Source organism: Pseudoalteromonas 'SMAR', from assembly GCF_048515945.1.
GTDB lineage: Bacteria > Pseudomonadota > Gammaproteobacteria > Enterobacterales > Alteromonadaceae > Pseudoalteromonas.
Map to the genome: position 1 here is coordinate 115,343 of NZ_JBLWMW010000003.1, position 56,246 is coordinate 171,588.

General features: G+C 45.9%; 38 protein-coding genes. 8 read left to right on the forward strand and 30 right to left on the reverse strand.

Annotated features, from left to right (window positions below):
- Positions 1-485: 485 nt before the first annotated feature.
- Entirely contained in the window at positions 486-1,595 is a 1,110-nt protein-coding gene (locus ACNKW2_RS02605) for a response regulator (RefSeq protein WP_419147158.1), read from the reverse strand.
- A gap of 103 nt (positions 1,596-1,698) precedes the next feature.
- Here ACNKW2_RS02605 and ACNKW2_RS02610 point away from each other — a divergent pair, with 103 nt between their 5' ends.
- Entirely contained in the window at positions 1,699-5,400 is a 3,702-nt protein-coding gene (locus ACNKW2_RS02610) for a PAS domain-containing hybrid sensor histidine kinase/response regulator (RefSeq protein WP_419147159.1), read from the forward strand.
- 356 nt (positions 5,401-5,756) lie between these two features.
- Here the strand turns inward: ACNKW2_RS02610 and ACNKW2_RS02615 are convergent, their stop codons facing one another.
- Positions 5,757-6,443: a DUF3334 family protein gene (locus ACNKW2_RS02615; RefSeq protein ID WP_336566570.1), complete on the reverse strand. Its 687-nt coding sequence runs from the start codon at positions 6,441-6,443 to the stop codon at positions 5,757-5,759.
- Between the two features lie 115 nt (positions 6,444-6,558).
- On the opposite strand from ACNKW2_RS02615, the gene cmoA reads away from it, so the two are divergent.
- Both cmoA and cmoB read left to right on the forward strand, forming a co-directional pair.
- Positions 6,559-7,284 (forward strand): carboxy-S-adenosyl-L-methionine synthase CmoA, encoded by a 726-nt coding sequence (cmoA, locus tag ACNKW2_RS02620; protein ID WP_419147160.1) that lies wholly within the window; start codon positions 6,559-6,561, stop codon positions 7,282-7,284.
- An 8-nt stretch (positions 7,285-7,292) separates the two neighbouring features.
- The gene (gene cmoB, locus ACNKW2_RS02625; protein ID WP_419147161.1) at positions 7,293-8,261 is read left to right on the forward strand and encodes a tRNA 5-methoxyuridine(34)/uridine 5-oxyacetic acid(34) synthase CmoB; all 969 of its coding nucleotides are present in this window, start codon (positions 7,293-7,295) and stop codon (positions 8,259-8,261) included.
- Between the two features lie 124 nt (positions 8,262-8,385).
- Here the strand turns inward: cmoB and adk are convergent, their stop codons facing one another.
- From adk to glk, 6 genes are all read right to left on the reverse strand, one after another.
- Positions 8,386-9,030 carry an adenylate kinase gene (gene adk, locus ACNKW2_RS02630; RefSeq protein ID WP_336566574.1) on the reverse strand — a complete coding sequence of 215 codons (645 nt, stop codon included), beginning with the start codon at positions 9,028-9,030 and terminating at the stop codon, positions 8,386-8,388.
- 166 nt (positions 9,031-9,196) lie between these two features.
- Complete coding sequence (gene gap, locus ACNKW2_RS02635; RefSeq protein ID WP_419147162.1) at positions 9,197-10,201, reverse strand: type I glyceraldehyde-3-phosphate dehydrogenase; 1,005 nt, start codon at positions 10,199-10,201, stop codon at positions 9,197-9,199.
- A gap of 18 nt (positions 10,202-10,219) precedes the next feature.
- Positions 10,220-10,840, reverse strand: coding sequence for a bifunctional 4-hydroxy-2-oxoglutarate aldolase/2-dehydro-3-deoxy-phosphogluconate aldolase (eda, locus tag ACNKW2_RS02640; protein WP_419147163.1), 621 nt, complete (start codon positions 10,838-10,840; stop codon positions 10,220-10,222).
- 14 nt (positions 10,841-10,854) lie between these two features.
- Positions 10,855-12,711, reverse strand: coding sequence for a phosphogluconate dehydratase (edd, locus tag ACNKW2_RS02645; protein WP_419147164.1), 1,857 nt, complete (start codon positions 12,709-12,711; stop codon positions 10,855-10,857).
- A 609-nt stretch (positions 12,712-13,320) separates the two neighbouring features.
- Positions 13,321-14,340 (reverse strand): LacI family DNA-binding transcriptional regulator, encoded by a 1,020-nt coding sequence (locus ACNKW2_RS02650; RefSeq protein ID WP_419147165.1) that lies wholly within the window; start codon positions 14,338-14,340, stop codon positions 13,321-13,323.
- 16 nt (positions 14,341-14,356) lie between these two features.
- On the reverse strand, positions 14,357-15,352 hold the full coding sequence (gene glk / locus ACNKW2_RS02655; RefSeq protein WP_419147166.1) for a glucokinase: 996 nt from the start codon (positions 15,350-15,352) through the stop codon (positions 14,357-14,359).
- Positions 15,353-15,711: 359 nt separating this feature from the next.
- Here glk and ACNKW2_RS02660 point away from each other — a divergent pair, with 359 nt between their 5' ends.
- Positions 15,712-16,731, forward strand: a complete 1,020-nt coding sequence (locus tag ACNKW2_RS02660; protein ID WP_419147167.1) for a LacI family DNA-binding transcriptional regulator — start codon at positions 15,712-15,714, stop codon at positions 16,729-16,731.
- 136 nt (positions 16,732-16,867) lie between these two features.
- Here ACNKW2_RS02660 and ACNKW2_RS02665 read toward each other — a convergent pair whose 3' ends face one another.
- The 6 genes from ACNKW2_RS02665 to ACNKW2_RS02690 form a co-directional block, all read right to left on the reverse strand.
- Positions 16,868-19,264, reverse strand: a complete 2,397-nt coding sequence (locus ACNKW2_RS02665; RefSeq protein ID WP_419147168.1) for a glycoside hydrolase family 15 protein — start codon at positions 19,262-19,264, stop codon at positions 16,868-16,870.
- 9 nt (positions 19,265-19,273) lie between these two features.
- Entirely contained in the window at positions 19,274-20,773 is a 1,500-nt protein-coding gene (locus ACNKW2_RS02670) for an MFS transporter (RefSeq protein WP_419147192.1), read from the reverse strand.
- Between the two features lie 3 nt (positions 20,774-20,776).
- Positions 20,777-22,636 carry an alpha-amylase family glycosyl hydrolase gene (locus ACNKW2_RS02675; protein ID WP_419147169.1) on the reverse strand — a complete coding sequence of 620 codons (1,860 nt, stop codon included), beginning with the start codon at positions 22,634-22,636 and terminating at the stop codon, positions 20,777-20,779.
- 94 nt (positions 22,637-22,730) lie between these two features.
- A complete protein-coding gene (locus ACNKW2_RS02680) occupies positions 22,731-24,581 on the reverse strand; it encodes a glycoside hydrolase family 13 protein (protein ID WP_419147170.1) in 1,851 nt (616 codons plus the stop codon).
- Positions 24,578-26,074 carry a tryptophan halogenase family protein gene (locus ACNKW2_RS02685; protein WP_419147171.1) on the reverse strand — a complete coding sequence of 499 codons (1,497 nt, stop codon included), beginning with the start codon at positions 26,072-26,074 and terminating at the stop codon, positions 24,578-24,580. The genes ACNKW2_RS02680 and ACNKW2_RS02685 overlap by 4 nt, the downstream gene beginning before the upstream one ends.
- 68 nt (positions 26,075-26,142) lie before the next feature.
- Positions 26,143-28,938, reverse strand: coding sequence for a TonB-dependent receptor (locus ACNKW2_RS02690; RefSeq protein WP_419147172.1), 2,796 nt, complete (start codon positions 28,936-28,938; stop codon positions 26,143-26,145).
- A 639-nt stretch (positions 28,939-29,577) separates the two neighbouring features.
- Between ACNKW2_RS02690 and ACNKW2_RS02695 the strand changes: the two genes are divergently transcribed.
- The gene (locus ACNKW2_RS02695; RefSeq protein ID WP_419147173.1) at positions 29,578-31,200 is read left to right on the forward strand and encodes an alpha-glucosidase family protein; all 1,623 of its coding nucleotides are present in this window, start codon (positions 29,578-29,580) and stop codon (positions 31,198-31,200) included.
- Between the two features lie 38 nt (positions 31,201-31,238).
- On the opposite strand, the gene ACNKW2_RS02700 is transcribed toward ACNKW2_RS02695, so the two are convergent.
- The 6 genes from ACNKW2_RS02700 to ACNKW2_RS02725 all read right to left on the reverse strand — a co-directional run bounded on the left by ACNKW2_RS02700 (position 31,239) and on the right by ACNKW2_RS02725 (position 38,523).
- On the reverse strand, positions 31,239-32,846 hold the full coding sequence (locus ACNKW2_RS02700; RefSeq protein ID WP_419147174.1) for an EAL domain-containing protein: 1,608 nt from the start codon (positions 32,844-32,846) through the stop codon (positions 31,239-31,241).
- A 142-nt stretch (positions 32,847-32,988) separates the two neighbouring features.
- Entirely contained in the window at positions 32,989-33,288 is a 300-nt protein-coding gene (gene ihfA / locus ACNKW2_RS02705) for an integration host factor subunit alpha (RefSeq protein ID WP_010377997.1), read from the reverse strand.
- Between the two features lie 2 nt (positions 33,289-33,290).
- Positions 33,291-35,678 carry a phenylalanine--tRNA ligase subunit beta gene (gene pheT / locus ACNKW2_RS02710; protein WP_419147175.1) on the reverse strand — a complete coding sequence of 796 codons (2,388 nt, stop codon included), beginning with the start codon at positions 35,676-35,678 and terminating at the stop codon, positions 33,291-33,293.
- 13 nt (positions 35,679-35,691) lie between these two features.
- Entirely contained in the window at positions 35,692-36,672 is a 981-nt protein-coding gene (gene pheS, locus ACNKW2_RS02715; protein WP_336566601.1) for a phenylalanine--tRNA ligase subunit alpha, read from the reverse strand.
- A gap of 83 nt (positions 36,673-36,755) precedes the next feature.
- Positions 36,756-37,460: a DnaA regulatory inactivator Hda gene (gene hda, locus ACNKW2_RS02720; protein WP_419147176.1), complete on the reverse strand. Its 705-nt coding sequence runs from the start codon at positions 37,458-37,460 to the stop codon at positions 36,756-36,758.
- A 1-nt stretch (position 37,461) separates the two neighbouring features.
- On the reverse strand, positions 37,462-38,523 hold the full coding sequence (locus ACNKW2_RS02725; protein WP_419147177.1) for a DUF2066 domain-containing protein: 1,062 nt from the start codon (positions 38,521-38,523) through the stop codon (positions 37,462-37,464).
- A 333-nt stretch (positions 38,524-38,856) separates the two neighbouring features.
- Between ACNKW2_RS02725 and gloA the strand changes: the two genes are divergently transcribed.
- The gene (gene gloA / locus ACNKW2_RS02730; RefSeq protein ID WP_419147178.1) at positions 38,857-39,297 is read left to right on the forward strand and encodes a lactoylglutathione lyase; all 441 of its coding nucleotides are present in this window, start codon (positions 38,857-38,859) and stop codon (positions 39,295-39,297) included.
- Between the two features lie 2 nt (positions 39,298-39,299).
- Here the strand turns inward: gloA and ACNKW2_RS02735 are convergent, their stop codons facing one another.
- The 8 genes from ACNKW2_RS02735 to dapB form a co-directional block, all read right to left on the reverse strand.
- On the reverse strand, positions 39,300-40,022 hold the full coding sequence (locus tag ACNKW2_RS02735; RefSeq protein WP_419147179.1) for a type 2 periplasmic-binding domain-containing protein: 723 nt from the start codon (positions 40,020-40,022) through the stop codon (positions 39,300-39,302).
- Between the two features lie 184 nt (positions 40,023-40,206).
- On the reverse strand, positions 40,207-42,987 hold the full coding sequence (locus ACNKW2_RS02740; protein ID WP_419147180.1) for a collagenase: 2,781 nt from the start codon (positions 42,985-42,987) through the stop codon (positions 40,207-40,209).
- Positions 42,988-43,320: 333 nt separating this feature from the next.
- The gene (locus ACNKW2_RS02745) at positions 43,321-43,602 is read right to left on the reverse strand and encodes a hypothetical protein (RefSeq protein ID WP_419147181.1); all 282 of its coding nucleotides are present in this window, start codon (positions 43,600-43,602) and stop codon (positions 43,321-43,323) included.
- A gap of 180 nt (positions 43,603-43,782) precedes the next feature.
- Positions 43,783-44,388, reverse strand: a complete 606-nt coding sequence (locus ACNKW2_RS02750) for a hypothetical protein (protein ID WP_336566609.1) — start codon at positions 44,386-44,388, stop codon at positions 43,783-43,785.
- A 362-nt stretch (positions 44,389-44,750) separates the two neighbouring features.
- Positions 44,751-45,227 carry a transcription elongation factor GreA gene (gene greA, locus ACNKW2_RS02755; protein WP_336566610.1) on the reverse strand — a complete coding sequence of 159 codons (477 nt, stop codon included), beginning with the start codon at positions 45,225-45,227 and terminating at the stop codon, positions 44,751-44,753.
- Between the two features lie 47 nt (positions 45,228-45,274).
- Positions 45,275-48,493, reverse strand: a complete 3,219-nt coding sequence (carB, locus tag ACNKW2_RS02760; RefSeq protein WP_419147182.1) for a carbamoyl-phosphate synthase large subunit — start codon at positions 48,491-48,493, stop codon at positions 45,275-45,277.
- 16 nt (positions 48,494-48,509) lie between these two features.
- Positions 48,510-49,646 (reverse strand): glutamine-hydrolyzing carbamoyl-phosphate synthase small subunit, encoded by a 1,137-nt coding sequence (carA, locus tag ACNKW2_RS02765; RefSeq protein ID WP_336566612.1) that lies wholly within the window; start codon positions 49,644-49,646, stop codon positions 48,510-48,512.
- A 210-nt stretch (positions 49,647-49,856) separates the two neighbouring features.
- Positions 49,857-50,660, reverse strand: coding sequence for a 4-hydroxy-tetrahydrodipicolinate reductase (dapB, locus tag ACNKW2_RS02770; RefSeq protein ID WP_419147183.1), 804 nt, complete (start codon positions 50,658-50,660; stop codon positions 49,857-49,859).
- A 315-nt stretch (positions 50,661-50,975) separates the two neighbouring features.
- Between dapB and ACNKW2_RS02775 the strand changes: the two genes are divergently transcribed.
- Positions 50,976-52,289, forward strand: coding sequence for a Na+/H+ antiporter NhaC family protein (locus ACNKW2_RS02775; RefSeq protein WP_419147184.1), 1,314 nt, complete (start codon positions 50,976-50,978; stop codon positions 52,287-52,289).
- Between the two features lie 83 nt (positions 52,290-52,372).
- A complete protein-coding gene (locus ACNKW2_RS02780; protein ID WP_419147185.1) occupies positions 52,373-53,149 on the forward strand; it encodes a nucleoside-binding protein in 777 nt (258 codons plus the stop codon).
- Here the strand turns inward: ACNKW2_RS02780 and ACNKW2_RS02785 are convergent.
- Positions 53,146-54,159, reverse strand: coding sequence for a tetratricopeptide repeat protein (locus ACNKW2_RS02785; RefSeq protein ID WP_419147186.1), 1,014 nt, complete (start codon positions 54,157-54,159; stop codon positions 53,146-53,148). The two genes, ACNKW2_RS02780 and ACNKW2_RS02785, sit on opposite strands and share 4 nt — an antisense overlap.
- 1,466 nt (positions 54,160-55,625) lie before the next feature.
- Positions 55,626-56,246: IS630 family transposase (locus tag ACNKW2_RS02790; protein ID WP_419147187.1), on the reverse strand; the 621-nt coding region annotated here is incomplete at its 5' end.

The window sequence follows — 56,246 nt, forward strand, 5'->3', positions numbered from 1 at the left end:
GCAAGCTCACAAACTGACGCACTTCCCGTGTCATCTCAACACTGCGTACCTTAATATCAATCAGCTTAATGGCGCATCTGCATTACGCAGTTTATCATCAAGTCTGCTTGATACCTAACCAAGGCCGGCGTATTTAATCGGGTCTGTTGACCTAGGGTTGTTTTCGTGCGCATGTTCAAGCTCTATGCAAAATAGAGCCGATGCGGCCCACACCAATCTTTGCATCAGCATAAGATCAGAGCAGAATACTAAAAACAGCAACAGCAAAGGCCAAAAAGCCCTATACGATCGTGTTGTCGATAATTCTATAAAAATGTCAGCACTGGGCTTTTTAATTAAGCCGTGTCTGGCCACTTCAAAGAATATGTATTAACAGCCGGCGAGCTTATTGAAATCGCCGGCAATAAATAAGGACTTATGTCCGCTTAGCGTGTGACATCCCCCCTATTTTGACTCAGATCAACTCATATTTAGTATTGTGCTTGTTACTGAAACGGCAATGGAATATCAATATGCCAAGTTAAGCCATGGTCATCAGTGATCCGATACTCCCCTCCAAGCGCCCCCGAAATTAAGTTCGCAGCTAAATTTGCGCTTAGCCCGACGTGGCCAGAATTACCTCGTTTGGTGGTAACAAAGGGCTGCAATAAATCTTGGCTATCGATCCCTTGTAGTCCATCACCGCCATCGGAGTAGACAACGGCTAAGTGTTTTTCTGTAAGGGTAAACTGTATTTTCACCGCTCCGGTTGTGACTTGCCAAGCGTGTGCCATTGAGTTTTCAATTAAGTGTCCTAATACTTCCAGTAACGCGTTAACATCGCAAATAAACTCGTCCTGATTAACACCAGTAAAATCTAACTCCACCGCCGCAGAGTCATAATTTCTTGCCAACCGCTCTACCAGCTGTTGTAAATTAGTGGCTTGCAGTTCGCTTTCCCGTTGAGACTGAGATACCGACTTAAGCAATGCCACAAACTTCGCCACTTTATCTAAATTACGACTACACAATACACTGCTGTGGTTAATTTGCTCTAGACCCGCGGCCAGGCCTTCTTGAGTTAAGGTGCCGAGCTCTAATGCCACAGACAATTCTTTGGTCACTTCCTCCAAAAAGGTATTGGAGGTAATACTGGTGCCTAATGGCGTATTTATCTCGTGGGCAATCCCCATCACCATCTGGCTTATGGCACTGGATATTTGTTGTTTAACTGCCAGCTTTTGCCCTTCTAATAATTTGAACTGAGTCTTTACTCGAGCAATGATTTCGCTGGGCTTATACGGTTTGGTAATATAGTCGACGCCACCAGCCGCAAACGCTTCGACAATGCTGTCACTGTCGTCATAAGCACTGACAAACATAACCGGAATGTCTTTTTTCAGGGGATCTGATTTCACTATTTTACACAGTTCAAGCCCTGACATTTGGGGCATTTTCATATCGGTGATCAATAACGCAGGCTGCCGCTTATTAATAATACTCAGCGCCAACTCGCCACCGGTTGCAGCCAACACTTTAAAGCCTTCTTTACGCAAGATCAGCTGTAGCACCTGAAGGTTTTCAGGCCTATCATCAACGATTAAGATCTCAGGCATGGTTTACTCTGGTTCCTTGCTGCTAAGACTTCTACCAGCATAGCTTGAGAATTTACATATCGCGACTATGGTTAATTATAAATGTATGCCTAAATAATAACTTATGTCTGCAAAAGCTCAGCTTAGTTGGTTAGCTGTTATCACCATTATCATTTTTCTTGGTAGCGTATCGCTGGCTCAGTTTGTGATCTTTCATCCCCAACAGGCCCTAAAGCAGTATTATCAAGCACAGCAAAACCATTTATTATTAAAGCAATATCAGTTACGCCAAAACAAACAGTTGTTAACGCAATTACACTTTTACCCAGACCAAGCGCCAGACTCCGAGCTGCTTCAGGGGATTTTCATCAGCCAACAACAGTTAGTTCATCAATGGCAAGCTGCTCAAAGCGGGCTACCCCCACTCCCTCAAGACTATAAAAATCGCATGTCGCAACTGGATTACCACCTGCAAACAACACAACAGCGTGCTAACGCTCAGAGTATGCGGACATTGAGCATTACCGCTATTGCCCTATTTATATTAACCATCACTCTGATTTGGTACATCTGGTTTATGCGTACCAAGCATTTTGCACCGTTATATCGTGTTATTAATGCCCTTAAAGAGCGATCACACTACAGCCATGGGGTGACAAAACTACCGCAGGCCAGAGACGCTGATATCCGCCGCTTAACCACCGCCATTGAATCTGCCACACAAGTTCAGCAGCAACGTCTCGAATTAGCAGCAGTCATAGAGCGTTATAATCGTGAACTAAAAGCCTTATCGGGCTCCACTGCCATCGTTAAACACGGATTAGCCTTTGTTGCCAAGCAATTCAATAGCCCCAGTGTTAGCTTGTATTTACAGCATGACAACCACTCTCTTAGTGTCGATGCCAGCGTCGGCTTAGTGCCAGCCTACGCCGTTGTCGCTGAACAACTCAATCAGTCGGTGACACAAAATCAAGCGTTACAACAAATTGCGCCACTGTGGCTCAGGCAAGATGGGCAGGAAATAAAAATAGCGGCGCGCTACTCCTTGCCATTAAGTGTTGGCAGTCAAGTAAAATACATTTTACTGGTTGCCAGCAGTGAAGTGCTCAGCGACAACCAATTCGATACACTGCAATACCTCTGCAAAGACCTGAGTTTAGCCTTGGCAGTCAATGAAAACATGGAGAAGCAGCAGCAAACCGAAGCGGCCCTCAGTGAGCAACTTGAGCTGACGAACCATATTATTAATGCGATCCCAAACCCCACCTACTACCGAGATACCTCTGGCGCCTTTATGGGGGTCAATCAAGCTTTTTTGACCTTGCTTGATCAATTTGAAGTGGATGTCATCGGGGCCAAACTCGAACAGGTGTTTGAACTTGGCACAGCCAATCTATTCGCGGCAAAAGCGCAAGAAATTATTGATTCAGCACAAGCACACACCTACGAAGTGACCATGTTAGATGGCCAGCAACAAAACAAAGAGCTGATTGTCTACGAAGCGCCGTTTTTTAACCGCGAGGGAGACGTGGCCGGTGTGGTCGGTATGTTTTTGGATGTCTCTGAGCGAAATCAGTTACAACGCGAATTGATCGAGGCCAAAGACAATGCTCAAGAGTCGGCAAAAGCCAAGGGCGAGTTCTTAGCCAATATGAGCCATGAGATCAGAACCCCAATGAACGCGATTATTGGTATGTCACACTTGGCATTGGCCACCGACTTAAATGCAAAGCAGCATGACTATATTACCAAAATAGATAGTGCAGCTAAGCAGCTACTGCGTTTGATTAATGATATTTTAGATTTTTCTAAAATTGAAGCCGGTAAGGTGGAATTAGAACATGAGCCTTTTACCCTTGAAAAGCTTATGGATAGCGTTGCCACCATTGTCAGTATCAAAGCACAAGAGAAGCAGTTAGAACTGGTTTTTGATGTTGACCCTGAGCTCCCTAGTGCCTTAATAGGCGATCAATTTCGTTTGACTCAGGTATTGGTGAATCTGGCAGGGAACGCGGTGAAATTTACCGAATCCGGTGAGGTAGTTATCCAAGTAACGGCGCTCGCCACCAAACAGGATAATGCCAAAATCAAATTTAGCGTTAAAGACTCAGGTATTGGGATGTCGAAACAGCAACAAAAGAGTTTGTTTCAATCTTTCTCTCAAGCCGATACTTCTATCACCAGGCGCTACGGCGGCACAGGTTTGGGTCTGACCATTTCTCAACAGTTGGTTAAGTTGATGGGCGGAGAAATCTACGTCGAAAGCGAGCAAGGGATAGGCTCAGAGTTTTATTTTACCTTACTGTTGCCATTAGCTGAATCCAATGCTTTGCAACCAGCTAACACCGCGCAATTCGCTCAACATCAGGTCACCATCGTCGATGACAATCAGCACGCTTTAGATGTGTTAGCAGGCATGTTGAGCAACTTTTCTATGCCAGTGACGGCATTTACTGACCCCAATGAAGCGCTCAATCATGCCATGCTCAGCGAGTACGTCCAGAGCCTGTATATTGTCGATTGGCATATGCCAGCAATGGACGGCTTGGAGTTAATCTCCAAGCTCAAACAACTCCCTAGCCACAGTGAAACTCGATTTATTTTAGTCACGGCATATGGCCGTGAATTGAGTTTAACCGCAGCACAATCTGCACTCATAGATGGGGTGTTACTAAAACCATTAACCCCTTCTAATCTTGTTGATGTCATACAGAGTACGCTGTTTGATACGGTGTCTGCACGTCAGCATATTCATCCTAATAACCATACCATAGCGACAGATACCCTTGATGGCATGATGATATTAGTTGCCGAGGATCAGCCCGTAAACCAAGAAATCGCGGTAGAAATTCTCAGCAGTTATGGCGCCAGTGTCATTGTCGCCGATAATGGCGAACAAGCCCTACAAAAGGCCACAGAAAATGCCGTAGATATCATTTTAATGGACATGCAAATGCCGGTTATGGATGGCATCACCGCAACACTCAAACTACGAGAACAGTACCCAGCAGATTCACTGCCCATTTTAGCCATGACGGCAAATGCCATGACGCAGGATATTCAAGCCTGTTTAGCGGCGGGGATGAATGGCCATGTTGCCAAACCCATCGACGTAAAACAATTAATCGAAACCATAGCACAACACTGCAACAACGGCCTCGACCGCGATAACTCTGCACCAATAAACCACACACACGCAGAATCAAAAACAGCAGAGCCGGAAGAAACTGTTGATTTTACTGGCATCGATATCAATGAAGGGGTCACCCGAGCCGCTGGCAATCAACAAGTGTATTTTGATATTCTAGAGAAGTTTCTGTCGCAGCAAGTCGAAGAGCTAATTAACTTAAAGCAAGCGCTAGCAATTGAAGACTATGAACTCGTTCGGAACATGTTACATGCTTTGAAAGGTGCCAGTGCGAACCTTTCTATCGTTAAACTCACTGAGGCATTTAAACACATTGAAGCCACGTTAACGACCAGTCCACCATCAGCCGCTGACATCGATGAACTCATTAAATACGTGAAATACGCACTCGAGCAATGCCAGAAACAACGCAGTAAAATACTTAATCACGCCATCAGCAACACCAGCAATGATGAATCTCAGCTACAGGATTTAGTTAAACTGGCTTGCGCGCTGCGTGATTATGACACTCAAGCCACTGAGATCATAGCCACCATTGATGTTGGCCCCTATCTAGACGAAGTCGAATTAGAGCAGCTAAAAACCGCAGTAGCACGATTTGAATACAATGAAGCATTATCGCTGCTAACGGCTATTCAACCTGTCGGTGAAGCCGCACAACTGAGCAGCGACAGTTAAGCAGTCGACCCTAAATCTAGAAATAGCAATTTTTTGCATTCCACCCGGTTGGCATAGTTAAGGGCTCGAACACACAAGCTCACAGCAAAAGAACCATAGCGAAACATCAGCTGAAGAGGCATAAGAGGGTCAGGTATCTCTAGAATATACCCAAAAAAGCGACACCAAGCTGTTAACCTATCAGCAAAAGACTTGCTCAATTTAAGGGAGTATTTGACGCTGACGGCGTTACCATTATTTCTTGGCAATAAGTTCTTGTAATTTGCTAAATAACCCCCCAAAAAAAACGCTACTACCAATCACAACTAAAGAAGGTGCCGTAATAACTGACACCTTTAGCATCTAACTGATGACGATTAAAGTCCTAAATCATTCATAAAATCATCATCGGCAACGTCATCGCTTGCTTTGTCATCCTTGGCTACTGACTTCTTTTTGCTTTCTGCCTGACTGGCAATGATGTCATCTGGGTCTACCGCTTCAGCGATATCAAAATCGTGCAATTTGATGAATTCCGTTTTATCCATCGCCAGCTCAAGGTAGAAAATATTCTGCCCTTGGGTCGTGAATGTCACTCTTCTGGCTTGCGGTCGATCCATGGTGGTGTCCACTGAAATCTGCACCTGCTTATTAATAGCCATCATTTTTGGTTGGTTTTGAGTGATTGATGTATGCAGTTGCTCCCGCACTTTGTTGGTAAAGTCGCCAACAATCTGGTTCATCAACTCACCCAGCACATTGGCTACGTCATCCGACAAGTGACTGGAGGCAATTTCTTCCTCCGGCATGCCCATATTGCGCATGTAGTCGGTGTACACTTCCATCGCCGCTTGGCCAGTAAAGTTGGTTACCACCAAGCCAGTAAAGCCGCCGTCAAATAACACAAAACAGCCAATATCGGGGCGCATGCAAGTGCGGGTGATTTTCTGCACCATAGCAGAATAACTAATTTGGTTGCCGCTCGCCGACGACAGTACTTCGGTTACTGAGTGGCATAGCGTTGAAAGGATGTCTTCTGTACTAATCACTTTATTTTTCGCCATTTTTTGTCTCATTTTTACTTCTTATCATTAATAGTAGCCAAGCTACTGAATTTATCACTGACTATCCAGCATAAAATGCTAAAATAGCGAGATTATTTTTAAAGAGAGATTTGATGTGACGGGCAAAGATAGTATTTATGCCACCGAGCAGGCTGTGAAAGACTTTACTTTTGATGAAAATGTCGTGGAAGTCTTCCCCGATATGATCCAGCGCTCTGTGCCTGGCTATGCCACGATTGTAAGCACCATGGGCAAATTGGCTGGAAGCTACGCACAAAGTAATTCTAATTTGTATGATTTAGGCTGCTCTTTAGGTGCAGTGACGTTAAGTATGCGTCGCAACATAGACAAAGAAAACTGCCAAATCATTGCTGTTGATAATTCCGCCCCTATGGTGGAGCGCTGTAAATTGCACTTACAAGGGTTTAAGTCGGATGTGCCGGTTAAGGTTGAGCTTGGCGACATCACAGATATTGCTATTCGTAATGCCTCGGTGGTAGCTATGAACTTTACCCTGCAATTTATCCCTGCGGAGTTACGCTATGCCGTCCTAGAAAAAATCTTTCAGGGGTTAAAGCCTGGTGGCGTACTATTGCTGAGTGAAAAGATCCGCGGCGAGAACGACATTAAAGATAATTTGCTCATAGATTTACATCACGACTTTAAACGCCACAATGGCTATTCCGAACTGGAGATCAGCCAAAAGCGCACAGCCATCGAAAACGTCATGCGCACAGACTCACTGAGCACCCATTTACAGCGCTTAGAAGACATTGGCTTTAGCCAAACTCAGCTCTGGTATCAATGCTTTAACTTCTGCTCCATGGTAGCAATTAAATAGAGGCGAATATGAACAACTGGTTTACCGATTTTTATGCCACCATAGCGAAAACCTCGCTCAGTCATTGGCTTGAAACCTTGCCCGCCCAGCTCAGTCACTGGCAAAAAGAAGCACAGCACGGGGATTGGCCAAAGTGGGAAAAAGTGCTAAAAAACCTACCAGAACTGCCCCATGATCATGTTGATATCACCACCAAGGTAGAAATTGGCCATGGCCAAGGTATCAGTGAAGGTCATCAAAAGCAGCTGACGCATTTACTCAAGCGCATGATGCCTTGGCGCAAAGGCCCTTTTCATTTACACGGCATCCATATCGATACTGAGTGGCGCAGCGATTGGAAATGGGATCGCCTCCTTCCTCACATTAGTGATTTAAGCAACCGTACCGTGCTCGATATTGGTTGCGGCTCAGGCTACCACCTGTGGCGTATGCGCGGCGCAGGTGCAGAACTGGTGGTCGGCATTGATCCTTCTGACTTATTCTTATGTCAATTTCAGGCGATTAAACACTATAACCCGGATCCCCAAGTGCATTTATTACCACTCGGTGTAGAGCAGCTGCCTGAGTTAAAAGCATTTGATACCGTTTTCTCTATGGGCGTATTATACCATCGCCGCTCGCCAATCGACTTTTTAGCCCAGTTAAAAGCACAATTACGCAAAGGCGGTGAGCTGGTACTCGAAACCTTAGTTATTGAAGGCGATGTTAATACGGTGCTGGTACCCACCGACCGCTACGCTAAGATGCGCAACGTTTGGTTTATTCCTAGCTGCGATGCCCTCACTTTATGGCTTGAACGCGTGGGCTTTAAAGACATTAAAGTGGTTAATAAAGACGTCACTTCGCTGCAAGAGCAACGCCAAACCGATTGGATGACAACGGAGTCTCTGGCTGACTTCCTTGACCCTGACGACCCCAGTAAAACCATTGAGGGTTACCCTGCTCCGCTGCGGGCTATTGTTGTCGCCACAGCGTAAACACATCAGCTTAAGAGCGTTCATAACACGCAAAAAAGGGGCTCAGCAGCCCCTTTTTATACCAATTTACTTAATTAAATGCCCTATTTTAGGCATGTATTAAGTGACTCATCACAGCTTGGTATTAGCCTAGTAATTCAGCTAGTTGTTTGCTTACCGCTTCAACCGCTTGAGTACCGTCAAGTTTATGGTACTGAGTGTTGCCAGCTTGGGCTTCTTTGCTGTAGTAATCAACCAATGGCTTAGTTTGCTCATGGTAAATAGCAAGACGCTTACGTACCGTCTCTTCAGTATCGTCATCACGGATAATAAGGTCTTCACCAGTGACATCGTCTTTGCCTTCCACTTTAGGTGGGTTATAAACGATGTGGTATACACGTCCAGAGCCTGGGTGTACACGGCGACCGCTCATACGCTCAACAATGATTTCATCGGCAACATCAAACTCGATCACGTGATCCACTTTGATGCCGTTTTCTTTCATTGCGTCTGCTTGAGGGATCGTACGCGGGAAACCATCTAGCAAGAAACCATTAGCACAGTCTTCTTTGGCGATACGCTCTTTCACCAAACCAATGATGATCTCGTCAGACACTAACTGCCCTGCATCCATTACCTTTTTCGCTTCCAGACCTAGCGGCGTGCCTTCTTTGATTGCAGCACGAAGCATATCTCCAGTAGAGATCTGCGGAATGCCATACTTATCCATTAAAAACTGAGCTTGAGTGCCTTTACCTGCACCCGGTGCGCCAAGCAAGATGATGCGCATAATTAAATCCTCGTTTAGAGTTATTGCTGTTTGTGTGGTGAATTTTTCCATATGCGCCGCCGTTTCTCAAGGAACTTATACTAATTGCTTAGCTGAAACGGCGTTTTTTGCGCTTAAAACAAAAAAGCTCTGCGATTAAGCAGAGCTTTTGCTGATTTTATTGAGCTTATAAAAATGCGCCCAGTGCTTTCACTTGGTCAAGCATGCGGCACGAGAAGCCCCATTCATTGTCATACCAAGCCATTACTTTTACCAGCTTACCATCCACTTTGGTTTGCGTAGAATCAAACACTGATGACGCAGGATTGTGATTAAAGTCAATGGACACCAACGGCAGCTCATTGTACTCAAGAATCTCACACATGGCTCCGGTTGCAGCCGCCTTAATGGCAGCATTCACTTCTTCTGCAGAGGTGTCACGCTTGGCGATAAAAGTAAGATCGACTAAAGAGACATTAATCGTTGGTACGCGTACTGCCATCCCGTCTAGCTTACCTGCCAGCTCTGGAAGGACTAGGCCAACCGCTTTAGCCGCTCCCGTTTTGGTTGGGATCATCGACTGCGTGGCGCTACGTGCGCGGTATAAATCTTTGTGATACACATCAGAAAGGTTTTGGTCATTGGTGTAAGCATGGATGGTGGTCATGCTGCCTTGTTCAATGCCAATATTGTCATTCAATACTTTAGCAATCGGCGCCAAACAGTTAGTAGTACAAGAAGCATTGGAGATAATAGTCGAATCAGCGTTTAACACTTCGCTGTTCACGCCATGCACAACCGTAGCATCCATATCTGTGCCTGGTGCCGATACAATGACTTTCTTAGCGCCCGCTTCAATGTGCTTTGCTGCCGCCTCACGCGAGGTGAATAGGCCTGTACACTCAAGTACGATATCGACGTTCAACGCTTTCCAAGGTAATGCCGCTGGGTCGCGCTCCTGAGTCAGGGTAATTTCATCGCTACCTATTACCAAAGTGTCACCATTTAGAGCCACTTGTTCGCCAAAACGACCGTGTACGGAATCGAACTGAGTCAAATGGGCATTGACATTGGCTGGCGCTAAATCGTTAATAGCAACCACTTTAATCTCTTGGTTTTGGCCTGATTCATATAATGCGCGAAGTACATTGCGACCGATACGGCCATAGCCATTAATTGCGATATTAATCATGATAACTGTCCCCTAAATCTATTTAACTTCACTTGCTTGTTTTGCAAGTGCTTCAATGGCTTGCCAGTCTTTGTTGGCGATAAGCGCTTTATCAAGCATCCAAGTACCGCCGACACAAACCACATTGTCCAGTGCCAAATACTTAGGTGCAGTTGCCAACGAAATGCCTCCCGTTGGGCAGAATTTAACCTGTGGAATTGGGCCCGCAATCGACTTTAACATCGGCGCCCCACCTGCCGCTTCTGCAGGGAAAAACTTCAAAAACTCAAACCCTTCTGCCGCAAGTTTCATCACTTCACTGGGCGTTGCTGCGCCCGGAAGAAATGGAATGTCGGTGGTTTTTGCAAGCGCTAAAAGTGCGTCATTGGTGCCAGGGCTCACCATAAAGTCGGCCCCCGCCTCTACCGAGGCCGCAAATGTCGCTTGGTCTACCACAGTGCCGGTGCCAACAAAGGCTTCTGGCAGTGCTGCTTTGATGTCTTTTACAGCTTGAGCAGCCACAGGTGTTCTTAGCGTCACTTCCAGCGCACGTAGGCCACCGTTAAACAATGCCGTTGCCAGTGGCACCGCATCTTCTAAGTTTTCAATCACTATCACTGGCACCACAGGTGCAGCAGTTAAGATCTCTTTGATGTTCATGCTCATTCCCAGTGTTATTGTTCTTCAATCCCAAATGAGCATGCCCCTTGGTCGGCGCTACTCACCATTGTTCTAAAGCCAGAGAATAATTCTCGACCGGTACCAAACGTTTGTGTTTGATCCGAAATCTGTAGCTCGCGCTGCGCCATCTCTTCATCAGAAACATGCACAAACAGCTCGCCTTTCGGTGCATCCAGGGTGACTAAGTCGCCTTCGTGGATTTTCGCAATAGGGCCCCCTTCAACCGCTTCAGGTGCTAGGTGGATGGCCGCAGGTACTTTTCCTGATGCTCCAGACATGCGTCCGTCAGTGACAATCGCCACTTTAAAGCCTTGGTCTTGAAGTGTTGCCATTACTGGAGTGAGCTTATGCAGCTCAGGCATCCCTTTGGCTTTCGGCCCCTGCTCTTTAATGACAGCGATAAAGTCTTGATTCAACTTGCCAGCACTGAACGCTTCTTGTAACTCACCTTGTGAACTAAATACTTTAGCCGGAGCAGTCACGGTTTGGTGTTGCTCTTGCACCGCTGATACCTTGATCACCGCTTTACCAAGATTGCCGTTAAGAAGCTGTAAGCCGCCTTGTTTATGGAATGGCTGCGATACCGGGCGAAGGACTTCTTCGTCTAGTGATTTTTCTGGTACTGGCACCCATTTTACTTTTGCAGGACCTTGTGAATCGGTCATGATGACATTGTTATCAACGTCCAGCATAGGCTCCATGGTGTAATCGTCTAACCCTTCGCCCACAATGGTTTTAACGTCGTTGTGCAAGAAGCCAGCATCACGCAATTCACGCATCAAGAAGCCCATACCACCTGCGGCTTGGAAATGGTTTACGTCGGCATGGCCGTTAGGATAAATACGCGTCAGTAACGGCACCACTTCAGACAGATCCGCCATGTCTTTCCACGTGATTTGCACCCCGGCTGCTTTCGCCATGGCCACTAAGTGAATCGCATGGTTGGTCGAGCCACCGGTAGACAGTAAGCCCACCAAGCCATTAATAACGGTTTTCTCGCTGACAATATCAGCCAAAGCATTGCCACGCTTACCATCGAGTAATTGTTGCAGCATTGTTTCTACTGCGTTGGCAGTCAGGCCATCTCTGAGCTCTGTGTATGGATTAATGAATGAGCTGCCTGGTAAATGCAGACCCATGATCTCCATGAGCATTTGGTTGGAGTTGGCAGTACCATAGAAAGTACAAGTACCGGCACTGTGATACGAAGCACTTTCCGCTTCAAGCAGCTCGTCGCGGCTCACTAACCCCTGTGCAAACTTTTGTCTAACACGGGCTTTTTCTTTATTTGGAATACCAGACTGCATTGGACCTGCTGGTAAAAAGTAAACGGGTAAGTGACCAAAAGATAAGGCACCTATTAGTAATCCCGGTACGATTTTGTCGCACACACCGAGACAAAACACACCATCGAATACATCGTGTGACAGCGCCACGGCAGTTGACATGGCAATCACATCGCGAGAAAACAGCGACAGTTCCATGCCATCACGGCCTTGAGTTACGCCGTCACACATGGCTGGTACACCGCCAGCCACTTGCGCCGAGGCATCAAATTTATTGGCCACAGCTTTAATTAAATCGGGATATTCTTTATACGGTTCATGCGCCGATAACATATCGTTATAGGCGTTAATAATGCCAAGGTTTGGCTGCTCATCTTCTTTTAATCGAGCTTTATCACTGCTAGAACATGCAGCCATAACGTGTGCAAGGTTTCCACAGCCCAGTCCCGCTCTTACGCGCGTTTGTTTTTTTGCTTGTTGGATTCGAGCTAGATAGGCTTGACGTGTTGCTTTGCTTCGCTCAATGACGCGTTCGGTAACTTCCTGAATTCGTGGATGCAACATAGTACTGACTCTCTAAGTGTTAGAGGAAAAAGGCTCTGCACGATTGCCAGCATTCGTGGCAATCCTTGTACAGAGCAGCTTTGATTTACCCGTTCAAAGGTACGCTATCAGGTTGTCTCTCACCCCAACCTGACACCGGTGTCACTGTATTTACTCATAAATCTGACACCGGTGTCAACCTTTCCTATAAATTTAGTCTAACTTTTTTAAATGACCAAATTATAACCGCCTTTATTATCTTAAAAATCGATATCGAAGCACTAAAATAACCGGCCACTGAAGTCTCCAGCGCCACCATAAGCGGATAGATAAGGTGCTATATATACGATGGCATTATGAGAGACACCCACTTAGATAAAGATAATGAGAGACACCCACTTAGATAAAGATAATGAGAGACATCCACTGAACGATAAGTGACATCCACTGAACTGATAAGTGACACCCACTCAGATAATAAGTAACACCCACTGAGGTGATAAGTGACACCTTTAGAGATGATTAATAACACTCACTGAGTGACCTTGCACCAGTGTATTCTCAGAGTAAAAGCAATAAAAAGCCCAACGACGAAGCGTTGGGCTTTGGGGCAAGTATAAAAAATTGAAACTAGTTCTGGGTCAACGCTTGCGTCGACTCGCGGGTGATGAGTTTGGCCTCTAGCACCTGCTGGAATGGCTCGCTTTGCGGCTCTGCTATTTGTTTAATTAGCTCTGCCACTGCGGTACGAGTCATCTCTTCTACCGGCTGCGCAATGGTGGTCAGCCCAGGCCAAATATGCCGTGCTATTGGTGCATTATCGAATCCGGCAATGGACAGCTGTTCAGGAACTTTTATTTCACGCTGAGTCGCCATTTTTAATACCGCCGCCGCCATGTAATCGTTCGATGCGAATACGGCACTGGGGCGCGGCGACAAATCAAGAATCTCTTTGGCGCTGTCAGCACCAGAGTGATAACTAAAGTTACCCTCTGCCACCATTTTCGGGTTGAACTCAATACCATGTTTCGCTAAAGCTTTTTGATAGCCTGAAAAACGGTTCTCAGTGGCACTGTGATCGGGGTGACCTTTGATAAAAGCAATATCTCGATGCCCGAGCTTGATCAAATGCTCAGTGAGCTCAAAGGCCCCCTGTTCATCGTTGCTGCGCACCGATATCGATTCATCGTCTTCAATAGCCGATGCCACTCGAGCGTAAGGCACCTTGCGCTGTTTTAAAAAGGCAATGAGTTCTTGGGAGTCTGAAAACGGCGGCGTTAATACCAAACCATCTAAGCGAGAGGTGGTAAGTAGCTGATCGACATTGTCTATCAGTGCCTGTCCGCGTAGCTCACAAGGGTGGATCAGCAGGTTATAACTGTGCTGCTGACATGCCTCCAGTGCACCACTTTGCACTCGAGTGATATAACTCTTTGACGGATTGTCATAAAGGCAACCAATAATAAAACTGCGGTTTTGTGCTAAGCCCCGGGCAATAGGGTTGGGTTTGTAATTGAGTTCTTCAAATACTTTTAGCACTTTTTCTCGGGTAGCAGCACTGACGTTAGGCTCGTTGTTTAGCACTCGAGATACGGTTTTTTTCGACACTCCCGCATATTCAGCCACGCTATTAATGGTTACTTTTTTCATCTTCGACTTCCTAACCTTACTGGCGCTGGTGCAAACACGCCGCCGCGCCAATTAAAGGAATATTATCTTCTACCACCAGCGTTACTGGAATTTGGCTGGTGTATTGTGACATCATGCCTTTTTCGGTAAAGCGCTCAACGAAACTACTTGCCTGCAAGCGAGACTGCATCCGCGGCAGTATGCCACCGCCAATATAAATCCCACCTAAGGCACCAAAGGTCAAGGCTAAATCGCCAGCTACGCTGCCAAACCAATCACAAAAGTGACTTAATGTTGCATCACAAATGGCACATTCATTCGCCAGAGCACTGATCTGAGCGGCATTAAGATCTTTGGCTTGCTCCCCACGTACTTCCGCCATGGCTTTGTAAAGCCGAGCGATGCCGGGGCCTGAGAATACGGTTTCAATGGAAACATGTTGCGTATTGGCGCGTAACACCGCCATCAAATCTTTGTCTAGTTCGGTAACCGGTGCCAATGAAATATGACCAGCTTCACAGCTCATCACCGCTGTGCCATTAATATCGCGCGCCAAACAAGCGGCGCCGAAGCCGGTACCTGGCCCCATCACGCCAATGTTTGCACCCAACTCCGGTTGTCCTTGTTTCACCACTAGGTTTTTGTCTAGCGCCAAATAAGGAGCAGCAAAAGCAAACGCGGCAAAATCATTGATCACCGCAAACTCGGCAAAATCGAACTGAGCTTTAATGTCTTCTGAATTGAAATGCCAACCTAAATTAGTTAAATGAACTTGCTGCGACTTGATTGGTCCTGCTACCGCAAGACATGCACGTCTGGGTCGGGTTACAGGTAGCTCAGTTAAATATTTTTGGATAGCGGCTTCAAAAGACTGGAAATCAGCGCTTGGGAAAGTGCTTTGATGGGTGATGGAAAAACGTCGGGTGGTCGCATCAAAATCTGACACGATTGCAAATCTTGCGTTTGTTCCTCCGATGTCGGCGACGACAATCGGCTCAAACGGCACGGATGAATGGCTTGTTGTCTGGCTCATATTATTATCTCTTTATCACTGCATTGATGCTTGTGCTAACCATTGCACTGTCAGCACGTCTCCATTTCGGTTGGGCTAACACTTGCGCTGCCAGCACATGTCCTGCATTCTTATTGTCTTTAACCGCCAAAAATTTGCACGCCTTGGCTTAGTTTTTTTACCAATTAAGAAACCATTGGAAAAAAAGAGCTGCCCTCGGCAAAGGGCAGCCAAATACGTTTTGACAACAAAATGATAAAACGCCACTAGTATGACACCGGTGTCAGCTTGGTTCAATAAAAATTTGCAATTTCTCTTAAATTGGTTGAAAAAAATATTGAATACCGCAAAATGCGGTAGTCCGAAGCGTTGAGAAAAACATGAAAGGTAAAGCAACTTCTTTTGATATTGCCCATTATGCTGGGGTATCACAATCTACAGTGTCACGAGCTTTGAGAAATAGCCCGCTGGTCAGTGAAGAGACCCGCAGACGTGTGCATGAAATCGCCAAGCAGCTTAACTACAAGGTCGACAAAAATGCCAGTAATTTGCGTACGCAGCAAAGCAGTACCCTAGCCTTATTGCTATTTGAAGACCCTACTGGCGATGATTCCCAGATCAACCCTTTCTTTTTAAGTATGCTCGGCAGCATCACCCGAGCGTGCGCGAAACAAGGTTACGACTTGCTGGTATCATTTCAATCAACAAGCAGTGACTGGCATGCCGACTACGAAGACAGCCACCGTGCCGATGGCTTAATATTACTGGGCTATGGCGACTACATTGATTATCAGTCAAAACTGCAAACACTGTTGGACAATAACACTAAGTTTGTTTGCTGGGGCGCCAGCGTTGATAACCGCCCTGACCTCACCGTTAGTTGTGATAATTATGGCGGCGGCGTGCTTGCGGCGAAGCATCTCATCGACATGGTTCGTACCGATTGTGCTTTTATTGGCGATGCCTCCGATCACAGTCCTGAGTTTTTCGCTCGCTTTAAGGGCTTTCGCGATACCCTTCGGGCCAAAGGCATTGAGATAAGCGACCGTAAAATGGCCAACGCCATTTCAACCGAAGATTCAGGCTACCATGCCACGCGCTCACTGATCGCCAATAACGTTAAATTTAATGCCCTTTTTGCCGCCAGCGATCTTATCGCTATCGGCGCCATGAAAGCGTTAAAGGAAGCCGGGATCCGAGTGCCAAATGACGTCCATGTAGTAGGGTTTGATAATATTTCAGCCGCCAGTTACGTTTCACCTTCTCTCACCAGTGTGCAACAAAACACCACCCTAGCGGGACAAATGCTAGTGGATAATTTACTGCAATTAATCAAAGGCGAAGACGTAACATCGACTTTACTGCCACCAAAACTAATTGTTCGCCAATCGTCACGATAAGCAAATATTCCTTTCACTGCCGAACGGCTTAATATAGAGCAATAAGTATAACGCTCAGAGCGTTAAATGTTTCTTGGCTCAGCGAGCTTTCAAGGGCTATAAAAAAGCCGAAGCAGTGTGCTTCGGCTAGTTGCGATTATTTTAACTTTTTATCAATCACCGGATAGTGATCCCAAACTTGCTTGGCATCCAGTGAACGCACCAACTTAACATACTCCGCATGAGTCCATGCCAAAGGCGTGGCTGAGTTGGTTCCCTCGCCTACGGTGTAGCCAAATGGGTTTTTGCCCACGCCATCCCATACTTGCTCAGGTAGCATCATGCCTTCGTTGGCAAAGTGCTCCATACCACGAACATAGCTGTTTTTAATGCGCGTTTGTTCGCTGCTATCCAGCTTTCCATCAAGCAGTGCCACAGCAATGTCGTAGTGGCCACGCTCGCCGGTGAAAAACGGCCATACGCGACCACGCTGACCATCGGTGTTTTGACCACCTTCGGCGTAATTGCTGCCGCGTACTTCGTCTTCCCCGTAACCATCATTGCCATAACGACGGTAGCCTGGGTAGCTGTTAACGTCGCCGTCGAACTTAAAGCTGTATTTCACTCTTAGGTTTTCGGTGATCGACTCATCATCGTACTCTGGCATGGTCGCCACAATGCTAGGAGCATCAGCAGCACGGACACCATAACGCACCAGCTCTAAAAAGCCACCGTCGATAATTTGCTTTTTGTCCATACCCGCGCGGCCATTGTTACTGTTCAGTGGCGTGCTTGAGTTAGGATCTTGGTCTTGACCAATACGGAAAAAGTAATGGCCATCACTGTTGTCACTTTGTAAATTGCCTTCCGTGGTAAACATTAACGCTTCGACTTGGCTGTCATATTGCTTGGCAGTGGCTAAGAATTTTTTCTCTGCGGCGCTATCCCCGGCTATTTTAGCAATATCACTGGCGGTGATAAGACCTGCAATAATCGCTGCAGTGGTCGATGGCGAGTAGCCATTTTGTTCTTCCCAACGCTCTTGCTGCGTCGCCGGTGGCGTGATCTGGGTGTCATTCCAAAGGATTTTTGCCAAACCGCCATCCACTAGGAAGTTGGCCGCAGGCTTAAGCATCTTGTTGTACCAGTAAACCAGCTTGTCATCGCTTAATACCCCAGCCTGCCAAAGCTTCCAAGCGAGCATGATTGGCATGGCAGTTTGGTCTAGCTGCACGCCAACCCATTCCAACTCACCATCGACATGGGTTTTTTGTAAGAACCAGCCGGTATCGCCTTGATTACCTGGCGTATTATCTGTGACTTGCACTTTTTCTAGGTATTCAAACGCCGTCAGTGCCGTGGCGCTATCACCCATTGCTAAGAAGGCCATCGCCACTTGATAAAAATCACGTACCCATACGGCCTTGTAACCGGTGTGTCCTTGCTCTGCTGGCACTGTGTCTCCCCACGGGTTCGACAATGACGCAATTAAGGCTCCGGCATGAGTTTTATCTTCTTGCGCTTTAAGCACCAAGGCACTGGTGTAAAGCAGTTTACCATTATCCGTGGTGTTATCTGTCATGTTGGCAAGCGGCTCAAGTGACGCCATATAGTCTTCCCAGCCGATGTGTTCGCCAGCACCATTATAGGCGGCTAGTACTTGCTCATAACCGCGAGACAGTGTTTTAGCCCCTTCAGCAAAGCTTGCTTGTTGTGATTGCCCAAAGCTTAGCGCTAAATCAAAGCTTGCACTGCCATCCACAGCGCCTAAATGTGCTAACCAATTAACATTTCCGGCTTTGTCGCCTGTGGTGCTGTAGCTGGCTGCCATTTGTTGATTTGTCTTTAGCGCTTCGAGGTTGTCACTGCTGCCAGTAAATCCAACCGATGCTTTGGCAAAGCCTGACTGGCTTTGCAGGGTTAAGTAATTGTCGCCTTCAAACGCCACCAGCCCCTGCTCGGTCACGGCAGCACGGTCATTGAGGCCATTATTATTGACATAAGGGTTGACGTTAACATAGGCATTTAACCCTTCGATGTTACTGTCAAGCTTGGCACGGACAAACAAGGTTTGGCCATCTGGGTCGGTGAAGATATGCTTTTCCAGCGTAAAGCGACCTTGCTTATCTTTACTGGTGATTTTATAAGCCAGTGACAGTGGCCGACCTACTTGGTCTTTATGTAAATAATCAATCTCAACGTCGAGTTTATCGCTTTGTGATTCTGCCACGGTAAAGTCAGGGCCAGTTACAATAAACTGCATGTCTTTGATTTGTGCTTGGTGAATAAGGCCAAACATGGTTTCGGTGACCATGCCTTTAGCCACAGAAAACCACACTTTTGAAACGGTTTTGGTGTCGGCCTCATTGCTGTATTGACCGTTCACATAAGCTTCATACGACGTGCCAATACCGGTTTTACCTGAATACGCCCAATAGGGTTTATCGCCAGGCGCCCCTGGGGCAACCACAAGCTCATTGGCGCTGTGATTACTGCCACAGCCGATAAGTCCTGCGCCAACCAACGCAAGTGCTAATTTAGAATACTTGATCATTATGTTCTCCTATTGAGCCGACGTAGTGACTCTTGATACAGCTAATGCAGCAAATAAAAATGACACGCCACCGATGATCAACGCAAAAATAGGCTGATTATCAAATCCGTGACGTAAAATGAGTCCAAGAATGCTGGCGGCCAATAATTGCGGGATAACGATAAAGAAGTTAAAGATCCCCATAAACACGCCCATTTTATTACTTGGCAAAGCATTACTTAACATCGCATAAGGCAGCGATAAGATAGACGCCCAGGCAAAACCGATGCCTACCATAGGCAGCCATAACAAGCTGGGATCGGCGATAAACTTAAAGCTTACCAATGCAACTGCCCCTAAAACTAAGTTAACGGCATGGGCACCTTTTAATCCCAAACGCTTCACCATAACTGGAATGATAAGCGCCGCGATGGCCGCGAAGCCATTGTAGGCGGCAAACAACACGCCAACCCAATCTGCACCATCGTTATAGAGCTTAGAGGTAACATCAGCGGTGCCATAATGAAAGCTAGTGACCGCAGCCGTGGTATAAATCCACATAGCAAACAATGAGAACCAACTAAAAAATTGCACCACAGCCAGTTGTTTCATGGTTTTAGGCATGGTGAATAAGTCATAGATAACGTGGTAAAAGCCGTTGTCGGTGCGTTTTTGCTGTTGCATTAAGTGAGCAAGTAAAAACACCAAAGCAAATGAAATCAACAAGCCGCTGAGTAAATACAGTTCTTTTTCAAGATTAAGACCCGCTACTAAAGCTAAGATCAACACCCCAAGTGCACCGCTGGCAAGCGCCCCAAATACGTAATTAATGTGTTGGTTAACTTGCTCGCTTACCTCGCCAGCCACACTGGCTTGCTCGAAGGCGGCCAATTGCTCTGGGCTGTATTCTTTGGTTTTAATGATGGTCCACATCACCGCAACAAATAAAATCACCCCGCCCCAGTAGAAGGCATATTTTACGGAATCAGGAATTTCTCCAGCGGCTGCGGTATTACTGACGTCAAACCAATTGGTCATCATCCAAGGTAAGGCAGAAGCCACCACCGCTCCCACGCCAATAAAAAAGCTTTGCATTGAATAGCCAGTGGCTCGTTGCTTTTGGTTGAGGTTGTCGCCGACTAATGCCCGAAAGGGTTCCATGGTGACATTGATAGAAGCGTCCATTACCCACAACATGCCGGCGGCAATCCACAGCGTAGGTGAGTTGGGCATAATAAAGAGCGATAAGGTGGTTAAGATAGCTCCCCATAGGAAAAAGGGTCTTCTGCGCCCTAGTCTCCCCCAAGTTCTATCACTCCAATAGCCGATGATCGGCTGCACAATGAGACCCGTGAGTGGCGCTGCTACCCAGAGAATGGGAATATCATCTACTTTGGCCCCTAAGGTTTGGAATATACGACTTACGTTACCGTTTTGCAGCGCAAAGCCAAATTGGATCCCTAAAAAGCCAAAGCACATATTCCATATTTGCCAAAAGCTCAGGTTGGGTTTTTGTTGTTCTTGTTGCATCACTTACTTCTCTATCCGATACACTGCACTGGCCAATGGCGGCAGTGTAATTTCTGTGGTCACCTGCTCGGCAGATGGCATTAAAGTAATTTCTGGTTGCCCCTCTAAGATATCGGCATATTTGCCCTGCCAAGACTTAGGTAAACGGATGGTCACAGTACGGGCGTTATCTGCATCAAAGTTACTGGCCACAACAATTTTTTGCTGGCCTAACTGACGACCAAAGGCCACCACTTTATCACTGTCATCGACTACTTCAGTGGCAACATAGTCACCGGCAGCAATAGCGGGCAGCTTCGCCATGTTAAGTAGCTTAATGTAGTAAGCCCGTAACGCTCGTTGTGCAGGCGACAGCAAAGCGCCATCGAATTTGCCATTATTCATCCACTTTTGATGCTCTGGTACACCAACGTAGTCAAAAATACTGGTGCGACTCGGTGCTCCAAACCCAGGGTCTTCCGAGCCATCCTCGCCCACAGTTTGGCCAAAGTAGATCATTGAAGGGGATTGGCTGAGTAAATGACTCACCACCATGGCCGGCTTGCCTTTTTCTGGATCGCCAACAAATTCTGGGCTAGCTATGCGCTGTTCATCGTGGTTTTCTAAAAAGTGCAACATATGCGGTGCAATGTCGGCCACACTTCGATGAATATCCAGTACCGCCTGAGCACTGCCCTGACCTTGCATTAATACCTTGAGGGTATCGTACAAGCCAACTTTGTCGTAAAGATAATCCATTTTGCCCAGCTTAAGGTAAGGTCGGTATAAGCTTGGGTTGTACACTTCGGCCAGTAAGAAGGCATCTGGATTAGTTGCTTTAATTGACGAGTTTAAAAAGCTCCAAAACTCCACTGGCACCATTTCTGCCATGTCGTAACGAAAGCCATCGACTCCTTTGTCGAGCCAAAATTGTGTAATGGCTTGGAATTTATACCAGCTGTCTGGTAGCGCTTTGTTTTGCCAAAATTCAAAGTGAGCTTGATGATCCCGTTCAGCGTATTCTGCTGGTAAGGTAGGAAAGTCATAGCTGCCGTCCGGTTTAACGCCATAATTCACTTTCACCGTTTCATACCAATCATTAATATCAGGTTGTGCCGCTCTGGCACCATTGCCGGTCCACTTGGCGGGGTCTTCTTTAAATTGGCCATCAGCAAGCGGGTGTGGCTCCCCGCCTAATACTTGGTAATCATCGCTTTGTGGCACCGCAAACGACTCGCCGACAACGTAGTAAAAGTTATTATTTTTGCTGTACGTCACCGTGGTATCATCGTCAGCGCCAAAGTCTTGGCTACCTGCTGGAGCATTTAATGACTGGTAATTGCGTGCAACATGGTTAGGCACAATATCAATGATCACTTTCAGTCCCGCGTCATGGCTACGCTGAATAAGTGCCTCAAACTCGGCTAAGCGCTGCGCTGGATCCACCGCCAAATCCGGGTTGACGTTATAGTAATCCTTTATCGCGTAGGGGGAACCGGCACGGCCTTTAATGACATCAGGGTCATCTTGGCTAATGCCATACTTGCTGTAGTCCGTGACCAAAGCATGATGCAACACACCGGTATACCACACATGAGTGACACCCATCTTCTTAATTTCGGCCAGTGCTGCTGGGGTAAAGTCGGCAAATTTACCCACGCCGTTTTCTTCGAGTGTGCCCCACGGTTTGTTCACTTGTTTGGTGTTGCCAAACAGGCGGGTGAATACCTGATACACCACAGGTTTACTGATCTGACTTGCGCTTTGGCTGGCAAGACTTGCCTGCTCAGGGGCCTCATTAGGTTGCTGTGGGCTGCAGGCGGTTAAACTTAACGCGCCACCGAATAAAGCGCTGAGCGCCAATAGTATCGATTTCTTTTTCATAGTGTTGTCATAATGCTGTTTTAATTGAGTCTACTTGGCTATGGCGGTGCATTGAACCATCTGCATACGTATTCAAGGGCCTGTTCATTGCCACTTAATTTTCTAATAGCAAGACGTTCGAGGTCATGGCCGCAACAGTGAGTGTTTGTTCTAGCTTAACCACCTCACTGGTTAATAGCTCAGTTGCCTGCTGAACTCCCTTTAGGTGCTTGACAAAACGGCCAAGCTCTATTTGGGTTGCTTGCGGGTTTTTGTTATGCAATACCAGTAGTGTTTGCTCAGGGCTCTGCCTCACGTAGGCATAAATGCCATCAAATGGACTGTAATGAATGAGTTTGCCATGCTGTAAGGCTGGGTTTTGCCGACGCAAGTGCAGCAGTTTACGGGTAAACGATTGCATCTGCTGTTGCGGTGCGCTTAGCCCCTGTCCACTCTTGGCATCGCTGTCTTGGCCTGAAAAACCTCCAGGAAAATCGATGCGAATATCGCCATGGTCGTTCGAAGGCGTATTATCCAATAATACCTCGGTACCATAGTAGATTTGCGGTATACCTCGTGTGGTCAGTAATAATGCCATTGCCATCTTAGTTTTTTCTAAACTTTGACCGAGCTGGCTATACACTCGACTCATGTCATGGTTGTCGGCAAACACCAAAAGATTATCTGGGTTTGGATAGAGAAAGTCATTGGCGATGGAACGATATACTTTGACCCAACCAGTATTCCAATTTTCTTCCTCGTTTAAGGCCTGGATCAATGCCTCCTGCAATGAAAAATCCATCACGCTCGGTAAGCTTGAGGTATAGCCGTCTTTGTTGACCTTGCCAGCCTGCCAATAACTCGCTATTGCCGGGTTTGACGTCCACTCTTCGCCGACAATATTGAAATTGGGGTATTCTTTCATGATCCGCTCGGTCCAGTTTGCCAGAAAAGCTTTATCCGAGTAAGAATAGGTATCCACGCGAATGCCACTGAGGCCAGCGTATTCTATCCACCAAATGGCATTTTGAATAAGGTAGTTGGCCATGTGCTGTTGCCGCTGATTGAGATCAGGCATGGTTGGCACAAACCAGCCCTCAACAAATCGGCGTTTGTCGTATTCGCTGGCATGCGGGTCTTGCACTGTTTGCCTGGCGTGACTGGTACCAGTAAATTGGCCGCCAAAATTAATCCAATCACGAGTCGGTTTGTCTTTCATCCACCAGTGTTCACTGCCACTGTGATTAAGCACCATGTCCATAATGATCCCTATGTTGCGTTTTTTCGCCTCAGCAACTAGGGTTTTGTATAATTCATTGCTGCCCATTCTCGGATCCACCCGATAAAAGTCAGTCATGGCATAGCCATGGTAGGAATAACTGGGCATGTTATTCTCGCGCACTGGGGTCATCCAGATTTGACTGAACCCCATAGTCTGCAAATAGTCGAGATGGTCAATCACCCCCTGTAAGTCGCCACCATGACGACCACCTCGGTATGTTGGCTTTGCCTGCTCAATCATCTCAGGTACAGAGTCATTACTAGGGTCACCATTAGCAAAGCGATCTGGGTTAATAAGATAAATGACGTCTTTACTGGAAAAGCCCTGACGGGTGCGACTGCCCTGTTCTCGCGGCAATAATGGGTAACTAAAAGAAAGGTTTTTATCTTGGTTTAATAGCGTCAGCTCGCCGGCAACCGCATGTTCAGCAATGTCTAGTGTGACAAACGCGTAGTTGGGGCTGTCGCCAAAATTAATCGCCGCAATTTCTACGCCCTCATAAGGCTGTAATTGCCACATTGTCCCTTGAATATCGTCGCCTCGGATCAGCAGTTCAACCGAGTCGTGAGCCATACCCACCCACCAGTTGGCTGGCTCCACTTTTACTGTGGTGGCACTGGCAAAGTGACTGAAGGCCAGCACACTGAAAGCCGCTAAGCGCATCCAACTTTTGAATTTATTCATGATAAATACCTTTGTAAAAATGTCTGATGGTCTGGCAGCTCAGTGACTAAGTTTTGATAGATCTGTTTTAAACTGCTAAACAGCTCTTGTCGCTGCGCGGTGCTAAGCTGTTGTGCCAATGGGTGGTTATCCGTGGCCTCTATTCCTTGACCCACCAGTACTTGCTGCCATGCTGCTTCTGTAAAGAGATCATCGGGGTCACGAAACAAGCGACCACTCTGTTGAAACAGGGCTATTTTATGGCTCAGACGTTCAGGGACCTCCATTTGTTGACACCAGCGCCAGAAAGCACTGTCATCCCGTGTAGTCGCTTTATAATGCAGGATAATAAAGTCTCTTATTTGCTCCATCTCGCGGCTAAAGTCGGCATTGCTCGCCGCCACTAATTGTGCGTCAATACCATGTTTAGGAAAGTGTTTTATCAAACGAATAATGGCGGTTTGAATTAAGTGAATGCTGGTTGACTCCAAAGGTTCCAAAAAGCCACTGGAGAGGCCCACCGCAAAAACATTTTTATGCCATTGCTGACGCCGCATGCCGGTTTTAAATTTAATCAGTTTCGGCTCGGCCAGCTTTTCTCCCTTAAGGTTATCCTCTAAGGTGCTCAGCGCTTCATCATTACTGGTAAATTGGCTCGAAAACACAATGCCGTTGCCGGCTCGATTTTGTAGCGGTATGTGCCACTGCCAACCACAAGAGTGGGCAATGGAGCGGGTGTAAGGGGCGATGTTGTTATCCGTTAACGTGGTAGGCACCGCAAAGGCACTGTCTGCTGCCAACCAGTGTGACCAATCATGGTAACCAACATGCAGGGTTTGTTGAATTAACAGCGCCGCTAAGCCACTGCAATCAATGAAAAAGTCTCCCGCAATAGTGTTACCATCAGTGAGGCGCAAAGCCGTAACCTCACCGGTTTGTGGGCACACTTCCACTTCCTCGACTTCACCATCCACGTGTTTTACCTGTCTGGCCTTGGATTGCGACTTTAAAAATTCAGCATACAGCCCAGCATCGAAGTGGTAGGCATAAGACAAACCCGGCAGCGTGGTATTGGGGACTTTATCAAGGTGAGCGTATTTATTGGCTTTAGCGACTTGGTAGTTTAAGGAAAAGTCCCATAAGCTGTCTTGTGCTCCTGCTTGCTGAGCCTGCAGCCACAAATGATAGAAATCGCAAAAGGGAAAGTTTTTACCGATTTGGCCGAATGCATGCATGTAGCAGCTATCAGTTTGCCCCCAGCCTTCAAACTCAATACCCAGTTTAATGGTGGCTTGAGTCTTGCGCATAAACTCACGCTCATCAATACCCAAGGCACGATTAAAATCGACCATTGGCGGTATACTTGCTTCACCGACCCCTACTGTGCCAATTTTGCTTGACTCCACTAAGGTAATGGCAATGGTATCCCCCATAATTTTTGAGAGTAACGCGGCGCTTAACCAACCGGCCGTACCACCACCAAGTATCACCACATTATTTATTTTCTGCTGCATTTCACTGTCCCCAAATACACAAAAGCCCTTGCAATTATAGACAAGGGCTTTTCATCTGCTTGTTCTAATTAGAACTTATAGCTTACGCCAAGCATGTAACTACGACCGTAGTCTTGGTAGTCACGAACTTGCAAGGCGTTATCACCAGACAATGCTGTGAATGGCTCTTCGGTGATGTTCTGCACTTGGAAGTTAATCGCTAGACCTTCCAGTTGTTCGAAGCCACCTTCGGCAAAGTCGTATCCAATTTGAGCATCCCAAATGGTTTCACCTTGAATATCCACTTGCACTGTATCAAACCCTAGGCCATACACATCGCCTTTAAAGTCGCTACGCTTACGCATGCTGGTTCTGAATTGGAAGCCATAGTTTTCATAGTAAAGCGTGAAACTTTGGATTTTATCCGATAGACCTGGTAGCTCGTATTCATTGCCATTTTGGTCTTCAATATCAGAATCGACACCAGTGTGGCTGGCAATTAAACCAAAGCCTTCAAGACTGTCATGGAACATGTTAAACGGTAGCGTTACTGCCAGTTCGTAACCACTTAGGTCACCACCACCACCATTTACTTTACCGCTGCCGGTACCCATGCTGTTGGCTGGTACGTTACCTGTGGCCGGATCGGCAACCCCGGTAAGATCAACTTGGTAGTTACCGTCAAAGATCCACGATGATAAATCTTTATAGAAGTAGGCCGCTGAGAAGTAACCTTCTGGGCTGAAGTAGTTTTCATACGTTAAATCAAAGCCTGTTGCTTCTTTTGGCTCAAGCTCTGGGTTACCACCAGAAACACTCCAGTAGTTACCATTGTCATCCGGCTGTTGGTTGTAAGATGCACTGAAAGAGGCATTCATTTCATCCAATCGTGGACGTGAAATCGTCTTCGCATAACCAAATCGTACGGTTTGGTCTTCGTCTATCTTCAGTGACAAGTTGACACTCGGTAGTAAATGCGAGTAGTCATGACTTGCTGACGTCGGTGACGTAACCACTTTACCGTCGATGGTATCAAAGGCATTGCCATCTGAGCTTTGCTCAGTTCTGACATAACGCAGACCAGCATTACCTGTTAATGGCATGCCTGATAGTTCATAGTCGATACCAACTTGAACGTAAGCGGCCATGACTTCTTCTTCAACAGACCAAGATTTAGTCGCGTGGCTAGAGTTCGTCAAGCTTTCCGCTAACAGGTCAAACTGACCATCGGCGACCATGGCACGCGAGTCGTAGGCAATCATGTTACCCATGCCAATAAAGTCAAGGTTTGCTGTGCCTAGGCGGTACTCTTCTGGCACCGTTAACATGCCAGGGTTGTCTGGGTATGAGAAGCTGCCTACCGTCATGAAGTAACCTTCAGAATCTTTACTCTTCTCGCGGTTACGGTATGACAAGCCATACTCGACTGATTTCAAAACGCTGTTATCAAGTGACTGTTTAGCTGCTAATTTTAGTGAGCTTAATTCGTCTTCCACCGTTGGTGCATTAATAAAGCCATCTTGTAGTTGGTTTTCGTAATCCGTACCAACAACGCCGTATTTTTCATTCAGCGCCGAGCTCCAGCCCCAGCTTAATGGTCCACCGATCTTCATTAGATCGTAATCACCATAGTCTAATTGGTGTGAGAATACAGCACCGGTATTACCAGAGGCAAAGGCATAACCTAGGTTATCTGCTTGGCCACGAGCATCGCCACGACCTGTACCTGAGTAACTCTCTAAGCTCCAAATCTGACGTTCCACACTTGAGTGACTGGCATCAAACTCTAGCTGCCAGTTGTCAGATAAATCGTACGCCGCGTTAAAACCAAAAGAGGTCAGCTCTGCGTCTCTGTCTTCGTAGTCATTACGAACTACAACGCGTTGCCCTTCCGTTACCGCACTGGTAACAAAGCCACTTTCAGGATCAACCGTAGCGCTGGCTGCCGAAATAGACCCTTGACCCCAAGCGAATGGTACTTCAATACCACGCAAGATTTTTTCGTCAGTGAAGTCAACATATAAGGCATCAAACACCATAGATAGACGATCGGTCGGTGCCGCTTCTACCACTAACATAGCCGAGTCACGCTCAAGAGTTGATGAACGCACAAATGGCTTAGCACCACCTAAAATAGAGTACGTTTGACCGTCGTTGCCTTCAAACTCAGGGTAACCCCAAGCATTCCAACGCTTCTCTTGGTTAGGCGAAGTCATGGTGGTTAAGGCAAACGCCACACCAATAGTGTCATCGGCAAATTTGTCAATAAATGAGAAAGTGCCACGCAGGCCACTGTCGTTGCCATCTGGGTTTAACTTGTCAAAGCCAGTTTGCTCATAACCTAGGTTAACCTGCATTACACGTTCATCTGTGCTTAGCGGCTTCACGGTTTGCATGTCGATAACACCGGCAATCCCTTCCGCTTCTAGGTTTGCGCTTGGGGTTTTGTATACGGTAACACCGCTCATGATTTCAGATGGATAAAGGTCGAACTCGACGCCACGGTTATCACCAATAGATACTTGCTCACGACCGTTAAAGGTAGTGGCACTTTCGTTTTCACCAAAACCACGGATTGATACTTTACTGGCGCGACCATCAAGGCGTTGAGCGGTCAAACCTGGTAATCGTGCAATCGACTCTGCGATTGAAGAATCGGGTAACTTACCAATGTCCTCGGCAGAAACAGACTCAACCACTGCGTCCGAGAAGCGCTTAGTATTAATAGATTGAACGACACTCGCGCGGAAGCCTTTAACTTCAATCACCTCAACTTTTTTCTTTTCTTCCTCTGAGGTGGATGATTGCTCTTCCGCAAAGGCCACTTGACTCATACCTGCTGAGATCAATGCCAACGTGAGTAGACTAGGTTTGAACTTAGACATAATGTTTTATCCCAATTAACCATATTGTTGTGTGCCGGTTTTTCGCATCAGGCGTGCTTGAATGATGAAAAAACGAACGCGCACTATTGTTGTCAGACAAATACTAGCGGTTGATTAAAATTGTAAACAACTTTATGCATACGTATTCAAAGCTAGTTCAAGCGCGATATATTTACAGCTTTTTTACACTGAAAACATTTAACTTATTGGAATAATACAACTTTTATTTTAGTAGGACAGAAGTCCGATGGTGATTTTATGTTTGATTAAAATTCACTAAATCTTAACCTAAAGTCGCTACTCTGACCCTATTTTACCAATAATAAGTCACCGATAAGCGAGTGAAATTCATTTTCGTGCAATTGGTCTTACCAATCAATCCTTGGGTTTGCCCTTTTATTCTTAGCAAGCGGCGTAACTCGCCAAAAATTGGTAAATGAAAATATCACCCATCACCCTACCTTAGTCAGGTCGTTATTTTCGCTACAAAAAAGCTGCATACGTATGCAGCTTTTTTACTCCCCAACCACCTTGGCGTATTCTTTGGGCAACTAATATAGCAGTGGAAGCGTATCGGTCGTTTCAGCCAACGTACTTCACTGCCACAAAATAAAGACGCACACAGGTTGGAGAAAGTGCATGGCAAATCATCAGTGGTGGAAAGGCGCAGTTATTTATCAAATCTATCCGCGCAGCTTCCAAGACAGCAACGCCGACGGTATTGGCGATTTACAAGGAATTATTCAACGCCTTGATTACATCAAGTCACTCGGTGTAGACGCCGTATGGATTTCCCCTTTTTTCAAATCGCCCATGAAAGACTTTGGTTACGATATTAGTGATTACCGTGATATCGACCCTATGTTTGGTAACATTGATGACTTTGATCAATTGATTGCTGAGGCGCATCAGCGCGACATCAAAATTATTATTGATCAGGTGCTCAGTCACACTTCAAATCAACACCCTTGGTTTGTTGCCAGCCGCGAAGACAAAACCAACCCCAAAGCAGATTGGTATGTTTGGGCCGATGCCAAACCCGATGGTAGCCCACCGAATAATTGGCTTTCTATTTTTGGTGGTGTTGCTTGGCAATGGGAGCCGCGCCGTTGCCAATATTATCTACACAATTTTTTAACCGAACAACCAGATTTGAACTTTCATAACCCTGAAGTAAGACAGGCGGTGCTAGACAATGTAGAGTTTTGGTTGCAAAAAGGCGTAGATGGATTCCGTTTGGACGCGATTAATTTCTGCTTCCATGATAAAGCATTGCGCGACAACCCAGCGAAACCAGAAGCCTTACGTCAAGGTCGCGGTTTCAGTGAAGATAACCCTTACGCGTTCCAATATCATTATTACAATAATACCCAGCCTGAAAACTTAACCTTTATGGAAGAGATCCGTGCCTTACTTGAGCGCTATCCAGGCACCGTAAGCCTAGGTGAGATCAGTGCTGAAGATTCGTTGCAAGCTATGGCGGAGTACACTGCGGATGGTAATAAGCTTCACATGGGTTACAGTTTTGAGCTGCTGACTAATGATTACAGTGCTAGCTACATTAAAGAAACCGTTGCTCGATTAGAGTCTGTGATGACTGAGGGCTGGCCATGTTGGGCGTTTTCTAATCACGATGTTGAGCGCGTGGCCAGTCGTTGGGCGCCTGACAATATTGTCGATGACAAGCAGGTAAAAATGCTCACGGCGATGTTGGCATCATTACGGGGCAGCGTCTGTATGTATCAGGGTGAAGAACTGGGTCTGGGGGAAGCGCAATTGCGCTTTGAAGATTTGCAAGACCCATACGGTATTACCTTTTGGCCTAACTTTAAAGGCCGCGATGGTTGCAGAACGCCAATGCCTTGGAGTGCAGAGCAAAACCAGGCCGGTTTTAGTAACGGCGAGCCTTGGTTACCACTGGCCCAAAGTCACCTAAATAGAGCGGTCGCAGAGCAATCTACCGATCCAGAGTCGACCTTAAGCTACTATCAAGCCTTTATGCAGTGGCGCAACCAGCAAGTGGCATTACGCACCGGTGATATTGAGTTTATTGACACACCAGAGCCAATCTTAGCTTTCTATCGTAAAGCTGATGAGCAGACATTATTGTGTGTCTTTAATCTAGCGGCAGAACCGCAGCAGGTTAACCTAACAACAGCCCAAGCTGAGCCTTGCCAATTAAAGCATCAAAGTGGTGAGTTACAAGGCGATGTGCTGACGCTGGCCAGTTACGGTTGCTACTTCGCTAACGTGGTTGAGTAAAAAGAAACGATTTTCCCTGGTGAGTTGGTAAGAGCGGCTTAAGCCGCTCTTTTTTTGTTCTTTTCTGCCAGTGTACTAAGTAGCCCTTCTAAAGTCAGCGCGCGGTGATACAGCCAGCCTTGGTGAACAGTAACGCCGCGATGACGTAAGTATTCTGCTTGTGCCATGGTTTCAACCCCTTCCGCAATCAACTTTTTGTCTAACTTTTCAGCCATGTCGATAACCGCCGACAATACCGGTGATTGTAAAGTGTCTAAGCCAATCGACGCGACAAAGCTTTGGTCAATCTTCAACAAATCAATAGGCAAGCTTTGTAAGTACTGTAAGCCACTGTAGCCGGTACCAAAGTCGTCAATCGCAATTTCAATACCGGCGCGCTTGAGCTCATTGAGTACCGTTTTTATCTGACCTTGGGTGAGCATATCACGCTCAGTCAACTCCACGGTGATGCATGGCAATGCCATTTTTGCTGCCAGCAAGGTATCAATGTAGCGTTTTGAGCTGAGCAATAAGCCATTGACATTAAAAGACACTTTAAAATCTGGCTGCGACTGAGCAAGGTCAGCAAGCTCTGCCATGGCCTGCTCAACTTGCGCGATAGAGATATCTAAAATGGTGCCATCACGCTCCGCTTCTGGGATAAAGTACGCCGGCCCCAGTACCCCTTCAATAGGGTGACGCCACCGGATCAGCACCTCAACCCCAACGATGTCACCACGACTGACATCCACCAGCGGCTGATATACATTAAATAATTCACTGTTATTCAGCGCTTTGATAATTTGAGCCTTATTACTGAGTTGGCGCTTATCATAGCTATTCAATAGTAACGTCAGACCAACACAAGAGACAAGGTAGACCAATACTAAGCTCAATACCCAAATCCAGCTTATCGCGATGAGTTCAGCATCGTTCTTTGCAACAATCAAGCTCATTTGAGTCAAGCTGGGAAGCGGACTGACATAGGCAAACTTCACCTGGCCATCATCAAAGCGGCTTTCTACCACCGTTGAGTTGGCTTGTGGAAATAAGCTTCGCCCTAACGGTAGCGAATAGTCGCCATTGAGAAAAACGGGTACCCCGGTGCGATTATCCACCAGGGCAACAAAATCGGTATTATGGTGTGAAGAAATGTCTAATGCAGTTTTCAACCAATGATCTGGCATTAGGACATTGACCTCATAACCATCAGCTCTGGTCCGTGCAAGTACAAATGCGGGGAGCTCTAAGTAGTCCGTAATGATTGGACCGTAATAGCGCAAACCAGGCTGTTTAATTGGCATGGTAGTCGCTACAGGAGGGTTGAGTTTACCAAAGGAGTTACAAACCAGCTCACCGTTTGGATTTATCACACCAATCTCACTCATGCCTGGATTAGCGAACACCAGGCGACGCATGTACTGCAGACTGGCGTTATCACAGTTAGGTGAAAGGTTAACTGCGTGTTTGAGAGTATCGTCTACTACCGCGAACTCTTTATCTATGTCAGCGACAATGCGATTCGATACTGCAATAAGGTTCGATTTAGCTGTTTCTTTTTGATGCACATAAGCCAATGCGGCCATAATGGCAAAAATAAAACTACATGCCAGCCAGGCGGCAAAGATATTTTTTACTAACTTGCTTAAGGAGTGTACTCCTCGCATAAGCTCGTCACTCCATAGAAACTCAATCAGCGAGGAGTGTAGCTAGCATTTATGACAATAGCATTGCAACTTAAAGCAAGCTTGAGCAAAAGCCCCTGAAAGTAAAAAAGCCTTGGCAGTCATGCCAAGGCTTTTTTCAGTGCTACAAGTTTTTACTGGTGCCGACCTCAACACGGGTTTTTAACTTTTGCCCAGGGCGAAAAGTCACCACGCGTCGCGCAGAGATAGGAATATCTTCCCCCGTCTTTGGGTTCCTACCAGGACGTTCCTTCTTATCACGAAGGTCAAAGTTACCAAAACCGGAAAGCTTCACTTGCTCGCCGTTTTCTAGCGCTGAGCGGATTTCTTCAAAAAACGCTTCAACTAAGTCTTTGGCATCTTTTTTATTGATCCCCAGTTTTTCAAATAGGTGTTCAGCTATGTCGGCTTTAGTAAGCGCCATATCTAGTCCCTCAACGATGCATTGAATTGTTTGGCCAGTTCGGCCACCACGTTTTCTACCACCGCGTTGATGTCTTTCTCTTCGAGCGTTCTATCAACGGCTTGTAGTGTCAGAGCAATGGCTAAACTCTTGTGATCAGGTTCAACCCCCTGCCCTTTGTACACATCGAATAAGTTTAGGTCAACTAATTGATTTCCGCCAACTTTCTCAATGCACTCTAAAATATCGCCTATTTTTACGTCATCTGCAACTAAAATAGCAATATCTCTGCGATTTGATGGGAATTTAGAGATGCTAACTGCTTCAGGTAATTGACGATTTTCAAGTGCCGCCAGTTCGATTTCGAACACAAATGGCGTATCTTTCAGCTCTAATGGCTTTAATAACTGTGGATGCACCGCGCCGACAAAGCCCACTTTTTTACCATCGGCATAAATAGCGGCTGATTGGCCAGGGTGCAGGCCATCGCTGGCTTCTGCTTTAAAGCTAAAGCGCGATTTATCGTTACACAATGCCAATAACGCTTCAACGTCGCCCTTGACATCAAAAAAGTCCACTTTGCGTGAAGGCACAGACCAATGCTCATTATGGGTATTACCATAGACAATACCGCCAATCACAGGAGTTTGGCGTACGCCGTTTTCCGCGGCTTGGTCTTGGTTGAACTTCAGACCCGTTTCAAATAAACGGATCCGCGATTGCTGACGATTTTGGTTGTAAGAAACCGCGTTAATCAGACCGGTCATTAAACTGACGCGCATCGCCGACATTTCGACTGAAATGGGGTGCGGTAAGATTAATGCTTCTGATTCTGGGTGCAACAGCTGTTGTGCCTTAGGATCAACAAAGCTATAAGTGATCGCTTCTTGATAACCACGACTTACCAGCTCATTTCTGAACTGCGAAGTGCCTAAACGCGCTTCTTTGTGATCGGTCATCTTAAGCTTTGCCGTCGGCGCCACATTTGGAATATTATTATAACCAAACACCCGTGCGACTTCTTCAATCAAATCTTCTTCGATACTGATGTCAAAACGGTAGCTTGGTACTTCTGCCTGCCACTGGTTGTCTGCATAGGTGACGGCTAGCCCTAGACGGGTTAGGATGTCCGTGACTTTATCATCGTTAATATGATAACCAATAACACGGTCAAGGCGCTCGCGACGTAAGCTCACTTGGCGTGGCGCAGGTAGGTCTTGTTGTGACACAGCCTCAACGATAGGGCCCGCTTCACCGCCAACAATGTCAAGTAACAAGGCCGTTGCTCTTTCCATGGCATCGCGCTGTAGCTCAGGGTCAACACCACGTTCGTAGCGGTGCGAAGCATCAGTATGAAGGCCGTAGCTACGTGCTTGACCGGCAATAGCCAGCGGCGCAAAGAACGCGCTTTCTAATAAAATATCTTTGGTTTCTGTGTTGACGCCCGACTGCTCGCCACCAAAAATCCCCGCCATTGCCAGTGCCTTATTATCGTCAGCAATAAGCAAGGTTGAGGTATTCAATTTTGCAGTATTGCCATCAAGCAATACCAGCTCTTCGTTTTCATTGGCATTGCGAACTTTAATGCCGCCTTCAATTTGGTCTAAATCAAACGCGTGCATTGGGTGGCCGAGCTCTAGTAACACATAATTGGTGACGTCAACCACTGGATCAATGGAGCGTACGCCACAACGACGGAGCTTTTCGACCATCCAAAGCGGTGTGGTTGATTTCACATTGACGCCTTTAATAACGCGACCGAGATAACGTGGACAGGCTTCACTGTTGACCAACTCAATGCTGATTTTGTCATCAATGGTTGGTGTCACTGGGGTAATTTCCACAGCCGTGACATCGAAACTATTCAATACGCCAACTTCACGTGCAAGCCCTTTGATACCTAGGCAATCACTGCGGTTCGCCGTTAAGTCAACGTCGATAGTAACATCGTCTAAGCCAAAGTACTGGCGAATATCTTGACCAATTGGAGCATCCGCTGGTAACTCTAAAATACCTTCTGAGCTTTCTGCCATACCCAGTTCTTCAAATGCACATAACATGCCGTGTGACGGCTGACCGCGCAGCTTGGCTTTTTTGATTTTGAAGTCGCCAGGGAGTACCGCGCCTACTTTCGCAACCGCTACTTTAAGCCCTGCACGACAGTTTGCTGCACCACAGACGATGTCGAGCAGCTCATCATCACCAACATTGATTTTTGTTACTTTTAATTTGTCTGCGTCTGGGTGTTGACCGCATTCAACTACTTCACCAACCACAACGCCTTGGAAGTCACCGGCAACAGCATCAATACCATCTACTTCTAAACCAGCCATTGATAGCTGTTCAGATAATGCCTCAGTATCAATTGCTGGATTAACCCACTCGCGTAACCACTGTTCACTGAATTTCATACTTGTATCGCTCTTATCTGAATTGGTTTAGGAATTTTAAGTCGTTCTCGAAGAAAGCTCTTAAGTCTGTTACGCCATAACGCAACATGGTTAATCGCTCTACCCCCATACCAAAGGCGAAACCTGTGTACTCTTCAGGATCAATGCCTACCGAGCGCAGTACATTGGGATGCACCATGCCACAGCCAAGCACTTCTAGCCACTTGCCGTTTTTACCCATTACGTCTACCTCAGCTGAAGGCTCTGTAAATGGGAAGTATGAAGGGCGAAAACGCACTTCCATATCTTCTTCAAAAAAGTTACGTAAGAAATCGTGCAAGATCCCTTTCAGCTCAGTAAAGCTAACGTTTTTGTCGACCATCAACCCTTCCACTTGGTGGAACATTGGGGTGTGAGTTTGATCGTAGTCATTTCGGTATACGCGACCTGGCGAAATAATTCTAAGCGGTGGTTGCTCGGCTTCCATAGTACGGATCTGAACGCCACTGGTTTGCGTCCGTAACACCAACTTAGGGTTGAAATAGAAAGTATCGTGATCAGCACGCGCCGGGTGATGCGCCGGAATATTTAACGCATCAAAGTTGTGGAAGTCGTCTTCCACTTCTGGGCCAGATTTAACAGCAAATCCAAGCTCACCAAAGAACTGTTCGATACGTTCAATGGTACGGGTCACAGGGTGTAAACCACCACTAGGCATAGTGCGTCCAGGCAAGGTGACATCAATGGTCTCTGCTGCCAGTTTTTTCTCCAAAGCCGCATTCGCCAAGGCTTCACGCTTGACGTTGATGGCGTCTTGCACCTGCGTCTTGGCTTGGTTGATAACTTGACCGGCTTCTTTACGCTCTTCTGGCGCTAATTTGCCTAGGGTTTTTAAAAGCCCAGTGATCTCACCTTTTTTACCAAGGTAGTTAACTCTAACTTCCTCAAGGTGCGCTATTTCGCTTGCCTTATCTACGGCTTCCAGCGCTTGCGCTAAAATATTTTCTAAATTCATTGTCTACCTGATCGTTGCTGAGGTAATTTGCTGTTATTTAATCCCTTATGATAACTGAATTGCAAGGGGATATTCCAGCCCTGTTAGAGCTTTAAAGTGGCTTTTATGAACGGAATGGTCAACTTTCTTTGCGCAGCCATAGAAGCGTGGTCAAGTTTATCTAATACTTCGAGCAACGCGCGCATGTCGCGGCTCAGTCGCGTCAATAAAAACCGCGCGCATTCATCCGATAACTCAAGGCCACGCATATTCGCTCGCTTCACTAACGCTTCGGCTTTGTCATCATCACTCATGGAGCGGATTTGAAAAGTAGTGCCCCACGCCAGGCGTGATTCGAGGTCAGGTAATGACAGGTTGAGCATGGCTGGCAATAAATCTGCGGTCACCACTAGGCACTTGCCTTTTTCATTAAAGCGATTGAAGAAATTAAATAAACCTTTTTCCCATGCCGCATCACCGGCAACTAAATGGACATCATCAATGCACACAACATCAAGCGCATCCAAGCCATCGAGCACCAAAGGTCCATAATCAATCACTTCTCGCATAGAGAGTAATATTGTCGATAACCCCATTTCTTGGGCTTCGATGCAAGTGGCATACAGCAAGTGCGATTTACCAGAATCGGCTAGGCCACATAAGTAGGTATATTGAAAACCTTGTTGGCGCTGCTGTAATCCCGTCTTTAAATGATTGACCTCTAATGAAGCCTCACCACCGAAATACGAACTGAAGGTTTCATCATCGGGCAAAGTCACTGGCAGCGCCATTTGACGTGGAGCATCCATATTACTGCCCTACCCACACGTATTTAAGATTATTGTTATCACTTACCTGATAATACGCTCGTGGGTCTTGGTACTCATCAAAACTTTGCTCCAGATTAATGGTTTTGCGCAGATCCGACACGCTTGAGCTGTGTGTGATAACAAATTTTATGGTGTCACCGGCGCGGTATATGACATCCACATCCACCACCGTGCTCATCGACATAAGTCGCCGCTTAGCTAATTCCACATCGCTAAACGTGGCTAACCTTTCTACCACCACGGTGGACGTGTGCATGGTGTCATTTTGCGTGGGATCGATGACGTATTTGCGAGCCAGTGCACTTGAAAGGTGATTCACCATATCGATGATCACCTGCTGTTTATCCCCCACCAGCTGTTCGGGTTGGAAAAATTCGGCATCGGTATAACGCCAGTCAAGCTGCCAGGAATTAGAAAAAGGCGGTTGAAACAAGCGCGCGGTGATCACTCTCTCTGCTTCGTAGCGCAATGAAGCTTGCTCCACGGGCTGCGAGAAGTTACCCCAAACTTCGGCAATACTGACATTACTGCGGTCGGTTAAATCCATTAATGGCACCACCACCGGCACCCCCCACTCGTCAGCGGTATCGTAAATTAGTCGCTCTAATTGCGGGTAACTTTCTTGGGTAACAAATTCTCTTCTAAGGTTGTCTTCAATTACTAACCAAATGGCCACCATTGGCCTGCGGTTGCCCCAAAGCGGTAACCCCGCTGCGGTCACCATTTCTTCCACTTTTCCCGACTCAAACTCCACCGTTATTTTGGTTTCTCCATTGCGATCAACGTATTCATAGCGCAACATGTAATCCGAAATACGTCTCATGGCCGCTTGAATTGAGGGATGAGAAAAATCATCAGCTTTGCCAGTCAACTTTTGTAGTACTTTTAACAGCGCTTGTTGGCTTGCCTCAGCACGGGTGGCTCGAGATTTGTCGCTTACCGAGAGAGTTGCTTCATACAGCTTTTGCACTTCTACGGCTGGTGCACTCATGGAGCAACAAAACAGCAATATGAAAATCAGTCTGATGACCATAGTATCCATGTTTTCGTATCTATAAAGCTTGATCCTAAAACAATCATGTAAGTAAAGCAAAAACAACTGCGTGATCCTGTTAAATCGCAAAAAGATGAAAGATAACAACACACTTTACCTAGATAGTGACTTAATAACTCGGCACTTTGTCTAGCCAATTGCGAGCGACACCAGCGGGCAACTCATTATATCGCTGCATTTACGCTACTCCTTTTATGAAGATGTATGACGTAACTGAACTCACCGCACCACAGTAGCCAAATAACGCTGGCACTGAGTTTTTCAGTAGCAAAGTTGCTACACTGTGCTTTTGTAACCGACATATTTTCTACCGGAGAGGCAATGAAATACTTACATACCATGGTTCGTGTTCAAGACTTAGAAGCTTCACTGCACTTTTATTGTGACCTACTGGGACTAAAAGAAGTAAAACGACATGATAGCGAGCAAGGCCGTTTTACCTTGGTCTACCTCGCAGCGCCTGAGCAATTAGCCGAAGCCGAATCCACTTATGCGCCAACGCTTGAGCTCACTTATAACTGGGACCCGGAGCAATATGATGGCGGTCGCAACTTTGGTCATTTGGCCTTCGCCGTTGAGGATATTTACGCGCTTTGCCAGAAGTTACAAGACGCGGGGGTCACTATTAACCGTCCACCTCGCTGCGGCCATATGGCATTTGTAAAGTCGCCAGATGGCATCTCCATCGAGTTATTACAACAAGGTAAGTCGCTTGAGCCTGCTGAGCCTTGGCTGTCTATGCCAAACACGGGCAGTTGGTAGCGTTAATAGACCAAATGATAGCTTTTCAGCAAAGTCACCAGCTTTGCTTGAAAAGCGTTATCACTGAGCAAGTCTTCGAGCATTTTAAAGTTTTGCCTTTCACTGTGCGGCGCCATAATCGCGCGATAGTAGGTTTCATGTGGTAGTTGAGAAAAATAAAACACCTCAGGCCAGGCGTTTTTCGCCACCAAATACTCAACCGTAGAACGACTGACAATGGCCAAAGTAACCCGCTTTTTCATCACCATTTCTAGTAGCGCTTGCTCAGAATTAACATCAACCCGCTCTACTTTGTTCGCTTTCACCCCGGGCTCGAGGTGACGATAATAATAGCCCGAGATCACCCCAACTTGATTACCATATAGCGAAACGGGATGAATGTATTCAAATGCCTGATCGACGTGGGAAACAAACTCGTCGGTGTCATACATAATGGGGCTACTCCAGAGATATTTTTGTTTCTGCGGATCGCCAAACCAATTAGGATTTACTCCTAACACCATGCCATCGAGCTTGCCTGCGGCTAGCAATCGATTGATACGCTTGCGGGGCACAAAGCGCACACGGACTTCGGCTGCATCTAATGACTCGTTGAGTAGCTTGGCTATGTCAAAATATAAGCCTTGGCGCTTTTCTAAATCAATGACATAGGGCGGTTTAAGGTGGTAGATATAGAGCGTTAGTTGGCTTGTAGCCGCTGCTGAAAAGCCACTTAATACTGCCATAAGTATGATGGTAATCCGGATCCTCAGCAAACTGTGCCCCTCTGATCAGTGCGACTAAAATACAATCTATATTATGACCGATTTATCTTGTTTGGCTTGCGAACCCGCAAAAAAAATGGGGCACAACGCCCCTTAATTTACAAAGTAATAACATCTTTAGCAAGTAAAGATAAACATCAGCCTGCTACTGACAGCTTTGTTCGTTATACACCACCTTAAGTGCAGCACCATTGGAGTTACCCGAGACCTTTAAATAGCCCCAATAATTCGCCTGCTGCCCAAGCATAATGCACTCCTTGTTGCCCAAGTTAAACGAGCTGGCGTCGACATTGCTTTCGTTAGGCCAGCCTTGGTTACTGTATTGCAGTGCTAAGTCGCCACTGCCATGTGCAGTTTCTATCATTACGGACTGTTGAGCACTGACGTTTTCTAAACTAAACCACATGGGTGCTTGGTTACCTAAGCAAACTGTTTCACCGTCGCGTAAACGCCCAGAAGATACGCTGCCTTGGCTTTGGCAAATATCTTCCACATTTGAAGCCACTGTATAACGAGCAGTGAGTGAGACATTACTAAAGTCATTATAACCATGCAGCATTATGTAATACTCGGTTGCTGTCGGCTCTACTATTTCACACACCTCCTCATTGCCGCCTTGGTATGGTCTGCAATCAAAGTCAGATAAGCTGGGTACTGCCCCCTCTTTGACATACAGGTCAGCATCACCGGTACCCGATGTCGTGGTTATCAGAAGATTAGTTGCCTCGGCTGGTACGGCTACCTGATAGACCACTTGCTGATCCTGTTGCCCCGATACACTCACGGGTACGCCAGATTGTAATTGCTGGTTATCAGATGCTTGCACCACCACTGTAGTGCTATCACTGTGTGTTAAACCACTGGGGTCAGACACCGTTAGACGCACTTGATATTCACCACTTTGGTCATAACTGTGGCTCGGGTTTGCTACCTGACTTTGCGTGCCATCACCAAACTGCCAAAGGTAACTAAGACTATCGCCATCAGGGTCTATACTGCCTTGACTGGAAAACTGAATGGCCGTGCCGGCTTGCCCTTGATAGGGACCATTAATTTGTGCCGTTGGTGGTTGATTCTCATCGCCTGCCACCAGCGTTTGTGTCCACTGCTCAAACTCACCTTGATAGTCACTCGCCCAGCGGTTAACACGCTGCTGATAAGCCTGCCAGTTTCCAGAGCGAGTCTCTTGGCGCATGGCTTTTAGTTCGCCAACATGGCGTTCATACATAAACCGCACCGCCAGATAGCCCCAACGGTAAATGCGATCTTGATCAAATCCCTCATACGTTGTTGCAAAGATCTGTTGTAAGGAATACACCGAGCCGTCGGATATGGTATCCAATGCCGCTTGATTGTCATTCAGCTTGGCAATGTATTCCGCCACTCCCTCACTCCACCATACAATTGGCTGAGTTGGTGCATTAAAATCACCATATAGATCAAAACGACCATCTAAATAATGCACATACTCGTGCTCTAAATTCCAAATATAATGCTCGGCCTTAGCGTAACCCGCTTCATAGGCAACAAAGTTAGCAATGTTGTTACTATCACTGGGTGTCCCTTCTAAATACATCCCGCCATTATCGGTGTTGATTTTAAAAATGGCTTTGGCGTACTTTTTATAATCAGCGCTGCTATTAAAGATATTCACTTGCAGAAAGTCGTTGTAGTCATCGCTGACTGGCACACGCCCTGTCTCTAGCATGGTATGAAAACGCAGCTCTTCATCTCCCATCGCCTGACATGCGGAATCGAGCTGTATATCACTGAGTTCTTGGGCACGAATTTTAATGGTGTCGCTGCAACTATACTGCTGAGCTAACACCTTGGCTTCGAGTGTTTTATCGAAGTCACAAATGTTGAATTGACTGCAATCACCATGGTACGAGGCCACATCTGCCGCTGCTAACCAAATACCATCACCAAAGCCATAACTTTGATAACGCGAAAATAGGTCTTTAAGTTCTTGATCCACGGCAGCTTGTATGGGAGCTCCTGCATACAACTTCAATCTTGCCAGTTCACTGGCCGCATTAATAATTAAGTATTCAGAATCCGAGTTCACCATCCAAGTTTGGGCAGTAAATGTGCCCAGCAAGGTCACTAACTGTTGATCTTTTCTTACCAGCTCAACAAAGTCAGGGTTCCATTGACCACGGTACAAAATGGTGAAAATACCATTGACGGCACTGCGCATGTGCCAATGTTGAGCGTAACTGTCATTCCATTTACTAAGCCAGCTTTTAACTACCCCCAAATAAGTATGTTGTAACTCTGCCGAATCCATGGTGATGATCACCTCAGCCAACACCTTACCGTGGGCATTATTGTTAGCATAAAAGTGCTGATTGGCCACAAAAGCATCCACAGCTGCTTTTACTGCCGCTTTTATTTCAGCAGTAAAAGCCACTTGGTCATTGTAAAACTCAACATAGAAGCCAGCCCTAAGAAACAAGAAGAGTGTTTCTAAGTGATTGTTACCGCTTCCAGTATAATTCTGTGACAGCGTTTTCGCAGCGGTAGCCACGGCCTCCATGTTACTAGAATTAAAGACACCCACTTGAATGGCTGCCGATGCAGAGAACAAGTCATTAATACAACCACTACCTTGTGCCTTTACCAACTCCACCAGTTGATTTGAGCTGGCATTGGCAAGGCTATCTAAATCACAAAACGATGATTGCGCGGCAGTGTTAGCCAGCTGCTGAGTAAGGTGGAATGGCGTAATCAAATGCCCAGTATCTGTCCGAGTTGCCAGCGGAGCCTGTTCATCGTCTCGCTCTGCGCTGTGTTCATGACCATGGGATAGTTGCTGCACAGCCTGAAGCGGCTGTGACAGCGGTTTATAGATTGATTTCTCGGCGCCATGAGCTGCGCCCATTGCACTGGCCATCATTGCCAGCGTAAGTACTTTATATTTCATAACGAACCTTTACATGTTGTGTATCCAAACCCATTTGGGCCTTAGCTTTTTAACATTAAATACACAATGTATACAATATATTTTATATAACCAAATGGAATAGCGTTAGTCTGATAAGCATTGCTGTTCATAAACGGGAGAAGCTAAAGCTCTCTATGGAGACGCTTTACAACCTGCGACGTCGTTTTGCTGTTAAGGCAAGCTAATCATCACGATGTTGGTTGCAGCCCCTATTTCTATGGTTTATAGGCAAGACGATAACTGCTGTAATTTATTTACTAATAGTTTTATTATTAATGATACTGGGGATATGTAGGGTCGTGATTGATGTCGTCATTCAACTTTATCAATTTTTGTAATGGCGCCACGGTTGATGGTTACCCGCACTTGAAATTGCGATAGCGCGATTGAATACACTCCATCGGCGGGTTTTTTAGCCAAAAGGTGCTGTAAGCCCAGTAATAGCTGATCGGTATCGTTTTGTTGGCCACTGTCCTCTTGGCTATTCAAGTACGCTTTGCCTTGCTTTACTGCTTTATCAATAACTACAGAGGCAGCCTGTTGGGTTGCTTTACTCTTTAGTGCTTTAACTAATGCAGACTTCAATAAACTCATAATTCACCGCACATCTAAAGATTTTTTACTTATCGCTGAGTTTAGCAAGGGGGTACACAAAGTCCATGCACTTTTGTTTGCAAAATATTTCCTTTGGTTGTCATTTAAAAACGACTAACAAAAACGGAAACTGCACTTTTTCAACCTCAGTGATACTGCTTACGATCACCATAAATGTATTTATTGAAACACGTGTAATTGTGCTTTTATTTGTCTGCCACTAAAAAGCTGTGCCAAAAAAGGAGCAAAGTAGGCTTCATCACTTTTACTGCTCAGCTGCTGGTCGTTATCAGTAGTAAGTGGCCTAGATAGCTCAGCTTTTACTTCATGCCAATTGGGATTAGCTGCGCTAAGCACCTGATGTACTTTGGTGTTATAGCTGCAGTGTTCCATGTTCTCACAGATCAGCATTAATGGCTGACTTAGCTGCAATGAATCTAATAACGCCTGATTGATATTTGCTGTATCGCCACCTTGCGACAGCATTAAACTGCTAGGAATACCATAGGCCACGATGAAGTCATCATCAGCAAACAGGCTGTTAGTATAGAGTAAGGTGGTTAAAATAAGATACGTGCTGTATTCAGCATCCTGGCTCAACCCTAATAATGGGCTACCTTGGCGCAAGTCTAAGGCGCACAGGCTGGAAACCTGCTGCCAAAATAATTGCCTGTCTTTGGGTAACTTGTTTGCCCCAGCGCCAGCTAATCGATTCATCCAGCCATCGAGGAACCGCGTAAAGTTATCGCTTGTCACCTTGTTGTTTAACTCCTCGTTCCTTGCCATAAGCGTCCTTATTTTGCCGCAACCATAAAATCAGATGTGTTTTATCGCAAGCCATTATGGCCAATACGGATACCGTTAATTGAGTTGAGCTTGGTTATGTAAATAGAGTAATTAATGCCGCACACATGAGTGTAATGCATTTTCATAAACGCTGTCAGCAGCACCCAGCTAGAGCGTTAATTTTAGTAAGCAATAAGGCAGGAAATTATGCAATTACAGCTAATTACAGGGCCCGAAGTGGGAACGGTTAATTCAAATAATGGCGCTTGGTAGAAAACAAAAAGGCTCACCTAAATGTGAGCCTTTTTAGCAGTTAACCAAACTGGTTTAACTAAGAGAGCAAACTACAAGGTCGTTTGCAGTTACTTGTATTCAACTTCGATGATTTCAAATTCAACGGCACCATTTGGAGTTTGAATATGAACAGTATCATCTAACTCTTTACCAATAAGTCCACGCGCAATAGGTGAATTTACCGAAATTAAGTTACTTTTGATGTCCGCCTCATCATCACCAACAATGCGGTAGCTGACTTCTTCATCTGTTTCAACATTAACAATAGAAACAGTACTACCAAAAATCACTTTACCATTGTTTTCCATCTTAGTGACGTCAATGATCTGTGCTGTTGACAGCTTACCTTCAATCTCTTGAATACGGCCTTCACAAAAGCCCTGCTGCTCTCTTGCAGCGTGGTACTCGGCGTTTTCTTTCAAATCACCGTGCTCGCGAGCTTCAGCAATGTCAGCTACGATTTTTGGACGGACAACTTTTTTTAAATGATTCAGCTCTTCACGAAGCAATTCTGCGCCTCGTACTGTCATCGGAATTGATTGCATAAGTATCTCACTCATGGCCAAGGCACGCAGCCTTGGCTCAGTTCTTCTTAGTTCAAACGCTGGTGTAGTTCTTGAACAGAGTTTACAGAACTTCTGTCATCAGCTTCATTCGCTGTACAGTTTGCAAACGCTGCATTTAGCGTAGTGGTGTAGTTAGTCTTATGCTGCAATGCACCACGACGTAACACCTTCGAGTCTTCAATTGCTTGGCGACCTTCAGTGGTATTTACAATGTAGCTGTACTCACCATTCTTGATGCGGTCAAGAATATGAGGACGACCTTCAAATACCTTGTTTACACGACGTACTTCAATGCCTGCTTTTTCTAACGCTTTGGCAGTACCACTTGTAGCGTCTAATTCAAAGCCAATTGCTTTCATGGTCTTTGCTAGCTCTACAACTCGTGCCTTGTCACTCTTACGCACAGATAGTAGCGCGCGGCCGCCACGTGGTAAAGCGTTTGCTGCACCTAATTGCGCTTTTGCAAATGCTTCGGCGAAATTTTCACCAACACCCATGACTTCACCGGTTGAGCGCATCTCTGGGCCACGCATAGGGTCAACGCCTGGGAACTTAGCAAATGGCAATACCACCTCTTTAACACTGTAATACGGTGGAATAATTTCTTTGCTAATGCCTTGGCTAGCGAGCGATTGGCCAACCATACAACGCGCCGCTACTTTCGCTAATGGCACACCCGTCGCTTTAGACACAAAAGGTACTGTACGCGCGGCACGTGGGTTCACCTCAATCAGATAAACCTCATCATCTTTTACCGCAAACTGGGTGTTCATTAGACCCACAACACCTAATTCAAGCGCCATATCACGCACCTGCTTGCGCATGACATCTTGAATGTCTTGCGACAACGTATGTGCTGGCAGTGAGCAAGCAGAGTCACCAGAGTGTACACCAGCTTGTTCAATGTGCTCCATAATGCCGCCAATGATAACGTTCTCGCCATCACAAATCGCATCAACATCCACTTCAATGGCGTTGTCTAGGAAGCGGTCAAGCAATACCGGTGCTTCGTTTGATACCGAAACCGCTTCGGTCATGTAACGACGCAAGTCCGCTTCATCATAAACGATTTCCATAGCACGACCACCAAGTACATACGATGGACGTACAACCAGTGGGAAACCAATCTCTTGTGATTTCGAGATGGCTTCTTCTAAAGACGTTACAGTGGCATTTTCTGGTTGCAGTAGATCCAAGCGCTCCACTAACTGTTGGAAGCGTTCACGGTCTTCCGCGCGGTCAATGGCATCAGAAGAAGTACCAATTACTGGCACGCCGTTAGCCTCAAGATCACGGGCCAGTTTCAATGGCGTTTGGCCACCGTACTGAACGATCACGCCTTTTGGCTTTTCAACACGAACAATTTCTAATACGTCTTCGAGGGTAATTGGCTCAAAGAATAAACGGTCTGAAGTGTCGTAGTCGGTCGAAACCGTCTCAGGGTTACAGTTCACCATGATGGTTTCATAACCGTCTTCGCGCATTGCAAGCGCCGCGTGTACACAACAGTAGTCGAATTCGATGCCTTGACCAATACGGTTAGGGCCACCACCAATAACCATGATCTTGTCTTTGTCTGACGGCGCAGCCTCGCACTCTTCATCGTAAGACGAGTACATGTAGGCAGTGTCTGAGCTAAATTCAGCAGCACAGGTATCAACGCGCTTATACACTGGCAAGATTTCTAACTGGTGACGTTTCTTGCGAATTTCTTTTTCAGACACTCCGGCGATTTCGGCAATACGCGCATCTGAGAAGCCTTTACGCTTCAAGCGACGTAAGAAGTCTTTATTCAGACCGGCCATGCCAACTTCAGCGATTTTTGCTTCGTCTTTAAGAATGTCTTCAATTTGCACCAGATACCAACGGTCAATTTTGGTCAGCTCAAAAACGTCTTCCACAGACATGCCATGACGCATAGCATCTGCAATGTACCAAATACGTTCACAACCTGGTTCACGTAGTTCACGAATGATGGTTTCTTTGGCGTTAATGGCGTCTAGCGGTACCACAGGGTTTAGACCAGTAGCACCAACTTCTAGGCCACGCAATGCTTTTTGCAATGACTCTTGCTGGTTACGACCAATGGCCATCACCTCACCCACTGACTTCATTTGTGTGGTTAAGCGGTCATTAGAGCCGGCAAATTTTTCGAAGTTGAAACGTGGGATCTTAGTAACAACGTAATCGATTGATGGCTCGAATGAAGCTGGTGTTGCGCCACCTGTGATGTCGTTTTGCAGCTCGTCCAGCGTGTAACCAACAGCAAGCTTGGCGGCGATTTTCGCAATTGGGAAACCCGTTGCTTTTGATGCCAGTGCAGAAGAGCGTGATACACGTGGGTTCATCTCAATGATAACCATACGGCCATCAACTGGGTTTACCCCAAATTGTACGTTCGAACCGCCCGTTTCAACACCAATTTCACGTAATACTGCCATCGAGGCGTTACGCATTAATTGGTATTCTTTGTCGGTCAAGGTTTGCGCTGGCGCTACCGTGATTGAGTCACCAGTGTGCACGCCCATAGGGTCGAAGTTTTCAATTGAGCAAACAATGATGCAGTTGTCGTTTTTGTCACGAACCACTTCCATCTCATACTCTTTCCAACCCAACAAACTTTCATCAATAAGCAGCTCATTAGTCGGAGATAAGTCGAGTCCACGAGTACAGATCTCGTCAAACTCTTCCATGTTGTATGCAACACCACCACCGGTACCACCCATAGTGAATGATGGTCGAATAATACACGGGAAACCAATGCGAGAGAGCACATCATGGGCTTCATCCATAGAGTGCGCAATTTCCGCACGCGGGCACTCAAGGCCAATGTTTCTCATGGCAGTGTCAAAACGCTCACGGTTTTCTGCCTTATCGATGGCATCTGCTGTGGCACCAATTAACTCCACACCATGCTTGGCAAGCACACCGTGCTTATCCAACTCCAGTGCACAGTTCAACGCTGTCTGGCCGCCCATGGTAGGTAATACCGCGTCTGGCTTTTCTTTTTCAATGATTTTTTCTACCACTTCCCAGTGAATTGGCTCGATATAAGTAGCATCAGCCATTTCTGGGTCAGTCATGATGGTAGCTGGGTTCGAGTTTACCAAGATGACTCGATAACCCTCTTCTTTCAGCGCTTTACAGGCCTGAGCACCAGAGTAGTCAAATTCACATGCTTGGCCGATAACGATTGGGCCTGCGCCCAAGATCAAAATACTTTTTAAGTCTGTACGTTTTGGCATTATTACTCCGGTCCTATTAAGCGTTGTGAGATTGCATTAATTCAATAAAATGATCGAATAGCGGTGCTGCATCGTGAGGCCCTGGGCTGGCTTCCGGGTGACCCTGGAAACTAAATGCCGGCTTGTCAGTACGATGAATACCTTGCAAAGTGCCATCAAAGAGTGATTTATGCGTTGCTCGCAAATTATCAGGTAGACTTGCTTCCTCAGCAGCAAAACCGTGGTTCTGCGCTGTGATCATCACCACGTCGCGTTCGATGTCTTTTACCGGGTGGTTACCACCGTGGTGGCCAAACTTCATTTTCGCGGTTTTCGCCCCTGACGCAAGCGCCAGTAGTTGGTGACCTAAACAAATACCAAATAATGGGATTTCTTTATCAAGGAAGGTGTTAATAGCATCGATTGCATAGGTACAAGGCTCGGGGTCGCCAGGTCCATTAGATAAGAACACGCCATCAGGATTTAAAGCCAGTACGTCAGCTGCGGAGGTTTGCGCAGGTACTACGGTTAGCTTACAGCCTCTGTCTACGAGCATCCGTAGAATATTTTTTTTCACACCAAAATCGTAGGCAACAACATGGAACTTTTCTTCTTCTGGCGATAGGGTTTTGAATCCCTCACCCAAAGTCCAGCTTGATTCACGCCATTCAAACTGAGTTTCTGTTGTTACTACTTTCGCTAAATCCATCCCTTTTAAGCCAGGAAAAGCTTGAGCCGCTTCCAGCGCTTGTTGCTCGTTAACCTCATCACCTGCGATAATACAGCCATTCTGTGCGCCTTTATCACGTAAGATCCGAGTTAATTTTCGAGTATCAATATCCGCTATCCCGAGGATATTGCGTTGCTTTAGATAATCACTGAGTGATTGTTCGTTACGGAAATTACTCGCAAGCAGTGGTAAGTCACGGATCACTAGGCCTTTCGCCCAGATTCTGTCCGCTTCCTCATCTTCGCTGTTAGTACCGGTGTTGCCGATATGTGGGTAAGTAAGCGTAACGATTTGTTCCGCGTATGAAGGATCCGTTAAGATCTCTTGATACCCCGTCATGGACGTATTGAATACCACTTCTCCGACTGACATACCGTCAGCACCGATAGCAGTACCGCGAAACACCGTGCCGTCTTCAAGGACTAACAGAGCGGATTTAGTCAAGTTAACCTCCTAATAGTAAAAAACGGGCGAAAGCAAGAAAACGCTCCACATCCCGTTTACAAAAGCGCTTGGTAACACGCAGTTTTTAAAATTTTGGCAAATTCGTTATAGTCTACAGCAAGATTCCTATTTCGTCTAATCAAAATCACATAATTTATAAAAACAAAGGGTTTGCAGTGTATTTTACTTTAAACCCTTAAAATGATACGATTACTTCTTTAAATCTAGCACATCTTGCATATCATAAAGACCCGCCGGCTTATCTTTTAACCACTTCGCAGCCCTTATAGCACCTGATGCAAAGGTTAATCTTGATGCCGCTTTATGGGTTAATTCAAGCCTTTCCCCCATAGTTGCGAAGTAAGCCGTATGTTCACCTACAATATCGCCAGCTCGAAGCACTGAATAACCGATTTCTTGTTGTGATTTGGCTTCATGACTGTGGCTGCGGTCGTACACTGCAACTTCATCGTGTTGCCAGCCTTTGGCATCGGCAATAGCCTCTCCTAACGCCAGTGCCGTGCCCGATGGCGCATCAACTTTGTTGCGGTGATGGGCTTCAAAGATTTCAATATCCATGTCATCACTGAGCTTTTCTGCCGCTGTTTGTACTAGGTTCAATAATAAATTAATGCCAACGCTGTAATTGCGAGAAAAAACAATCGGTATGGTGTTGGCTGCAGCTTTAAGCTGCGACATGTCTGCAGCCGTTAAGCCGGTAGTACCAATCACCATGGGTTTCCCCTCAGCTACCGCCTTTTCTAAATGTTTTTTCATGCCCTCTGGCAACGTAAAGTCAACCACCACATCCACAGCACTGAGGTCGCTTTCTTCACTACAAAAGTGGCTATCGGCGTCGGCTTGGGGTTGTAGTTGCCTTATGGCTTGATTGAGGTATTGAGATTGACTACGAACAAAAGCCCCCGCTAATTGAGCGCCACTATCGTGATGACAAGCCTCAATCAGTGCTAAGCCCATACGGCCATTAGCACCAAAGATCCCGACTTTGGTCATGTGTTCCCCTTAATTGTGTTAATTCAGTTGCTTACTCCGGCGATGCCATCATGTTATCACCATCACTAATGCGTCAGCCTACTGATGCACTGGTCATAAATAGAGTAATTCTTATGCTTTTTCATAGTGCTAGAGTTTAACCTATCTGTGTGTCATAGTCAGGGTGGATGAAAATAATAAAACATTAGACTTTAGACGTCTAAACATATAAACTTCCGCGCCTGCTCACCTCTCGGGTCTCAAACCTGACTCTGATCTAGGTGTGTTGTGCGGTTTCACAGTCGGTGCTGGCTGTGTTCAATTTTGGGGAGTGCTATGCAGCCAAACTATAATCAAACAAAAGCAAAACTATCCTTGCTACCTCTGCTGACATTTGTCGCTATCTTCTTGGGTGCTGGTTTGTATTTACAATCACAGGGAGTTGATTACGCTTTTTACCAGTTAAAAGCACCTGTTGCTATCTTACCGGCCATTGTGTTGGCATTTATCTTAAATAAAGACACCATCAACCGCAGTGTTGAAACCTTCATTCGTGGTGCCGGCCACAATAATATCATTACTATGTGCTTGATTTACTTGCTGGCTGGCGCCTTTTCTGCCGTTGCTAGTGCCACCGGTGGGGTCGACGCTGTGGTAAATGCAGGCTTGTCTTTGATCCCTGCTGCGTTTTTATTACCTGGGTTATTTTTGATCTCAGCGGTGGTTTCTACAGCCATGGGCACCTCGATGGGAACCATTGGTGCTGTGGGCCCAATCGCTGTTGCGGTGGCCGTAAAGACCGGAATCGATCCGGCATTGATGGCAGGTACGATAGTGTCTGGTGCCATGTTTGGCGATAATTTATCAATTATTTCTGATACTACGATTGCCGCGACCCGCACTCAGGGCTGCGAAATGAAAGACAAATTCAAAGAAAACCTCAAAATTGCCTTACCGGCTGCGCTGCTTACCGTCTTGCTACTAGTCTTCGTCACCCCAGAGCCTCAAGTCGTTGAAAGCAAAGACTTTGACTGGTTATTGGTGCTGCCATATGCCTTTATTTTGATTTTAGCGGTTATCGGGATCAACGTTTTTGTTGTGTTATTTAGCGGAATCATTTTTGCTGGATTGATGGGATTTGTCGGCGATTATCAAGGCTCTGCTTTCTTAAGCGATATCTACACCGGCTTTAGTGAGATGCAAGAAATCTTTTTGCTCTCCATGTTTATTGGCGGCATGTCTGAATTTATCAGAGTAAATGGTGGCCTCGACTTTTTAGCGAAACAAATCCAAAAGCTCACTGCTATCATTGCAAAATGGCATCGTAAAGTAGCGGATCAACTGGGTATCGCCGCGTTAGTTCTTACCAGCAACTTATGTATCGCTAACAATACCGTCAGTATTATTGTTGCAGGCCCGGTGGCTAAAAAGCTCGCCGAAGACGGCAATATTACGCCTAAGCGCTCGGCAAGTTTATTAGATATTTTTGCTTGTGTGATGCAAGGCTCCCTGCCCTATGGTGCCCAAGCATTATTACTCGGCGCCACGTTTAAAATAAGCCCTTGGGATGTTTCTAGTTCTTCATATTATTGTTTTATTTTGGCTTTCACGGCAGTCACAGTGATTTGTTTAAGACGAAATAAAGCCTAATAGCAACTTTTTATTGCCATAAAGCGCCCATCATTGGGCGCTTTTGTTATAATTTCATTTTTAGTGCACATTTACTTCTAATAATGAAATTAAACTCTCTTTTACTTCCTACGTTGTTTTTAGCCAGTAGCGCTACGGCCGCTGATTGGAGTAACACCCAACTTCACCTAAATCATGGTGAATTTAAAAACCCATTTAGCCAAGCCCAAGCAAACTCAACCGTTTACTCTCTGCAACACGCCTCTGGCTATCAATATGGCGACAATTTTTTCTTTATTGATTACAGCAAAGATGACTTTCGCGATGGCTATCAAGACGGCGACTTTTACGGCGAGTGGTACTCCAGTTTCTCATTAGCCAAAATAATGGACTACCAAAGCCAATTCGAAAGCATTAGTGATATTAGCTTAACACTGGGTGTCAATGCCGCGGGAGATGCTAAAGTCATGAAGTACTTACCTGGTTTTAAAGTAAACTGGAATGTACCTGGCTTTAATTTTTTCTCTTCAACCTTCACGTTATATCAAGATGATAGTCAAGGTATTGCCAAAGGTGGAGCACCCAAAGAGACTAACAGTTGGATGCTAGACCTTGCGTGGGGCTACCCTTTTGCCATAGGCCAACAGCGCTTCTATCTCACCGGCCATGTAGAGTATATCGCAGAGCGTGAAAATGAATTTGGTGACACCGTTAATGGCTGGCTTCTAGCACAACCAATCTTACAATGGGATTTGGGGCACGCCTTAAGCATGCCAGTCAATCAACTGATGTTAGGGATTGAGTGGCAGTATTGGCATAATAAACTAGGCACAGATACCACTGAGTCGGTTCCACAGCTACATCTAGCTTGGACTTTCTAACTCCCACACCATGGCAAAGCAATTGGCTTTAGCGGCTTTATTGCTTTGCCGCTGTCATTCTCAGTAGGCTTTTTATATTGAGATAACTGAGTTTGCAATTTTGGCAGAGCTAATAATGCAACGTAGAGCTCGACATTGTTTGCAAACTCGCTTTTCAGCAGTTTTGGTAACGAGTCAGTTAACTGTTGCAAAATGGTATCACTAGGAGCGTTATTCGCTGTTATTTTCAAAAACACCTGCTGCTGCCACTTAAGCACGGTATTGAACTCCACGTTGTTACTTTGCTTCACTTGCTCAGCCACCGTATTACTATATCGAGCAAACGCCTCTATCTCACCACCAATTAAAAGTGCATTGAGCAGATTCAGGCCGACATAACTGGCTTCGATGGTCTGCTTCTCAGCTTGGTATGCTTGCAACGCCTTGATATACAATGTGCTGGCCTGTGCGTAATTCCCCAAATCATAATGAACATTGGCTAGGTTGTTAGAAAATGCGGTAATAACCGATTTTTCATAGTTCTTATTAAGATGTTGCTCTAACAGTTGTTGAGCGTCCTTGGGTTTGCCACTGGTTCGGTAATGAACTGCTAGATTATTAATAATCGTTGGTTTTTGCATACTATCGGCGTGCTTAAGTGCACACTCATAACCATTACTGGCAAGCGTCATCTGCTGATTTCGACGGTAATAAATCGCTAAATAGTTGGCTAATTCAGCTTTTTCAACTCGCAAAAACTCAAGCCAGCTCGTTTGCTCGGTAAATGGCAAAATAATATCGCGGATCAAGTCATGGTTATTGCTTCTGATCGCTGCCTCTAAAGCAGCTCGATGAAGTGCATAGAGACCCTTTGAAGGCTCACTAGGGAGTGTACCTTTTATATCTTTATATCTTTGTGTGGCTTTTGCAGGGTTAGCCTGATTCAATGATTCTATCAGTTGCAGCTCTTTGTATAACAAGCTTGGTGAAACCAGTACTGCTGACACCAGAAAATACATTAATACAGCCACAGCCTCCCCCAAAGAACCCAATCCACTTAACACTAATGTCTAGTCTAGCTGGCTCACACTGAGTTAGCCACACAGCAAGCTTTTCGAGTGCCTTAACCATTGAGTATCTGTAGGCTTATTACCATACTTTTTAATATAATAACTAAAACCATAACAACTACCATCTCTGCATATGGCACTTGGCGCGATTATCGTAATGGCTATAGGCAGGCAGCTATTGTTAGCAATAGGCTAGCTATATAAATAACCCAATGAATATCAGTAATTATAGCTAAATAAAGGCCCCCATTGGGACCTTTACGGAGTTTACGGATTTGGGAATAACCTATCATTTAATGGCTCTACCATTAGCTTAAACCACTTTCCTTGTGCGTTTTGTAGCTAAATAAACCTGGTTTAGTTAAGTCACAACTGCTGCATATCTTTCATAACGATATCTCCTTTACCTGTTAATGCACTTTACTTGTGCAAGTGGGACAATGGATTTTCTTAGCCGAGTTCAATTACATAGTAAGCTCTCTTACCATCGAGTACTGCAACCTGCGACTTACTTAACCTTAGAACACAGGAAGCTAGAATGAGATATGCAAATAATTAATCAGACCTTGAAGACACACTACAACCAGCATATATATTGCGACAGCCAACAGGTTTTAAAATAGAATATGTATTATTCATAGCTTTTTTGAATCCAGTATCGAGGCTTGTGGTCATTATTTTTTTATTGCTTACAAACCGAAATTCAGCTTTGAAAAAACGCAGTTCATAAAACTGCAATACTAAACCAGTCAGTTGCTATTCAGAATGCCAATAATAGTACGAGTTTGATTTCAGCTGTTAAAAAAACATGGATAAGAGATCTCTAGCTGTAACTATAGATTTTACGAGGCTCAGACAATTAGATGTGAATTTTTCTCATGCAGGTAAAGTCTTCCTCAACTGCAAAGCAATATTAAATAAAAGACCGTAACATTGCTTGTCGACCCCCTTCTACTAACGAGCTCTAACTGACTAATATTATTTAGTAGGCTCGATAACAACACACCTATCTTAAGGGCATGTATATCTTATAGGTGGATTTACCCCGCGCTCATTATTATGCACTAAACGCAAAAACCCCGACTCTTTCGAATCGGGGTTTGACGTAGAAGGGTGAACTGCGACCGAAGCACTGCTTCGCAGCGCAGTGAACGCGAGATATGGATACCGAGCCGGAAGCCCTCCACAAGGATGTGTGTCCAAAGGTTGTCAGAGTCGCGCGGTTATCTTTACCACTCTGTCTACATTGCTCTCAAGGCTGTTATTTCTTGTAGGCGCGGGTTTACCCCGCGCTTTTTTTGAATTCCACATAGCAAAAAACCCCGACTCTTTCGAATCGGGGTTTGACGTACAAGGAAGTACTAATGTCGATGAGATTCATGGATGAATGTCTTTCATCAACTTACTTATACCAATCCGCATAAAGATTAAATCAATTTTATCCACTCCCGATTACACATCTTTTTTACCCGCTCAGGTACTGAAATAAAGTGATTCCAAGCCTCTGAAACCTCATCTACGATTTCTTCATAGCATGAAAATACTCTATTAGATAAACAGTGTTGTCGTAGCCAACTCCACACTTGCTCTATTGGGTTTAACTCTGGTGAATAGGGAGGTAGTTTTATTAATGTGACATTTTTGAACTCTGTCGCAGTATCATATGTGTGCCATCCTGCACCATCTATTATCACAACAGCATGTCTTCCAGCTGGTGTTGCTTGTGATATCTGACGTATGTGCTGCCTCATTGCTTCTTTATTGACAAAGGGACTTACTAACGCCTCTGTTTGACCTGTTGCGGGGCAGACCGCGCCGAACAAATACCCATATTCAAACTGCTGTTGCTTCACAACGCGTGGGCGAGTCCCTGTTTCAGCCCAAATACGCGTGGTCGGGTTTTGCTGGCCGAACCGTGCTTCATCCTGAAACCACACATCGATACGCTCAGGAGAAAGGTGTCCCGGTGTGTTAAGGATCGTTTCCAGTTGGATGATCCAATGTACAAAAACTCTATAGCTAATTGTGCGAAAACTACGGGAATATGT

What these genes read in the sequence shown, in the direction of transcription:
- ACNKW2_RS02605 (WP_419147158.1), bottom strand. Translation starts at nt 1,595, where the DNA reads ATGCCTGAGATCTTAATCGTTGATGATAGGCCTGAAAACCTTCAGGTG.
- ACNKW2_RS02610 (WP_419147159.1), top strand. Translation starts at nt 1,699, where the DNA reads ATGTCTGCAAAAGCTCAGCTTAGTTGGTTAGCTGTTATCACCATTATC.
- ACNKW2_RS02615 (WP_336566570.1), bottom strand. Translation starts at nt 6,443, where the DNA reads ATGGCGAAAAATAAAGTGATTAGTACAGAAGACATCCTTTCAACGCTA.
- cmoB (WP_419147161.1), top strand. Translation starts at nt 7,293, where the DNA reads ATGAACAACTGGTTTACCGATTTTTATGCCACCATAGCGAAAACCTCG.
- adk (WP_336566574.1), bottom strand. Translation starts at nt 9,030, where the DNA reads ATGCGCATCATCTTGCTTGGCGCACCGGGTGCAGGTAAAGGCACTCAA.
- gap (WP_419147162.1), bottom strand. Translation starts at nt 10,201, where the DNA reads ATGATTAATATCGCAATTAATGGCTATGGCCGTATCGGTCGCAATGTA.
- eda (WP_419147163.1), bottom strand. Translation starts at nt 10,840, where the DNA reads ATGAACATCAAAGAGATCTTAACTGCTGCACCTGTGGTGCCAGTGATA.
- edd (WP_419147164.1), bottom strand. Translation starts at nt 12,711, where the DNA reads ATGTTGCATCCACGAATTCAGGAAGTTACCGAACGCGTCATTGAGCGA.
- ACNKW2_RS02650 (WP_419147165.1), bottom strand. Translation starts at nt 14,340, where the DNA reads ATGAAAAAAGTAACCATTAATAGCGTGGCTGAATATGCGGGAGTGTCG.
- glk (WP_419147166.1), bottom strand. Translation starts at nt 15,352, where the DNA reads ATGAGCCAGACAACAAGCCATTCATCCGTGCCGTTTGAGCCGATTGTC.
- ACNKW2_RS02660 (WP_419147167.1), top strand. Translation starts at nt 15,712, where the DNA reads ATGAAAGGTAAAGCAACTTCTTTTGATATTGCCCATTATGCTGGGGTA.
- ACNKW2_RS02665 (WP_419147168.1), bottom strand. Translation starts at nt 19,264, where the DNA reads ATGATCAAGTATTCTAAATTAGCACTTGCGTTGGTTGGCGCAGGACTT.
- ACNKW2_RS02670 (WP_419147192.1), bottom strand. Translation starts at nt 20,773, where the DNA reads ATGCAACAAGAACAACAAAAACCCAACCTGAGCTTTTGGCAAATATGG.
- ACNKW2_RS02675 (WP_419147169.1), bottom strand. Translation starts at nt 22,636, where the DNA reads ATGAAAAAGAAATCGATACTATTGGCGCTCAGCGCTTTATTCGGTGGC.
- ACNKW2_RS02680 (WP_419147170.1), bottom strand. Translation starts at nt 24,581, where the DNA reads ATGAATAAATTCAAAAGTTGGATGCGCTTAGCGGCTTTCAGTGTGCTG.
- ACNKW2_RS02685 (WP_419147171.1), bottom strand. Translation starts at nt 26,074, where the DNA reads ATGCAGCAGAAAATAAATAATGTGGTGATACTTGGTGGTGGTACGGCC.
- ACNKW2_RS02690 (WP_419147172.1), bottom strand. Translation starts at nt 28,938, where the DNA reads ATGTCTAAGTTCAAACCTAGTCTACTCACGTTGGCATTGATCTCAGCA.
- ACNKW2_RS02695 (WP_419147173.1), top strand. Translation starts at nt 29,578, where the DNA reads ATGGCAAATCATCAGTGGTGGAAAGGCGCAGTTATTTATCAAATCTAT.
- ACNKW2_RS02700 (WP_419147174.1), bottom strand. Translation starts at nt 32,846, where the DNA reads ATGCGAGGAGTACACTCCTTAAGCAAGTTAGTAAAAAATATCTTTGCC.
- ihfA (WP_010377997.1), bottom strand. Translation starts at nt 33,288, where the DNA reads ATGGCGCTTACTAAAGCCGACATAGCTGAACACCTATTTGAAAAACTG.
- pheT (WP_419147175.1), bottom strand. Translation starts at nt 35,678, where the DNA reads ATGAAATTCAGTGAACAGTGGTTACGCGAGTGGGTTAATCCAGCAATT.
- pheS (WP_336566601.1), bottom strand. Translation starts at nt 36,672, where the DNA reads ATGAATTTAGAAAATATTTTAGCGCAAGCGCTGGAAGCCGTAGATAAG.
- hda (WP_419147176.1), bottom strand. Translation starts at nt 37,460, where the DNA reads ATGGATGCTCCACGTCAAATGGCGCTGCCAGTGACTTTGCCCGATGAT.
- ACNKW2_RS02725 (WP_419147177.1), bottom strand. Translation starts at nt 38,523, where the DNA reads ATGGATACTATGGTCATCAGACTGATTTTCATATTGCTGTTTTGTTGC.
- gloA (WP_419147178.1), top strand. Translation starts at nt 38,857, where the DNA reads ATGAAATACTTACATACCATGGTTCGTGTTCAAGACTTAGAAGCTTCA.
- ACNKW2_RS02735 (WP_419147179.1), bottom strand. Translation starts at nt 40,022, where the DNA reads ATGGCAGTATTAAGTGGCTTTTCAGCAGCGGCTACAAGCCAACTAACG.
- ACNKW2_RS02740 (WP_419147180.1), bottom strand. Translation starts at nt 42,987, where the DNA reads ATGAAATATAAAGTACTTACGCTGGCAATGATGGCCAGTGCAATGGGC.
- ACNKW2_RS02745 (WP_419147181.1), bottom strand. Translation starts at nt 43,602, where the DNA reads ATGAGTTTATTGAAGTCTGCATTAGTTAAAGCACTAAAGAGTAAAGCA.
- ACNKW2_RS02750 (WP_336566609.1), bottom strand. Translation starts at nt 44,388, where the DNA reads ATGGCAAGGAACGAGGAGTTAAACAACAAGGTGACAAGCGATAACTTT.
- greA (WP_336566610.1), bottom strand. Translation starts at nt 45,227, where the DNA reads ATGCAATCAATTCCGATGACAGTACGAGGCGCAGAATTGCTTCGTGAA.
- carB (WP_419147182.1), bottom strand. Translation starts at nt 48,493, where the DNA reads ATGCCAAAACGTACAGACTTAAAAAGTATTTTGATCTTGGGCGCAGGC.
- dapB (WP_419147183.1), bottom strand. Translation starts at nt 50,660, where the DNA reads ATGACCAAAGTCGGGATCTTTGGTGCTAATGGCCGTATGGGCTTAGCA.
- ACNKW2_RS02775 (WP_419147184.1), top strand. Translation starts at nt 50,976, where the DNA reads ATGCAGCCAAACTATAATCAAACAAAAGCAAAACTATCCTTGCTACCT.
- ACNKW2_RS02780 (WP_419147185.1), top strand. Translation starts at nt 52,373, where the DNA reads ATGAAATTAAACTCTCTTTTACTTCCTACGTTGTTTTTAGCCAGTAGC.